Here is a 42,404-nt window from a genome sequence, read left to right as displayed (position 1 = left end):
CAGAGCCAGGGCCGCCCCGGAGCAGGCCATCGTCGTGGAGCTCCGCGCGGTTCCGGGCTCGCCGGTCGACATCGGCGGCTACTACCAGCCCGCCCCGGCCGCCGCGAGCAGCAGGAGGACGGCGGTGTTCACCCGCGGGTACATCAGCGCCGTCGCGACCACCTCGCGCAGGACGGCACTCGGCCAGTAGTACCCGGCCGTCGGCGCGCCGACGACCTGCCCGGGCACGCCCGCCCGGCGGGTGGTGACGGCGGAGCGGAGCACGTGGAAGCTGCTGGTCACCACGGTGCAGTGGTAGCCGGGCCGCTCGCGCTCCATCAGCTCCCGGCTGAAGGCGAGGTTCTCGGTGGTGTTGGTGGCCTTCTCCTCCAGCCGGATCCGCTCGCGCGGGCAGCCGGCGGCGACCAGGTGGGCGGCCATCGCCGAGGCCTCGGTGCAGCTCTCGTCCGGGCCCTTGCCGCCGGTCACCAGCAGCAGCGGCGCGTGCCCGGCCGCCTCCTCGGCCCGGTAGAGCGCCACCGCGCGGTCCAGCCGGGAGGCCAGCAGCGGCGGTACCTCGCAGCCGTCCAGGCCGGCGCCCAGCACCACCAGGTAGTCGGCGCCGGGCCGCGGGGCGAGCCGCCGGTACAGCAGGGTGTAGCCGAGGAAGCAGAGCAGCAGGAACGCGCCGTAGCCGCCGAGCAGCACGGCGGCGCCGGCCGCCGCCCGCAGCGCCCGGACGCTGAGGTAGGTGGCCGAGAGCAGCAGTGCCAGCAGGGCGAGCAGGGCCGCGCCGGCGAGCAGCGCCAGCAGGCTGGCCGGCCGGGTTCCCTCCCGCCGGACCATGGTGACCCCGTTGGCCACCAGCAGGGCCGCCGCCACCAGCCCGCTCAGCCAGACCGCGCCCGCCACCGCGGCCGTGACGGCGCTCGCGGCCGGCGAGGAGAAGTGGCCGACCGCGCTCACCGTGCCGAGCGCCGCGCAGACGCCGATCAGCCCGAGCAGCACCCCGTTGCCGAACCGTCGTGGCTCCTGGATCCGGGAGAGCAGTACCACGGCGAGCAGGGCGGCCATCAGAAGGGCTTGCATGCCCGGATCCTAGGCACAGACGACCGGGCGCCGCCGACTGCCGGGCGGGCCCGGCGGGCGGCGGCGCAGGTGGCGGGGTGGAGCGCAGGGGGTGGCCCGGGCCGGCCGGGGGAGCCGCACCCCTCCTCCGGGGCGGGCCCGGAGACGACGAGACCCCCGCCCGGTGGGCGGGGGTCTCGGGGCGGTCGGGGGCGGTCAGCCGGCGTCGGCCGCCGGGGCGGGGCGCTGACCGCGCTTGTCCAGCGAGGCCAGATAGGCGTTGTACGCGGCCAGCTCGGCGTCACCGCTGCGGTCCTCGGCGCGGTCCCGGCGGCGGGACACCCGCTGCTCGGAGCGCATCCACTGGTAGACCAGCGCGATCAGCACGATCGCGGTCGGGATCTCGCCGAACGCCCAGGTGATGCCGCCGGCCAGCTTCTGGTCGTCCAGCAGCTTCGTCCCGGGCGGCGCGCCCTCCTCGGTGAAGGTGGTCACCAGCGGGTGGCTGGCCATCATCACCGCGACGCCGAAGAAGGCGTGGAACGGCATCCCCATGAACAGCTCGATGATCCGCATCACGTGGCCCGGCCGGTGCGGACCCGGGTCGACGCCCATGATCGGCCAGAAGAACGCCAGCCCGGCGGCCAGGAAGTGCACCATCATGAAGATGTGCCCGAGCCGGTACTGCATGAGGAAGTCGAACAGCGGGGTGAAGTAGACCCCGTAGAGGCTCGCGATGAACAGCGGGATGGTGAAGCCCGGGTGCGAGATCACCTTCACGTAGGTGCTGTGCAGCAGGGCCACCAGCAGCTCGCGCGGCCCGCGCGGGCGGCCCTTGCCGGTTGGGCGCAGCGCCCGCAGCGCCAGCGTGATGGGCGCGCCGAGCAGCAGCAGGATCGGCGACAGCATGGAGAGCACCATGTGCTGCATCATGTGCGCGCTGAACAGCACCATGCCGTAGTCGTTCAGCCCGGTGCAGGTGACCAGGATCACCGAGCCGATGCCCGCCGCCCAGCCGACCGACCGGCCGATCGGCCAGCGGTCACCACGCCGGTACAGCCGGACGACGCCCGCGCCGTACAGCGCCAGGGCGGCCAGGCTGCCGATCAGGAACACCCAGTCGGGGGACCAGGTCATGACGTTGGAGAGGGAGAACGGGCCCAGCTCTGCCATTCCGCCGTGGTGGTGCATCCCTGACATTCCGTCGCCCATCGGCGGGTCCTGCTTTCCCTCGTCACGGGCCCTGGGTGGGTCCGGTTCGCCCGTTTTGCTTGCCTCCACAGCCTAGGCGGGCCTTACTCCGGGGCTTCCCCCACCCCCTGGTTCGGCCGGGCGGGCCGGGGCGGCGCGCCGGTCGCCGACCGTGCGCCGCCCCGACCGTTCCGCGGGTGTCGATCAGGAGCCGTGGGTGTTCTTCAGGCAGAAGTCCTTGTCGGTGACGTGCTCCGTCAGGTAGCCCGCGTCGAGGAGGCCCGCGACGTCGAAGGTCGCCAGGTCCGGGTCGGCCGGCTTGAGGTCCGGGTCGAGCCACTGCTGGAGGCCGTTGCCCGGCTGGGAGAACGCCCCCGCGATGTGGCCCTGCTGGACCTTGAACGGCTTCTTCACCTCGAAGCAGTGGTAGTTGGCGTCACCGCCGTTGAGCGAGTCGGGCGGGAGGGCGCGCTGGGGGAACGGCGTGCCGCCGGGGGCCAGGAACCTGCCGCGGGCGTTGCCCCCGAAGCGGTCCAGCTTCTTCCCGGGCTGCAGCAGCTGCTCGGTCATGTCGAGGTCGCCGCCGTTGTCGGTGAAGCCCATGTGGTCCGGGTACTTCCAGCCCCGCCAGTCCCGGTACCAGTCCAGGAACCGCGCCGGCGTCACCCCGCCCAGCCGGTCGTAGTCCACCAGCAGCCGCTTCACCACCGGGTCCGTCGGCAGGACGGCCGGGCCGAGTTCGACCCGTGTGCAGAGGTACTTCTCCGCACCGGCGTCGAAGACCTTCGGAACGTTGTCGCACTCCGCGATCGGCACCCGCTGGGAGGAGGACGACTGGGCGACGGCGGTACCGGTGGCGGCCAACCCGGTGAGGGGCAGGACGACCGCCATCGTGAAGGCGGCGAGAGCGGGGTTGCGCATGGGCGGTTCCGTTCGGGAGGGGGAGCGGGGGCGCCGTGGCCGACGGCTCGTACGAGCCCGGTGGCGATGAGCACACGCACCGTCGCACAGGGTCACACCGTTTGTGCGCGGATGACCCGCTCGCCCCCGCTGTGCCCACTCGTTCGGGCTCATGGCCGTCGGCCACGGTCCGTACTCGCGAGCCGGGCCCTCGGGTCGGCGGTGCGCCCGAAGGTCACGGGCCTGCTCCCCGCTCCCCGCTCCCCGCTCCCGTGTCCCGGTTCGGCGGGCCGGCCCCCTCCGCGCTCGGTCCGTGGGACCGGAGGGGGCCGCCGCTCGGCTCAGAGGCCCTGCCAGGCGGGCTTGGCCGCGTAGGTGTCCCGGAAGTAGTCGGCGAGCTTGAGGCCGGAGGCGGCCGCCTCGTCGACGACGACGGTGGCGTGCGGGTGCAGCTGCAGGGCCGAGGCGGGCACCATCGCGGACAGCGGGCCCTCCACGGCGAGGGCGACGGCCTCGGCCTTGGCCTCACCGGTGGCGAGCAGTACGAGGTGGCGGGCCTCCAGGATGGTGCCGATGCCCTGGGTGAGCACGTGGTGCGGGACGTCGTCGAGGCTGTCGAAGAACCGGGCGTTGTCCTCGCGGGTCTGCCGGGTCAGCGTCTTGATGCGGGTGCGGGAGGCGAGCGACGAGCACGGCTCGTTGAAGCCGATGTGGCCGTCGGTGCCGATGCCGAGCAGCTGGAGGTCGACGCCGCCGGCCTCGGCGAGCGCGCGGTCGTAGTCCGCCGCGGCCGCGGCGATGTCCTGCGCGTTGCCGTCGGGGCCCATGAAGGACGCCTCGGTCAGACCGAGCGGCCCCACGACCTCGCGAAGGACCACCGAGCGGTAGGACTCGGGGTGGCCGGCCGGGAGGCCGACGTACTCGTCCAGCTGGCAGACCCGTGCGCGGGAGGCGTCCAGCGTCCCGGCCTGGACCCGGGCGGCGAGGGCCTGGTAGATCGGCGTCGGGGTGGAGCCGGTCGCCACGCCGAGCAGGGCGTCGGGCTTGTCGGTCAGCAGATCGGCGATCGCCGCGGCGATGAGGCTGCCTCCGGCGGCGGCGTCGGGCACGATCACGATTTCCATACTGATGCACCATTTCGGGACTCGACATAGAGGTCTAGACCATTCTGTCGTGATCTCCGCCCTCAGGTCCACTCCGCTCCCGGAGGTGTTCGCGGTCGTGGTCGGCGAGGCCGCTCGGTGGCCTCGTCCGGAAGGTCCCCGGCGGCGAGATCCGGGCCGCCGGGGACCCCGTCCCGTTCACCGATCCCGACGGCGCCACGGCACCGACCTGCCCTGGCCTTCGAGGTCGCGGGCCCGGTGGTCCTGGAGTCGCGCGCCGGAGCGGGTGGCCTGCGGGCGCTCCCTCAGGGCGCCTCCGCCGGTCGCGAGTTGGCGGAAGCGCCGCTTGAGGGCGGCGCTCCGGTTCGTGTGCCGGGCGGCCGGCCCGGTCCGCTCGCCTTCCGGGTCGCGAGCGCGAACATGGGCTGTTGTGTTGAGTCTTGTGGGTTGTTGATTGGTGCAATATCATATGTCACCACCGCCGGAGGCCGGGGTTCCACCGATCACCCCGCGCCAGTGCCTCGCCGGCGGCGACCCCGCAGAGTGTCGTCATGTTCCCCCACCGCATTGCCTGTTGGCGCCTGCGTGTCCTTGCTCGACACCTCGGTGAGCCAGAGCTCAGAGCCGCTCCACCCAACCCCCACCAGCCGTGGCCGGGCCCGCCGACAGGGCGGCCCCTGCCCGCGGCACACTCACCCCCTCGGGAAGTCCCCACATGCGCACATCGCCACATCGCGTCGCCGGCATGCTGGCCGCCATGGCCCTCGCCGCCTCCGGCCTCGGCGCGACCACCCTGGTCGCCGCCGCCCCGGCCGCCGCCCTCGGCAACGGCAACGCCCTGACCCCGCCCATGGGGTGGAACTCCTGGAACAGCCTGGGCACCCAGGTCAACCAGACCCAGGTCAAGCAGACCATCGACTTCATGGCGGCCAACGGCCTGGTCCAGGCCGGCTACAACACCGTCACCATCGACGACGGCTGGTCGGTGCGCCACCGCGACGGCCAGACCACGGACTTCGCGAAGACCGCCGACAACGGCATGCAGCTGTACGACAACAACGGCAACCCGGTCTCCGGCACCGACGGCTCCGGCAACGACCCCACCAGCGGCCACCTGGTCCCCAACGCCGACCGGTTCCCCTCGCAGACCGTCAACGGCCGCACCGTGAACGGCATCCAGTACCTGGCCTGGTACGCGCACAGCAAGGGCATGAAGTTCGGCCTGTACGCCACCGCCACCTACACCACCTGCCAGGGCCACCCCGGCAGCCTCGGCCACGAGACCACTGACGCGAACGACTTCGTCGCCTGGGGCGTCGACTACGTCAAGTACGACGACTGCCCGTACGGCCCGACCATCGTCGGCCCCGACGGCTACAGCTACTACCCGCAGGGCGCGGGCAAGGAGCTCACCCAGTCCATCTACGCCCGGACGCAGACCTTCCAGCGGGCCCTGGACGCGGCGACCGCCGCCGCGGGCCGGCCGAAGGTGACCCTCAGCCTGTCCGCCCAGCCCGCCCACACCGGCATCCCCTACCTGCTGAACGCCAACGACCCGGCCCGCACCGACCCGCTGATCGTGGCCGCCGGCGTCCAGCCGCACCAGGCCGCCGGCTACTACCCCACCGGAGTGTGGTGCGGCCAGGTCGCCAACCTCTGCCGGATCGGCGGCGACCGCAACAGCGAGCTGGACGGCGTGCTCTACAACGGCCAGTTGCAGACCGCCCTGAAGTACCCGGGCAACGTCCACCCCGGCAGCTGGAACGACATGGACATGATGTTCGCCGGCTGGCAGGACCCGTACGGCGTCTGGGGCGTCACCGACACCAACAAGGGCAACAAGCCCTTCACCGACGACGAGTCGCGCACCGAGCTGTCCATCCTGTCGATGATGGCCGCCCCGCTCATCTCCGGCGCCGACCTGCGCGCCACCGCCGACGCGCAGCACACCGCGAACGGCTACACCTGGTCCACCGGGATCAACTCCTCGGCCCTGGCGCTGCTGAAGAACCCCGACATGATCGCCATCGACCAGGACAGCCTCGCCAAGCCCGCCACCCTCGTCGGCACCATGCCCAACTATCCCGCCTCGACCACGGCTCCGGTGATCCTCAAGCGTCAGCTCGCCAACGGTGACCTGGCCGTGGCCCTGATCAACCAGGACCCGAACAACTGGGCCATGCCCAGCGCCAGTTTCGCCGACCTCGGCGTGACCGGCTCCAGCTACTCCTACCGGGAGCTGTGGACCGGTGCCACCGGCACCACCACCGGCACCGTCGGCGGCAACTGGATCCCCGCGCACGGCGTCTCCCTCTACCGCATCGCCGGCGCGAGCATCGGCATGGGCGGCGGCACCGGCAACGGCGGCAACCGGGCGAGCGTCGTCGGCGACGGCAAGTACCACGCGATCAGCGCGGGCGGCACCGCCGGTCAGGCGCTCGAAGTCCAGGGCGGCTGCTACGCCTCGATCGGCGGCAACTCCGGCATCAACGCCTACCAGAGCGGCAACGCCGCCCAGCAGTGGCTGTTCACGCCCAACGCGGACGGCACCGTGACGATCACCGACAACTGCTACACCGCCACCCAGACGCACACCGTGCTCGCCGCCGGCGGCGGAGTCGGCAGCGCCTACCTGCTCAACCCCACGCCCAACAACCCCTGGCAGAAGTGGAAGGTCACCCAGAACGGCGCCGGCGCGCTGACCATCACCAACGTCGGCAACGGCCTGGTCCTGGACGTCGCCGCCACCACGGCCGGCTCGACCGGGATGACCAACCCGGCCAACTCGGCGGCTCCCGGCCAGAGCTGGACCGTCCTGTCCTGACGGCCCCCTGATCCGAACACGTCCGGGCCCGGCACGGCGCAGCACCGTGCCGGGCCCGGACGTCAGCCGGACTCGCCCCGGACCTCGCCACTGCGCACCACGCGCCCGGACGGCTCGCGGTGCCGCGTCAGCCCAGCGCGCGGTCGAGGTTGAAGGCGGCGCTGATCAGCGAGAGATGGGTGAAGGCCTGGGGGAAGTTGCCGAGCTGTTCGCCGGTCGGGCCGATCTCCTCGGCGAACAGGCCGAGGTGGTTGGCGTAGGTGAGCATCTTCTCGAAGGCGAGCCGGGCCTCCTCCAGCCGGCCTGCCCGGGCCAGTGCTTCGACGTACCAGAACGAGCAGATCGAGAAGGTGCCCTCGGGGCCGTGCAGGCCGTCCGGGCTGGTGGCCGGGTCGTAGCGGTAGACCAGCGAGTCGGAGACCAGGTCCGCGGTCAGCGCGTCCAGGGTGGAGAGCCACTTGGGGTCGGTGGGCGAGACGAACTTGGCCATCGGCATCATCAGGAGGGAGGCGTCGAGCACGTCGTCGTCCAGGGCCTGGACGAACGCGCCCCGCCGGGCCGACCAGCCGCGCTGCATGATCTGCCGGTAGATCGCGTCCCGGGACCGGCGCCAGCGGGGCAGGTCGGCCGGCAGACCGCGGCGGTTCGCCATCCGGATCGCCCGCTCCAGCGCCACCCAGCACATCAGCCGCGAGTACACGAAGTCCCGCCGGCCCGAGCGGGTCTCCCAGATTCCCTCGTCGGGCTGCTCCCAGTGCTCGCAGAGCCAGTCCGCCATCGCGCCGACCTCGTCCCAGCGGTCGCTGCTGATCGGCTGTCCCCACTTGTCGTACAGGTAGATCGAGTCGATCAGGGCACCGTAGATGTCCAGCTGGAGTTGGCCGGTGGCGGCGTTGCCGACCCGGACCGGTGCCGAGCCGAGGTAGCCCTCAAGGTGTGGCAGCTCGTACTCGGGCAGCTCGCTGCGCCCGTCGATGCCGTACATGATCTGCAGCGGGCCGGTCGCACCGCTGCCGCTCATGATGCCGCGCTCGTCGAGGAACCCCATGAACGCCTCGGCCTCCGAGGTGAACCCCAGACGCAGCATGGCGTAGACGCAGAAGGCCGCGTCGCGGACCCAGACGTAGCGGTAGTCCCAGTTGCGCTCGCCGCCGATCCGCTCGGGCAGGCTGGTGGTCGGTGCGGCGACGATCGCACCGGTCGGCGCGTAGGTGAGCAGCTTGAGCACCAGTGCGGAGCGGTTCACCATCTCGCGCCACCGTCCGTGGTAGCGCGAGCCGGCCAGCCAGTGACGCCAGAACCGGACGGTCGCCTCGGCCTGCTCCTGCGCCTCGGCGCGTGGACAGGACCGGGGGGCCACCTCGTCGTCGATCTGGTCGAGGGCGAACACGTGGGACTCGCCCTCAAGGAGCTTGAAGTGCGACCACACGTCCAGGCCGTCGCTCTCCAGCGGTGCGGTGGCGGTGAGCGCGAGCGTCAGTGACGGGGAGCGGAACAGCGCCTGGCGGCCTTCGAGGTGCGTGGTGTGCGCCTCGGCGCCGTAGCCGAACCGGGGGGCGATCCGAGCCCTGAAGGGGAGTGTTCCGCGGACGCAGAGCACGCGCCGGATCAGCCGGTGCCGGGCCGCCTCGTGCGACTCGTCCACCACGGGCATGAAGTCCTGGATCTCCGCCACCCCGTCCGCCGCGAAGAACCGCGTGATCAGTACGTTGGTGTCGGGGAAGTAGAACTGTCGGGTGCGTGTCTGGGCCTCGGCGGCCAACTCGAACGACCCGCCCCGGTCGGCGTCGAGGATGGACCCGAAGACGCTGGGCGAATCGAAGCGCGGGCAGCAGTACCAGTCGATGGTGCCGTTCGTGCCGACCAGGGCGGTGGTACGAAGATCGCCGATCAGGCCGTGTTCGGAGATCGGAATGTAGCGGCAGCTGTCCGCCTGCTCGAAAGTCGTGTCGAACGCCATGCCGGCCTCCCTGCCGCTGCGGCGCGGGCCTGGAGATGGAGCCTTCCCTTTCTCATGCTAGATCGCCGCTCGGCAGGGGGCCCGGGACGAGCCAGCGGACGCCCTCCAAGCCGGCCGGCAACCGGCCGCGTCCAGTGGTCCCGGAGCCGGTCGTTCCACCGTCAGTCGGGCCAGCACGCGGCTGTCGACGACGGACTGCGATCCCCCGTTCATGCCCATGGGGAACATCGGGTGCGCGGCGTCGCCGAGGAGGGTGACCCGTCCGAAGCTCCAGCGCGGCAGGGGATCACGGTCGAGCATCGGGTACTCGAAGATCGCCGCGGAGCGTTCGGCGAGCGATGCGAGGTCGATCCACGGCAGGTGCCACGAGGACAGCCCGGCGCGGGCCTCCACCGCGGTGACGCGACGGCCGGGGCCGCCCGGTGGCGGGGTGGACGGCCCGTGCCGGACCTCCAGCACCCAGTTCACCAGGGCATCGCCGGCCGGGGCCGCGGGGTCCTCGATCGGGTAGGCGACGAACTTCGCGCCGGGCGCCGGGGGTGCCCCCGGCCACCACGATCGAACGGCCGTCGAGGACGTGCGGGTGCGGTGCGACGCCACATGTGGACGCCGTTCCCCTGCGGGAGGCGCTCGTCCGGGTAGAGCCGGCGGCGGACCACGGAGTCGATGCCGTCGGCGCCGACCAGCACATCGGCGTCGCCGACGACGGGCCGACCGCTCGACCGGTCCAGGAAGTGGGCGCGGACGCCGCCCGCGCACTGCTCGAACCCCTGGAACAGCGGACCGGTACGGACCGAGTCCGGCCCCAGCCGCTCACGTACCGCCGCCAGCAGCAGCATCTGCAGCCGGCCGCGGTGCACGGAGTACTGCGGCCAGTGGTACCCGGCCGCGCGTCCCAGCGGCTCCTCTCAGACCGTCCGGCCCGCCCGGTCGCGGTAGCTCAGCCGATCCGGGGGCAGCGCGACGGAGGCCAGCCCGCCGTCCAGGCCGAGTTCCGCGAGTTCCCGGACGGCGTGCGGCAACAGGTTGATCCCGACGCCGACCGCCTCGACCTTCCGCGCCGCTTCGTACACCCGTGGCGCGAAGCCGGCGGCGTGCAGGCCCAGGGCGCAGGTCAGCCCGGCGATGCCGCCGCCGACGACGGTCACTCTCATCTGTCTGTCCTCGCTCTTCGCCGGTGCCACCGGTCCGGCCGACGCCCGGCCACCAGCCTCGGGGCCCCGGCCGGACACGTCCGATACGCGGTGGTGACGGCAGTCGTCGCTAGGTGCCCATGATCCTCGCGAAAGTCGCCGGATCGGCGTCGAAGCCGTGGACGCCGGGCCGGAATCCCCAGGCCCCCGAGCCGTCCCGGACGAACTCCGCGACCCTCGCAGCCGTTGCCTCGCCGGCGCCGGTGAAGTCCACCGCCGCGAACTCATCGCGCCCGTTCCGGATCCTCACCACGGGGTTCGCTATGTCTCCGAAGGTCAGCCGGCCGGCGTTCTGCTGGATGGCGACGCCCACGACCACCCGGAGGTAGCGGTGCGCCAGCCGGTCGAGCTCCAGGACCAGGCGCTCGTCGACGCCGAGGCCCTTGCCGTCGCGGCTGTCCTTGGTGAGGGTGATCGTGCCGTCGGGAGCGCGGCTGTCGAAGTGGACCAGGTAGGCGGGGGCGCCGGCCGGGGCGTCGGTGGTGTACGTCGCGGCGACGAGATCCAGATCGTGCCCCGCCGATCCTGCGGGACTCGGATCCCACAGCAGGCCTATTTCGATCCGTTCCAGACCCTTGTTGAGACTGCTCACCGGACTCTCCCTTCGTCATCGCACCGACCCAGCATGGTGCCATCGCGGACTGACTCGTGGTGGGCAACGATAGGGCACCGGCATGTAATTGACGTGAAATCAACCCAGCCCGCCCGGCCAGGCCCCGGGGCCTGGCCGATCGCCCGGCTGTTCCGTGCCGAGGACCTGGTGCCGATCCCCGCCGACCAGGATGAAATCGCCCGGTTCTTCTCGGTGAACGGGCACCGGCCGCGTTCCTCGGGGAGGTTTCCGACAGCGGTGCCGGCCCGGCTCCGCGGTGCCTTCCGGGGCGGAGGCTACCCGGCCTGCTGCTCCAGTTGCGTCCGCAGGACGCGGTTCTCCTCCTCCAACGCGGCCATCCGGTCCTGCAACTGGTCGAGGTGGGGCCGGAGTTCGGCCTCGGAGAAGCGCGGGGTGATGTGCTGGGGGCAGTTCCAGTTGAAGCCCTCGACGTGGATGGTCATCAGGCGTTCCACTCGCCCCCCGGTCCGGGTGGAGAGCAGGCGCCGGTCGAGCTCCGGGTTCTTCTCCAATTCCTGCACCGAAGCCAGGCCGAAGAGCTTCAGCCGGGCCTGGCGGGCGTAGTCCATGAAGAACAGTGCCACCCGGCCGTCCGCGCGGATGTTGCCGGTGCTGATGTACTGGCGGTTGCCGCGCACCTCGGCGAAGGCGATCGTCCGCTCGTCGACGACCTGGGCGAAGCCGGGCGGGCCGCCGCGGAACTGGACGTACGGCCAGCCGGTCTCGCTGACGCTGGCCAGGTAGAACCCGTCGCGGGAGTGGATGAAGTCGGCCTCGGCGTCCGTCAGCTCCTCGGGCTCGTCGCCGTGCGCGAGCTGGCGGATGGCCGACAACTCGCTTCCCTGTTCCCGCTGGACCCGGCGCACCTCGTCGGTGTACGCCAGGTGGGCGTAGCGGCCCATGCTGTGCTCCTTCTCGCCGGTCGGGCGGTTGGGTGGACGCGATGGTGCGGCGGCGGTGCGGCGGCGGTCCGGATCACCGGGCCCGTCGGGTCACCCGGTCGGGTCACCCGGTGGGGTTGCCGCCGGGGCGGCCGTGAGTATCGAGATCAGGAGCCCGGGGAAGCGGGCTTCGAGGTCGTCCCGGCGCAGCCGGCTGAGCCGACTGTTGCCGACCAGCCTGGTCGCCACGATGCCGGCCTCGCGCAGGGTGCGCAGGTGGTGCGAGACGGTCGAGCGCTTTACGGGCAGGTCCAGCGACGTGCACGACTCCTCGGCGGAGGCGTCGAGCGCCCGGAGGATCTGCAGGCGCACCGGATCGGCCAGCGCCTGGAGCACGGTGCCGATGTCCACCGCCGCAAGGTCGGGCTGTGGCAGCCAGGTCTCCTCGATCGCGTGCATCCGCTCCACCCTGCTCGTCGGTGCGGCCGTTCGGCCGTGTACCGGTGCCGACGATACCCATCCGTCCGGGCCGCTCGGTCGAGGGCCCTTCAGTGATCCGATATTAGTCGACTTTTCCGATGGGCATTGACCCTTGTGAGGTTTTCCGGCCGCCGCCGGGGAACGGCGTCCCGGTGCGGCCGGAGGCCGGCAAGGGCTTCAACAGGCCTTCTCTGATGGGCATTTGGCCGGAAACCGTCGGTCGGTCGCTCTGCCGCCACCAGCCGGAAAGCCTCCGTGGTTACGATGCCGGTCGTAATAGACGCCGATCATCGAACCGGGAGTCGCACCATGACCGACGCCGCCGACGCGTCCCCGGCCGCCCCCTGGGGTCCCTCCGCGATGCTCCTGGCCCTCGGCACCTTCGCCGTGGGCACCGACGCCTTCGTCATCGCGGGCCTGCTCCCCGACATCGCCGGCTCACTGCACGTCGACGTCGCCGCGGCGGGCCAGCTGGTCAGTGTGTTCGCCATCGCCTACGCGGTGCTCTCCCCGGTCCTGGCGGCGCTCACCAGCACCTGGTCACGGCGCACCGTGCTGGTCACGGCGCTACTGGTGTTCGGGGTGGGCAACGTGGTGACGGCGGTCGCCCCCGGCTACGGGCTGGTGCTGGCCTCCCGGGTGGTCGCGGCGGCCGGTGCGGCGATGTTCACCCCGAACGCGGGCGCGACGGCGGCGGCGCTCGCCGGTGGGCGCCACCGCGGCCGGGCGATCGCCATCGTGACCGTGGGCCTGACCGCCTCGCTCGCCCTCGGCGCTCCGCTGGGCACCACCATCGGCAACGCGATCGGCTGGCGGGCGACGATGTGGTTCGTCACCGCCCTGGCCGTCCCGGTCGCTGCCGTGATCGCGCTGCGGCTGCCCGAGATCAGGCTCGGCACCGCGGCCGGACTGCGCCGGCGCCTGTCCCCGCTCACCGACCGGCGGGTGGCGGGCGTGCTCGCCTGCACCCTGCTGGCCTTCATCGGCGTCTACCTCCCCTACACGTACATCAGCTCCGTCTTCGCGCCGGCCGTCGGGGGACACGACGCGCGGGTGGCGCTGCTGCTGCTGGTCTTCGGGGTGGCCGGCACCGCCGGGAACCTGGTGGCCGGGCACCTCGCCGACCGGTACGGGCCGCGCCGGGTGGTGATCACCGCAAGCCTGGGGCTCGCGGCCGTGTTCCTGGCGATGCTGGAGGGCCGGGACTCGTTCACGGCCGCGCTGGTGGCGGTGGCGTTCTGCGGGGTGGCCTCCTGGTCGCTGACCGCGCCGCAGCAGCAGCGGATCATCGCGCTCGCCCCGGCGGGCTCCGAGTCCCTCGTCGTCTCGCTCAACGCGGCCGTGCTGTACCTGGCGGTCTCGCTGGCCGGCGTCCTCGGGGCGATCGGCCTGAAGGCCTTCGGCTCCGCCGGGTACCTGCTGCCGGCCGCGGCGGCCTTCGCCGTGTCGGCGGCCGGCCTCGCCTGGCTCTCCGGCCGGGCGGACGGCCGCACGGCGCCCGCCGGGACCCCGGCCGCACCGGTGTCCTCGGCCGCGGAGTGAGGCCGCCGGGCGGCCCGTAGTCCCGCAGCACCAGGATCGCGTCCCGGATCTCGATCCCGGCGTCCCGGACGACCGCCCACTCGCCGAGCCGGATGCCGGCCTCGCGCAGCGCGACCGGTGCCGACCGTGCCGAATGGGTCTCCCGCGCGACCTCGTCGTCGAAGAACTGCGCGGGCTCGACGCCGAAGAAGGTCGCGAGGGCCTCCAGGCGGTGCGGGGTCGGATTGTCGCGGATGTCGTTGCTCGGATAGGCGATGTACACCTTCGAGATATCTCTGTCATGGAGGTGAATGGCCTTCGCCACCTCTTCGTTGCCGTACGGACCGCGACCTAGGGGTGGACGGTCGCGAAGAGGTGGTCGAGGCGCGTTCCGCGTTTGCCCGGGCAGGATGGTGCACGTTCCTTCAGTGCGTTCCACTCCTCACCAACAGTCCCACAGGGAACACGTCGCACACGGATTCCGATTGGTTGACATGAAAGTGGCGGAAGGTAAGCTGACGTCCTGGCAACTGTCTTGGCCGCGCACCTTGTTGCGGCCGTGACGATACAGAACTCCAGTTGCCGCCGTCGACTCCGCCCCGACGGCGATCACGGCATGAGGAAAGCGCCGCAGCTGCCTTCTGCCGACTCTCTCCACCGAAGAACTTACGCACCTGCGTGGATTATTTGCGTCTCCGTGCCCAGTGATCGGATAGGACGGGACAACTGAGATGGAAGAACAAGGCCTGACCAATAGCACGGGATGGATCCAGATATTCGACCCCGCACCGGAGGCCGGGCTGCGCCTGGTCTGTTGCCCGCACGCCGGGGCCTCCGCGGGCGCCTACCGCCGGCTCTCGGCCGCCCTTCCCGGCGGTGTCGAGGCGCTGTCGGTCCAGTACCCCGGGCGGCGCGGCGGGTCCGGGGAGCGCGGGATCGACGACATCGGCGTGCTGGCCGACCGGATCGGCACCGAACTGCTCGGCTTCGACGACCTGCCGTTGGCCGTGCTGGGCCACAGCATGGGCTCGGTCGTCGCCTTCGAGGTGACCCGTCGGCTGGAGGAGGCCGGGCGGGCCCCGGTGCGGCTGTTCGTCTCGGGCCGCCGCTCGCCGTCCGCCGGGCTCGGCCTGAACATCCCCCGGGGCGACGACGACGTCCTGGCCGAACTCCGGGAACTGGGCGGGATCCCGGCGCGGCTGCTGGACCGCCCGAAGTACCGGGAGTCGATCCTTACCGTCATCCGCAACGACTACCGTGCCAATTCCCGTTACACCGTCCCGCCCGACACCACCGTGGCCTGTCCGGTCACCTTCCTGTTCGCGGACGCCGACCCGTACCTCGACCCGGCGGCGGCGCTCGGCTGGAAGGGCCACACCACGGGGGAGTTCCGGCTCACCTCCTTCCCCGGTGGCCACTTCTTCCTCGATCAGCAGTTGGCCGCGGTGGTCGGGACGATCACCGCGGACCTGGGCGTCGAATCCACCGGACGAGAGGACGGAGACAGATCGTGAAGCGGGGACTGTGCTCGATCGACGAGGATCTGGCGGTCCGGGCCTACGAGCGGATCCTGGTGACCAAGGGGGTGACCCCCTCGGAGCTCGCCACCGACCTGGGCGTCACGGCCGAGCGGGCGGAACAGGCGCTCTCCGCCCTGCGCTGCCTGAAGCTCGTCAGGTACTGCCCGGAGCAGGGGCGCTACGCGGCGCGCAGCCCCGAGATCGCCCAACTGGAACTGCTCATGCCGCTGGAGCAGACGATCCGCGAAAAGCGTCGTGAACTGACGGACTTCCAGGACATGTTGGGCTCTTTCGTCGACACCTACAGCAACCTCCAGCGCACCCGGCTGCGGAGGGACCCGGTGCTCAGCGGGCTGGATCGGGAGCAGACCGGGTTGCGGATGGCGGACGCCCTGCGCGACCGCCCGTCCGAGATCCTCGTCATGGAGCCGTTCGCCCCGGTCCAGGGGCAGGACTCCCATGCCCTGGGCCTGTCCGCGCTGCCGCCCGGGGTCCCGATCCAGGTCCTGTACCCGCACACCGCCCGCAGCAGCCTCGCCTCACGCGGCAGCCTGCGGACGCTGGCCGAGGCGAGCGCGCGGGTCCGCACCTCGACCCAGGCCTTCGAGCGCCTGGTCATCGTGGGCGGCGAGGTGGCCTTCCTGGCCGACCCCGGGGGCGACGACGCGGGCGTCACCGTCGTCTACGAGCCGGCCATCGTCTCCCGGCTGGTGCGCTCCTACGAGCACGCCTGGGCGTCCGGCACGGACATCGACGCGAACGTGGTCAGGTACGGCGAGACCTTGGACGAGGTCCGCTGCGCCATCCTGGAGCTGCTCGCCTCCGGGCTCAAGGACGAGGTGGTGGCCCGGCGCATCGGCATGTCCTCGCGGACCTTCCGCCGTCACCTCGCCACCATCATGGACGAGTTGAATGCCGAGAGCCGGTTCCAGGCGGGCGCGGCCGCCGTCCAGGCCGGACTCCTGCCGGTCCGGGCCGCCGCCGGCTGACCGGACCGGTGCCGTCGATCCCGACGGGCGTCGCCGCTTCGATATGGCCGTATGTGGCCACACCACATCAGGTCATTGCGGCGCCCGCCGGGGCGTCCTTATCTTCGAGGAGTGCCGGGAAACGGCACGGCATTGGATCCACCGATCACCGCGAGGTGGCCGGGGAGACTCGGAGGTCAACGCCAGCATGGTCAGCAAACTGATCGACCAGGACGGCCGGTTCCTGGAAATCCTCGACCGTCTGACCACGAAGTCGATCGACGACTACTACAACCCCTACAAACTCTTCGAATGGCCGGACAGCCTGCCCGAGGAGATGTGGTGGATGAGCCCCGAACTCACCACCACCCACGGTACCGAGGCCGCCCGGCGGCTCACCGAAAAGGAGCTCCACGCACTGTCGCGGTACGAGAGCATCAACTTCTACAGCCTCAATGTGCACGGTATCCGGGAACTTCTCATCGAGGTCACCAAGCGGATTCACACCACCGGCTTCGAGACGCCCTCGGACTTCTTCCACCACTTCATCGGTGAGGAGAACGAGCACATGTGGTTCTTCGCCGAGTTCTGCCTGCGCTACGGCAAGAAGATCTACCGGCAGCCGGCCGGTGCGAACGTCGAGATCCCCCGTTCGAACGTGGAGAGCCTGCTGGTCTTCGCCCGGATCCTGATCTTCGAGGAGCTGGTGGACCACTTCAACTCCCGGATGGCGCTGGACGACCGCCTGCACGAGACGATCCGCGGCATCAACCGGATCCACCACCAGGACGAGTCGCGGCACATCGCCTTCGGCCGTGAACTGGTCACCGCGTTGGCCGTCGACGTCAAGCAGACCTCCACCGAGGAGGAGATGCGGGACATCGCCGCCTACATCCGGCGCTACATGACCTACAGCTTCGAGACGCTGTACAGCCCGCAGGTGTACCGGGACGCGGGCATCAAGAACCCGCACGACCTGCGTCGGCAGCTCCTCGAATCCCCGCAGCGCGCCGAGTTCGAGAAGAGCGTCTACCGCAAGACCGCCAAGTACCTCGAGAAGACGGGGCTCATCTGATGGCCGACACCGCCCCGGGAACCGCCGAGCCCTTCGGCGGACTGGTCATCCTCGACCCGGACCAGACCGACCTGCTCCTCGAACTCGACCGGACGTTCGCCGGCTGGGGCCGCGCCGCCGGGGCCCGCGAGATCCTCCCGCCGCCGCTGTACCCGGTGTCGGACCTGGAGAAGTTCGACGTCTACACCAACTTCCCGCACCTGGCCTTCGTCGGTGCCGGACTCGACCTGGAGAGCGGCGAGAACAAGCCCGTCGACGGCCGGTTCGCGCCCGCCGCCCTGCTCGGCGCGCAGGTCGGCCTGCCCCACGCGACCTGCTACAGCGCCTTCCTGTACTACGAGAACTCCGTCGTGGCCGCGGACGAGCTGATCACCCTGGTCAACCGCTGCTTCCGCAACGAGGAGCGGTACGAGGGCCTGCGGCGGCTGCTCAGCTTCCAGATGCGCGAGGTCGTCGCACTCGGCTCGTACGAGCACACCCAGCAGGTCCTCGGGTCCTTCGCCGAGCGGATCGCCGCGTTCGCCGACGCGCTGTCCCTGCGGCTGGAGAAGGTGCCCGCCTTCGACCCGTTCTTCCAGAGCGACGGCGCCCGCGCCCTGCTCCAGAAGCTCAGCCCGGTCAAGTACGAGTTCCAGGTCGGCGACCTGGCCGTCTCCTCCGTCAACACGCACCGCAACTTCTTCGGCGAGCGCTGCGACATCCGCGGGCCGGAGGACGAGTTCGCCTTCACCAGCTGCGTGGCGTTCGGCCTGGAGCGGTGGCTCTCCGTCCTGGTCGACCTGCACCACGGCGACGCGGTCGAGGCCCTGGACGCGGTGCGGACCGCGGCCCGGCGGCTCTCCTGAGGCGCGGAGCCTCCGAGTAGAGCCCGTACGGCCCGAACACCTCCGGCACGGCCCGAGCATGCCCGTATCCCCCAACACCCGAGGAGTGGCAATGGCTTCGGCAGGAATCGACCAGGTCCGCGAGTGGATCCTGGCCAAGCACCCGGACCGGGAATCCATCGAGCCCGACGAGAACCTCATCGAGAGCCGCCTCGTCGACTCGCTCTCCTTCGTGGAGCTGATCTACACGATCGAGAGCGCCGCCGGCATCGAGATCGACTTCGAGAGCATCGACATGCAGGACCTCCAGACCCTCTCGTCGATCGAGAAGGCCTTCTTCGTCCCGGCCCGACTCCCGTAGGAGGTATCCCCATGGAAGCTGTCTCGTACACGGCCCAGTGGACCGCCGCGGCCCGCGCCGTCGAGTCCGAGCGTCCCGGCGACGCCATGTTCCAGGACAGGTTCGCGCGCGACCTCGCGGCCCCGCGCGGCTTCGAACTCCTCGACAAGTACGGCGGCGGCGGCCTGATCCCGTTCATCGCCATCCGCACCAAGTACCTGGACGACAGCATCCAGGCGCTGCTGGAGGACAGTGGCATCCGGCAGGTCGTCCTGGTCGCCGCCGGGATGGACACCCGGGCGTTCCGGCTGGCCTGGCCCCTCGGCACCACGGTGTACGAGGTCGACCACGGCGGCCTCATCGAGGAGAAGCGCGCCCGGCTGGCCGCGCTCGGCGCCGAGCCCACGGTGGAGCGCCGCGAGGTGTCGGCCGACCTCGCCACGCAGTGGCTGCCCGCGCTGCACGGCGCCGGCTTCGACCCGGAACTGCCCACGCTCTGGGTCGCGGAAGGGCTGATGTTCTTCCTCACCGAGGAGCAGGCCTCCCACCTGCTCGGCGTCCTCGGCTCGGTCTCGGCCCCCGGCAGCCGGCTGGCCGTCGACTTCGCCAGCCGGGCGCTGCTGCGCAGCCCCTTCTCCAGGGCCTTCCTGGCCGGCCTGCGCGAGGACGGCACGCCCTGGCTCTTCGGCACCGACGAGCCGGAGGAGTTCCTGGCCGGTACCGGCTGGAAGGTCCGCGAGCTGCGCGAGCCCGGCGAGCCCGGCGCGGGCGAGGGGCGCTGGCCCTACGAAGTGCAGCCCCGCGACCGCCGGGGCGTGGCGCGCAGTTGGCTGGTCCGCGCCGAGTTCTCCGGCCGCTGAGGAGGGGGCGGATGAGAGGAGTACCCGGATGAGTGGCGTGACCACACTGGAGAGGATCGAGTCGTTCCTCCCCGAACGGAGCGTGCGGATCGACGACCTCGCCGAAAGCCTGGGGCTGCGCCGCGCCGAGGTGGGCGTGTTCCGGAAGATCTACGGCCTCGACCGGCTGCGGTTCGACCCCGGCACCGGCCTCTTCGACCTGGTGCTTCCCGCGGCCCGCCGGGCTCTGGCGGCACTTCCCGAAGGACGGCGGGTCGACTACGTCATCTACGCCCACACCATGCAGACGCTCGCCCCGCCGCACATCGACGCCGCCCGGGTCATCCGGGCGAAGCTGGGGCTGCACGACGCCGAGGCGTTCGCGCTCACCCAGCAGGCGTGCGTCAGCAGCCTCGGTGCCATCGACCTGGCCGGCGAGCTGCTGCGGGCCGAGGCGCCCGAGGGCGCGTACGCGCTGATGGTGACCGGGGAGCGGGCGTACTCCCCGAAGGTCCAGCTGATCCCGAACAGCGCGGTCATGGCGGACGCGGCCTCCGCCTGCCTGCTGACCGTCGGCGGCCCCGGCGACGAGGTGCGCTCGTACCTGACCCGCACCCTCGGCGCGTACGCGGCGGGCCTGGAGATGACCCCGCAGGAGATCAGCGGCTTCGGCCACGAGTACGCCACTGTGCTCGGCGAGGTCATCGAGGAGTCCGTCCGCCGGGCCGGCCTGACCTTCGACGAGATCGACATGGTCATCCCGCACAACGTCAACGCCGTCTCCTGGCGCCACACGATCAAGCAGATGGGCGCCGACCCGGACCGCTTCTTCCTGGACAACATCCCGCTCTACAGCCACTGCTTCGCCTCGGACGTCTTCCTCAACTACACCACCCTGCGCGAGCAGGGCCGGCTGGTCGACGGCGGCCACTACGTCCTGGTCTCGGTCGGCCTGGGCGCCACCTTCGGCGCCATGGTCATCACCCACCGCGAGGGAGGCACCCGATGACCGGCACCGCCTACACGGCGGACCTCAAGGAGGCACTCACCGGCGACCGCGAGGCGCGGTTCGTCTGGCTCTGCAACTTCGAGGTGGAGAACCAGTGGGCGCACGGCCACACCGGGCTCCCGGCGGCGCGGATCACCACCACCGCCGCGACCGTGCAGCGGATGGAGGAGCTCGGGGCCCTGCTCGCCGAGCCGACCGACCATCTGCTGCTCGACCGCCCGCTGGACCCCGGCTACCGCGCGTACACGGAGAAGACCGGGCTCGGCGCGCCCACCGAACTGATCACCCGGGCACCGGCCGGCGAGGGCGGCACCAGCCGGGCCGTCCTCGACTCCCCGGAGCTGCTGGACCGGCTGCGGGTGCTCGCGGGCGGCGGCGCCTACCTGATGCCGATGGGCAACTCCCCCCTGGAGCAGGAGATCTGCCGGCGGACCGGGCTGCGCCCCGCGGTGCCCGACCCGGAGACCTCGGCGCGGGTCAACAGCAAGTTGTACAGCCGCCGGCTGACCGAGGAGCTCGGCCTGCGGGCCATTCCCGGCTTCACCTGCGAGACGGTCGGCGAGCTCCACCGGGCGCTCGACGAGTCGCTGAGCGACGGCGGGCCGGTGATCGTGAAGGACGCCTACGGCGTCTCCGGCAAGGGCCTGATCGTGCTCGACAGCCGCAAGAAGGCCGACCGGCTGCTGCGCATGGTCGACCGCCGCGCGCAGAACAGCGGCGACGACGCGATCCACGTCGTCGTCGAGCGGTTCCTGCCCAAGCGGTTCGACCTCAACTACCAGTTCACCATCGCCCGGGACGGGCGGGTGAGGTTCGACTTCGCGAAGGAGGCCCTGACCTCCGGTGGCGTCCACCTCGGGCACGTCATGCCCGCCGCGCTCTCGCCCGTCCAGCACGAGAGCCTCGTCGCCGCCGCCGAGCGGTTGGGTGCCCGGCTCTTCGAGGACGGCTTCTTCGGTGTGGTCGGCGTGGACGCGCTGCTCGGGCAGGACGACCTGGTGTACCCCGTCCTGGAGATCAACGCCCGCCTGAACATGTCCAGTTACCAGGGGCAGATCACCGAGCGCTTCCTCGCCCCGGGCGGGGCCGCGCTGGCGAAGCACTACCCGCTGCGGATCTCCGCCCCGGTCTCCTTCGACGAGGTGGCCCACGTACTCGGGGACCTCGCCCGGCCGCCCGTCGACGGCACCGGGCTGGTCGTCACCTGCTTCGGCACGGTCAACGCGCAGGCCGGCACCTCGCTCCCGTTCGACGGCCGGCTCTACACCCTGCTCCTCGCCGCCGACCGGGACGGCCTCAGCGACCTCGACCGCCGGATCACCGAGGCGCTCCACCGTCTCGACACCACCGAAAGGACGCCATGAACACCAGCGAACTGAGGGTGCAGGGGGTGCCGGTCTCGCAGATCGCCGAGCAGTTCGGGACCCCGCTGTTCGTCTACGACGCCGAGGTGCTGCGCACCGTCTACCAGTCGCTGCGCGAGGGGCTCCACCCGGCGGTGGACGTCTTCCTCTCGCTCAAGGCCAACCCCAACGTCGCCGTCTGCGGCTACCTCGGCTCGCTCGGCGCCGGCGCCGAGATCTCCTCCCTGGTCGAGCTGATGACCGTCCAGCGGGCCGGCATCGCGCCGGAGAACGTGATCTTCCTGGGGCCGGGCAAGACCCGCGCCGAGCTGGAGGCGTGCGTCGCGGCGAACCTGCACGCCGTCGTCTGCGAGTCGCTGGACGAGCTGCGCCTCCTGGAGGAGATCGCCGAACAGGCCGGGAAGGAGGAGGTGCCGGTCCTGCTCCGGGTCAACCCCGACTTCCACACGAAGGGCTCGGGCCTCGCCATGAGCGGCAAACCGCGCCAGTTCGGCATCGACGCGGAACTGCTGCGCCGCTCCCGCCCGGTGATCGACGCACTGCGCCGGGTCCGGGTCCGCGGCTTCCACGCCTACATGGGCACCCGGTTCCTGAACGCCGACGACCTGGTGCACAACACCCGGCAGATCCTGGTGATCGCCGAGGAGCTGTCGCAGACGCTCGGCATCCCGCTGGAGACCGTCGACTTCGGCGGCGGCTTCGGCGTCGCCTACTTCGACAACGAGAAGGACCTCGACCTGGGGGCCGTCGTCGCCGGCATCAACGAGGTCGTCGAGCCCTTCGTCCGGGCGCACCCCGGCTGCCGGCTGATCAACGAGCTCGGCCGCTACCTGACCGCGCTGGCCGGCACGTACGTGGTGCGCGCGCTGTACGTGAAGGAGTCCCTCGGCGAACGCTTCGTGGTCGCCGACGGCGGCACCAACCACCACATGGCGGCGGTCGGCGTCGGCAGCTTCGTCAAGCGCAACTTCCCGATCCGCTCGCTGACCAGGTACCAGGACGAGCCCAGCGACACGTACACCGTCACCGGGCCGCTCTGCACGCCCAACGACGTCATCGGCAAGAAGGTCGCCCTGCCGCCGGTCGAGGCCGGCGACCTGCTGGGCGTCGAGCGCTCGGGCGCCTACGGGCCGACCGCCTCCCCCGGGCTCTTCCTCAGCCACGGGTTCCCCGCCGAGGTACTGGTCCACAACGGTGCCGCGCACCTGGTCCGGGAGCGGGACCGCCGCGAGGAGATCCTCGCCAAGCAGCACCTCGTCGACTTCGACTGACCGGTCGGCGGCCGTTCCCGGCCGTCCCTGCCGGCTGCCCGTCCCGGAGTTCCGCCCCCCCCGCGGGGCGAAAGGTCCCGGACGGCGCGCCGCGCCCCGACCGCGTGACAAACCCCCGACAGCCCTGACAGCCCCGGCACAGAGGAGTGAACCGGCACATGGAACGTCAGAACGTGGTGTCCGCCGTGGAGGCCGCTCTCAGCGAGGTCCTGGAGCGTGCCGTCACCGGCCTCACCGAGGACGCCCGGCTCTTCGAGGACCTGCACCTGGACTCCACCTCCGTCCTGGAACTGCTGATGGTCCTGGAGGACACGGTCGAGATCTCGGTGGACCCGGAGGACCTGGACATGGACGACTTCAAGTCGGTGGGCACCCTCACCGACTACGTCCTGGCCCAGGCCGACGGGGCATGAGGGAGACCGCGATGTCCACGACCCTCCAGGCCGCCGGCGCGGTGCTCGCCCCGCCGCGCCGGCCGTACGACGAGGACCCGACGACGCTCTCCTACTACCGCGACCTGGTCGAGCCCTTCGGCCTGGAGGTGTCGCAGGACCTGCTGCGCTCCGCGCCGAACGTCACCCACCGCGACCTGGTCGACCGGCTCGCGGCGATCGAGGGCGTCCGGGACAGCGCGCCGGACCTGGTGATCGTGGCGCAGGCGCTGCCCGACGTGACGCCGTTCGTCGCCATCGCGCCCTACCTCGACCGGCTGCTCGGCGGCGGGTCCGCCAACAACCTCGGCATCGGCCAGCAGGGCCTGGCCGCACCGTTCACCGCGCTGCGGGTCGTCTCCGCCTTCCAGCGGGCCGGCCGCAGCCGCACGGCGGTGCTCGCCGTCCTCGAACAGACCACCCTGCCGACCCGGTTCCCGCTGGTCCACGACAACGGCCTGGTCGACTCCGGGGTGGCGCTGGTCCTCGGCACCACCGGCGGACCCCGGGTGGCGGGGGTCGAGACGATCCCCGCCACCGAGTCGCCCTTCGACCGCCTCGGGGAGCTCGCCGCCAAGGACCCGGCGGGCACGCTGGTGGTCACCGGGCCCTGGTTCGACCAGCACGGGCTGGACCAGGACGGCCCCCGGCACCGGGTGGAGCCCGGCAGCTACTGCACCAGCGTCTGGCTGGCGCTGGCCCGGAACTGGCGCTCCTGGCAGCACCGGTACACCACGGTGCTGCTCTGCGACACCGACCCGCGCTCCGGCGAGAGCCACCTGGCCGTGCTGTCCTCGGACTCCGCCGAGACCGGGGCCTACGGCGAGGGAGCGCTCTGATGCCGCCGGTGGACACCCTGCCCGGGGCGGCGCCCGCCGGCACCGACGGCGCCGGGGCCGCGGCGGCCCTGCGGGACTTCGCCGCCGCGCTCGACGCCTGCCACGAGCTGGCGGGCCCGGGCGCGCTGGTCAGCTCGCCCGGCGGCTGGGCCGTCGCCTCGGCCGGGCGCCTGCCGGAGGGCGCCCCCGTGCCGGGCGGCTCGGACGCGCTCGCCGTGACCGGCTCCGGGGTGCCGTCGTCGGACCGGGCCCGGGAGCTGTTCGCCGACGGGCTGCTCCGGCTCCACCGGGAGCTGCTCCGCGGGCTGCTCGACGCCGCCGTGGTCCGGCTCGGCGACCGCACCTCGGAGGGCGCCAACCTGCTCAACCGTCAGCTGGTGCAGAGCGCGGTGGCCGACGTCGCGCTGGCCCTCACCGAGGCGGCCGACCTGCTGGCGATCCCCGACCGCACCGCCGCGCGCCGCCACCGGATCCACCGCGGGCTGGTGGACGCGGGCCGTGTCGCGATCAAGCTGTACGGCGCGAGCGGCTTCGTGGCCGACGGCCCCGGCCGGCTGCTGTACCTCGCCGAACTGCTGGGCAACACCTACCTCCTGCCGGACCGCCGAGAACGAGACGAGGACGGGAATGAGTGAGCCGGAGCCGCACCGGACAGCCGCGCTCAGGTCCCACATCCGGGAGTGCGCGGGAGAGCTGCGCGGGATCGGTCTGGAGATCGACCGCGACCCGGAGGCGATCGACCGCTGGCTGCACCTCCCCGTGGTGGACATCATGCGCAAGGCCACCGTCCCGGTGGAGTACCTGGAGCGGCCCCTGCGCATCGACGGACACACCTACGACATGAGCTCGTGCCTCGAACACTCCATCGCCATAGAGGAGTTGAGCTACGGAGACGCGGGCTTCATGCTCTCTTGTCCCGGCCCGCTGATGTCCGGCGTGGCGGTCGCCGCGCTGGGTGACGACAAGCAGCGGCAGGCCTACTACGAGCGCGTGGCGGCCCCCGGGTCGACCTGGACCTTCTTCGGACTGACCGAGCCCCACAAGGGGTCCGCCGCCGCCGAGCTGGAGACGGCGCTCACCCCGGACGGGGACGGCTTCCGGCTGAACGGCGCCAAGCGCTACGTGGGCAACGCCGCCTTCGCCCAGCTGGGCGTGGTGTTCTGCCGCCGGGCACCGGGACCGCTCGGCGTCGAGGCGGTGCTGCTGGACACCACGGCGCCGGGCCTGCGGGCCGAGCTGATCCCGACCGTAGGCCTGCGCGGCGCGCGGATCTCCGCGATCCGGTTCGAGGACGTGCGGGTCGAGCGTGAGCAGATCCTCGGCTACGAGACGCTCAAGCCCAGCCGGCGCGGGCTGGTCGGCGCCATCCGGACCTTGCAGCGGTTCCGTCCGGTGCTCGCCGGGACGGCGCTGGGGCTGGTCCGCGCGGTGCTGGAGCACGTACGGGAGGAGCGCCCGGGGCTCACCGGTACGGCCCGGCTGCGGCTGGACGAGCTGGTGGACGCCCTTGCCGCGCTGCGGCACCGGAACTACGAGGTCGCCGCCGCGATCGACGCGGGCCAGGCGCGTGCGGACCGGATCGCCGGGGTCAAGACGCGCGCCGCCGAACTCGCCGAGCGCAGCACCCTGGCCGCCGCCGAACTGCTGGGCCCGGGCGCCCTGCTGGCGGATCCGCTGCTCGACAAGCTGTACCGGGACGCGCGGGCCTTCGAGTTCATGGAGGGCACCGGGCACATCCAGCGGCTGGCCGTCTTCCAGGGCGTGCTCAAGGGCACGTTCCTCCGGTGAGTCCGGTTCGCGCGAGCGCCGTACCGGCCCTGCCCGCCGTCCGGGCCGGGTCCGTCCGGCCGCCTCGGCCGGGGGTGCGCTGACCGTGTGGATCGGTGTCGACGTCCTCCAGGAGGGCGAGCTGGCGGCGCTGCTCGGCCGGCCCTGGTTCCGGGCGTACGCCTACGCGCCGGCGGAGCTGGAGATCGCGGACTCCTACGGGGCCGAGCGGGCCCGGGAGTTCCTCACCGGCCGGTTCGCCGCCAAGGAGGCCGTGCTGAAGGTGATCGGCACGGGCTTCGGCGGGGGAGTGACCCCCCGGCAGGTGGCCGTCCTGCGCGCCGACGGCGGGGCGCCGGTGGTCCGGCTCGGCGGCCGGGCCGCGCTGCGGGCCCGGGAGCGCGGCATCGCGGGCATCGGGGTCTCGATCACGCACAAGCGGGGTTTGGTCATCGCCGCCGCCATCGGGACACCGGACAGGACCGCGGCCGACGCGCCGCCGGTGGCCCGGGCCGGGCACGGGGGTCCTGACCGACGAAACGGACAGTGAGAGGGGGAGAGCCCGTGCCACGACCGCCACGACCGCCGGAGGCGCCGCCCTCCCCGGACCGGCCCGCCGCCCGCCCGTCGCGGGGGCCGTGCCGGTCCTCCCGGGACGGGGGCGGCGTTCAGTCGAGGAGCCGCTCCGCCATCCGGCGGGCCAGCAGGGCCGGCCCGGCGTTGCGCTCGCGCATTGCCGTGACGATGGCTCCGTCCATCAGCAGGGCGAACTGCGGGGCGAGTTCGGAGTGCCGGCTGTGCCCGGCGGCTTCGAGCAGGCGGTCGAGGAAGTCGGTCACCGCCTGTTTGTGCGCTTCCGCCAGCCGGTACACCTCGCTGGCGGGGTCGGACACCTCCGCCATGGCGTTGATGAACGCGCAGCCGTGGAAGTTGACGTCCGTCGCCCCCTCCGCGAGGGCGTCGAAGACCGCCAGTGGCCCGCCCCCGTGGGCGTCCACGGCGTCTTCGAGCCAGGCGCGCCAGTTCTTGTCCCGACGTGTCAGGACGGCCGCCACCAGGGCGTCCTTGCCGGTGAAGTGCCGGTAGAAGGAGGCCCGCCCGACCCCGGAGACGGCCAGCAGTCTCTCCACGCCGACGGCGTGGATCCCCTCGGCATAGAAGAGCTCCTCCGCGGTCTGGAGGAGGCGGTCGCGTGCATGGGTCGCCATGCGTCCACGGTAGCGGATCTTGACCGCAAACGGCACCGAGCGGTACCGTCCTTTTGAATAGAACCGATCGGTACCGAATGAAGGAGGGCCCATGGCCCGGCTGACCGCTTCCGGCACGGGAACAGCATTAATGGCCGACGACGACACCGAGGCGGTGTCGGCGAGGAGTGCGTGGCGAGCCGTCCTGGTGCTCGGCTTCGGCACCTTCGCGCTCGGTACCGACGAGTTCGTGCTCGCCGGGGTGCTGCCCGAGTTCAGCAAGTCCCTGGACGTCTCGATCGCCACCGCCGGCCAGACCGTCACGGTGTTCGCGCTGACCTGCGCCGTGATGTCGCCGGTCCTCGGCACCCTGACCGCCGGTTGGCCCCGCCACCGGGTGCTCAAGCTCGCCGTCCTGCTCTACATGGTGGGCGTGATCGCGACCGGGTTCGCCCCGTCCTTCGCGGTCGTCCTGGTGGCGCAGATGATCGCCGCGGCGGGCGCCGGCCTGTACATCCCGGCGGCCAGCGTCACGGCCGCCAGCCTGGTCGAACCCGAACGCCGGGGCAGGGCCATCGCCGCGGTGACCACCGGGCTGACGGCGGCGACGGCCCTGGGCGCGCCGATCGGCACCGTGGTCGGCAGCGTCCTCGGCTGGCGGGCGACGATGTGGTTCATCACGGCGCTGACGCTCCTGGGCCTGCTCGGGGTGCTGGCCCTGGTGCCCCGGGTGTCCGTGCCGGCCCCCGGCGGGCTGCGCCAGCGGCTCGCCCCGCTCGGCGACCGCCGGGTGGTCACCGTGCTCGCGACCACGCTGGTCGCCTTCACCGCCGCGTACATCGTCTACACCTACATGGCCGAGGTGTTCTCCTCCGCGACCGGCGACAGCGGCACCAAGCTGGCGATCCTCATGTTCGCCTTCGGTCTGACCGGGACCGTCGGCAACTTCTACGCCGGCGCGCTGGTCGACCGGATCGGTGCCCGGCCGGTGGTGGGCGGCGCCATCGTGCTGCTGGCCCTCAGTCTCGTCGTCCTCCCGCTGACCACCGGCACGTACCCGGCCGCGCTGGTCGTCATCGTGGCGTACGGTGTCGCGGCCTGGGCCATCACGGCCCCCCAGCAGACCCGTCTGATCACCCTCGAACCCGAGTCCGCGCCCCTGCTGATCTCGCTCAACGCGGCCTTCCTCTACCTCGCCATCGCCTTCTCCGGTGTCATCGGGGCGGTCGGCATGAGCTCGATCGGTGCGGACCGGATCAGCTTCATCGGAGCGGGGCTGGCCGTGGTCGCCCTGGGTCTGTCCGAGCTGGCGCACCGGTTGTCCTCGCGTACCCCGGCGGCGGTGGAGCCGTCGGAGGTCGATACGTACCACTGAAATGCGCTCGATCACTCGACGAAAGGTATGCCCGAGATGTGTGGAATAGTCGGCTGGGTGGACTTCGGTCGCGACCTGACCAAGGAGGGCGCGACCGCGCAGGCCATGACGGACACCATGGCCTGCCGGGGGCCTGACGCCGAAGGCGTCTGGACGGCCCCGCACGCGATGCTCGGCCACCGCAGGCTCGCGGTGATCGACATCGAGGGCGGCGCCCAGCCGATGATCACTCCGGAGACGGGTCCGGACGGCCGGCCGCTCGTGGTCCTCAGCTACAGCGGCGAGGTCTACAACTTCCAGGAGATCCGCGAGGAACTGGTCCTGCTCGGCCACCGCTTCCTCACCAGGAGCGACACCGAGGTGGTGCTGCGCTCGTACCTCCAGTGGGGGAGCGAGTTCGTCCACCGATTCAACGGCATGTTCGGCCTGGCCATCTGGGACACCCGGACGCAGGAGCTGCTCCTGGTCCGCGACCGCCTCGGCGTCAAGCCGCTCTTCTACTACCCCGTCGACGGCGGCGTGCTCTTCGGGTCCGAGCCCAAGGCCATCCTCGCCAACCCGCGGAGCACCGCGACGCTCGACCTGGACGGTCTGCGCGACGCCCTCGCCCTCGCCCGGGTGCCCGGCCGGACCCCGTTGAAGAACCTCTACGAGGTGCGGCCGGGCCACATCCTGCGGGTCGGCCGCGACGGGCTGCGCGAGGAGCGCTACTGGTCGCTGGAGACCCGCCCGCACACCGACGACCTCGACACCACCGTCGCCACCGTCCGTGAGCTCATCGAGGACGCGGTGAGCCGGCAGATGGTCTCCGACGTGCCGCTCTGCGCGCTGCTCTCCGGCGGCCTCGACTCCAGCGCCCTCACCGCGTTGGCCCAGCGCTCGCTCGACGCCAAGGACGGCAGCCGGGTCCGGACCTTCTCCGTCGACTTCGTCGGACTGGCCGGGGAGTTCAAGCCCGAGCAGTTCCGGGACGCGCCGGACGCCCCGTTCGCCGCCGAACTCGTCCGCCACGTCGGCACCGAGCACCGCGAGATCCTCCTCGACACCGCGCAGCTCGTCGACCCCGGCGTCCGCGACACCGTGCTGCGGGCCTGGGACCTGCCCTACGGCATCGGCGACCACGACCCCTCGCTCTACCTGCTGTTCAAGGCGGTCCGCGAGAGCTCGACCGTCGCCCTCTCCGGGGAGTCGGCCGACGAGGTCTTCGGCGGGTACCTCTGGTTCCACGACCCGGTGGCCTCGCAGGCCGACACCTTCCCGTGGCACGCCATCAACCGGGTCCCGGTGAGCGAGCAGGCGACCAGCTTCCTCGACCCGGGCCTGGTCAAGTCACTCAACCTGGCCGAGTACGTCGCCGACGAGTACCGCACGGCCGTCGGCCAGGTCACCCACCTGCCCGGGGACAGCGACCTCGAACGGCGGATGCGCCTCGCCAGCCACCTCAACATCACCCGGTTCCTCCAGATGATGCTCGACCGCAAGGACCGGATGAGCATGGCGACCGGCTTGGAGGTCCGGGTGCCGTTCTGCGACCACCGGCTCGTCGAGTACGTCTACAACACGCCTTGGGCGTTCAAGACGTTCGACGGGCGGGAGAAGAGCCTGCTGCGCCACGCCACCAAGGACCTGCTGCCGCAGTCGATCGTGCAGCGCCGAAAGGCCCCCTACCCCTCGACCCAGGACCTCGGCTACGACCGGGCCATCAACCGCGAGCTCGCCCGGATCGCCGCCGACCGGGACGCCCCGGCGCGGCCGCTGCTGAACCTCGACGCCGTCCGGGACCACCTCGCCGCGCCGGTCGAGAACGCCTACTCCATGATGCAGCGATCGGTTTACACGGAGCCCCCGGTCCGGTTGGACGCCTGGCTCAAGCTCCACGACGTCCGGCTCGACGGCCTCCTGACGGTCTGACAGCGGTACTCGACCGGCCCGCCGGACGCCGCCGGGACCTAGCCGTGGTGGCGCACTCGGCTGCGGGGGGCAAGGGGCCGCAGGTTCAAATCCTGTCGTCCCGACAGTGATGCGGAAGGCCGTTGACCGGGAGTGATCCCAGGTCAGCGGCCTTCCTGTGGATGGGTCGACAGTTGATGGACGGCCGCTTCGCCGCCGTCTTGCGGTCTTGCCGGGGACCAGCGCCGTTCGCAGCTCGAACCACGAGCGGTGCCGGCATCACGTGAACACCCCGGTGAGTCCCGTGAGCACGGCGCCCGCGGGGACTCAGCTCCGCTGGAAGAACTCCAGCTCGGCCAGGGCGAGATGGCGGTCGCCGTCCAGGCCTGCGGGGGCGTCGAGGGTCAGGCGGACGGTGGTGGCGTCGCTGATGCCGGTGGGGAAGGTCTGCGGGCCGGGCTTGTCGGTCAGGGTCAGCTTCTTGACCGTCTTCCGGCCGTCCGAGGCCGTCACCTCCAGGTCGATCCGCAGTGCCCGGCCCTCGCGGGCGTAGTCCTCGGGTGAGGTCGAGGCGCCGTTGGTGACGATCACGGCCACCAGGCGGAAGGGCTTGGCGAAGGTGTAGGTGACCGAGGCGCCAGGGCCCGGTGCACCCCAGTAGCGGTTGCTGAGCCCGTCCGTGGCGTTGCCGGCCGGGTGGCCGGGTACCTCGGCACTCGCCTCCACGCGGACCGGGGTCACCGGCTTGCTCTTGCCCAGCTTGTCCCGGGTGTCCTCGATCAGGTTCCGGCCGGCCGGCAGCAGCAGGAAGCCGCCCGCGCACAGGGCCAGCACCACGGCCAGGATCACCAGGAAGCGCGTCGTCCGGCCCGAGCCGGCCCGGGTGCCGCGGCGCAGCGGCCAGATCGTCCGCCACCAGGGGAGCGGCGGTGGGGCCGTACCGGGCGTGAGCGGGGTCGCGCAGCGGCGGCAGAAGCGGCGGTCGGGCGGGTTGGGCGTGCCGCAGGAGGGACAGGGCGTCCCGGCGGCGTCGTCGTCCACCGGGACCGGCCGGACGACCGGACGCGGTGCGACGGCCTTCGCCGGCCGCACGGGCTGCGGTGAGTCGGGCTGCGGTGAGTCGGGGGGAGGAGGGTCGGAGGGGCGAGGGGGTTCGGCGGGTGGCGAGGGTTCGGCGGGCCGGGGTTCGGCGGGTGGTGAGGGGTCGGCGGGCCGGGGTGCGGCGGCTTCCGCCGGGGGGTCGGCAGCCGGGTCAGCCGGGTCAGCCGGGGTGGCCGGGGCGTCCGACCAGTCCAGGTACGAGCCGCAGTTGCCGCAGAAGCCGTCCGTCGGGCCGTTGGACGCCCCGCACACGGGACACTCGCGCATCACTGTCACCCCTCCTCACTCGTGGGCGGTCCCGGTAGGACCTCCACCCGGCAGACCGTGTGGACCGGGCACAGGCTCCGGACCAGCGCGCGGACCCGGTCCGCGTCCAGCTCGTGCGCCGCGTCCACCGCTCCGCCGTGCCGCGGCCACACCCGGACGACCACCTCGTCGGCCGGGGCGGGCGGCAGTGCGGCACCGGCCGTGCTCGACCAGGCGGCCCCGCCGTCCCCGGTGATCTCGGCGGACACGCCCAGGACCAGGCGCAGGGCCTCGACCAGGCCGCGCCGGGTGCCGCTCCAGCGGTGCAGTTCCACCGCGCGGGCCACCGCCTCGCGGCGCGGCGCCAGCGGCCAGCGCGGGTCGTCGGCGCCGCCCACCCAGGTGGCCAGCCAGGCCAGGAAGTCGGCCGGGGCCAGTCGCGGATCGAAGTACGAGGGCAGGTTGTCGAGGGTGGTGAACACCGGGGCCAGTACCGTGTCCAGCCCCGCCGTGAACCGTTGCGCGAAGTCGTCGTCGGCGTACAGCGCGGGCAGCTGCTCGCCGATCGGGTGCCGGCTGGGCAGGCCCGGGACGGCGGCCCGGCTCATCCGCGCACCTCCGGCTCCCGGGCGGTCACGAGCACCTGGTGCTGGTAGGAGAAGACCAGCGCGCCCGCGCCGACGTCGATCCGGTCGACCGGGGCGCCGCGCCGGCCCGTGACCGGGTCGGCGGCGAACAGCCGGATCTCCTCCACCACCACCTCCCCGACGGCGCGTTGCAGCACGCCGAACACCTCCCCGTACTGCACGGGCCGCCCGAACGGCCGGCCCGTTCCGTCGGGCCCGCCGCGCAAGGGGTCGAGGTGCCGGTAGAGCGCGTCGAGCGCCGCGTCGCGCACCCGGTCGGCGTCCGCGGCCGGTGCCGAGAGCCGGGCGACGACGGTGACGCCCTGGTAGAACGGCGGCTCGACGAGGAGCCGGGTGCCGATCAGGCGCCGCTCGTCGAGGGCCGTGGTGATCCTGGCGAGGACCTGGTCGGACGGGATCAGCTGCTCGAAGCGCAGCCGGCCGCCCTCGTCGGCCACCGCGTCCGGCACCACCAGGACCCGTACCGCGCCCGCGCCCGCGTCCCGGTCGGGCAGGCAGCGGACCCGGCGCACGGAGGGTGCCGCCTGCCGGGCGATGATCTCGTAGTCCTCGGCGGTCACCGCGCGCTCCTGCATGCGTAGCGTCTCCGGTGCCCGCAGCTTGGCGTTGTCGATGGTCTCCCCGGCGACACCGCCGCGCGCCGCCTCCCGGTTGACGACCCGGGCGACGTACGGGACGGAGCTGCGCAGGACGGAGACCGCGCCGCGGGAGACGTTGCCCGCCGGGCCGCCGCCGGTGCGGTAGCGGGCCACGCGGATCCGGGCGCCCTTGGCCGGCACGGCCCCGCACGGACGCAGGGTGCCGTCGGCCTCGCGCAGCACCGGCGGGAACGCGAACTCGCCGGTGGTGGCGTCCACCCGGACGTGCCGGTCGGCCGGCCCCGAGCGCCCGAAGTGCTCCACCACCTCCCAGCGCTGCCAGCCGTCCGGGGAGGACACCTCCACCACCGGGGGTTCCCCGTCGAGCAGCACGGGCGGGCGGCCGAGCCGGAAGGACTGCCCCGCCACCCCCTCCGACACGCCGAGCGGTACGTCGGTCACCCGCTCGGCGTGCTCCACGGCCGTCGTGCCGCCGACGGTGAAGACGGCGGCCTCGCGCACCGTCGGTGACTCCGAGTAGAACGGCTGCCCCGGCTCCGCCTCGGTGACCCGGCAGCGCAGCCAGCCCGCCCTGGTCCCGCTGACCAGCGACGCCGTGTGTCCGGCCGGAACGTACACGATGACCTCACCGGGCCGGTTCAACCCGCCGGTGCTGTCGGCGCCGGTCTCGCAGCGCTGCCACCGGCCGCCGTCCCACGCCTCCCACACCAGCGGGGGCTGGCGCGGGTCGACGCCGACGCCCTCGACGCGGCTGTCGAGGCGGACCGCGACCACGCAGCGCGGCACCGCCGTCGGCAGGCCGAACAGCAGCGCGTCGCCGGGCTCGGGCGCGGCCTGGAAGCACGGGATGTCCCGGCCCTCGGCCAGCGCACCCGTCCGGTCGGTCTGCTCACCGGTGCGGGGCGCGGTGACCAGCCGGGTCAGCTCGCTCGGCACGATGCGCAGGTCGTCGGTGGTGGCGAAGACCACGGCCGCCTCGGTCTCGCCGGCCGCGGTCGTCACCTCGGTGCCCGCGGGCAGCGTCACCGTGTCCGGTTGGGGGGCCGACAGCCAGAAGTCGACCTCGGCGACGGCCGCCGACGGCGGGTACAGCCGGATGCCCAACAGGTCCAGGAAGGCCAGGTAGTTCTTGTCCGGGACCCGGTTCAGCCGGTACAGCAGCTGGTCCACGAGGTAGGCGAACGTCTCGATCAGGGTGACGCCAGGGTCGGAGACGTTGTGGTCGGTCCACTCCGGGGCGCGCTGCTGCACGTACCGCTTCGCCTCGTCGACGAGCTGCTGGAACCGTCGGTCGTCCAGGTTGGGGGAGGGCAGGGCCATCAGTCCGCGACCGTTTCCTCGGTCCCCTCCTCGGAGGGGATCGTGTAGAAGGGGAAGACCAGGTTGCGCCGGTCGTTGGTGGTGCGCACCGTGTAGCGCACGTCGATGTAGAGGGTGGCCGCCTCCACCGCGTCGAAGGCCACGACGACCTCGTCCACCGCGATCCGCGGCTCCCAGCGCTCCAGCGCCTCGCGCACCTGCTGGGCGATCCGCCCGGCGGTGACGCCGTCGCCGGGAGCGAAGACGTACTCGTGGATGCCGCAGCCGAAGTCGGGCCGCATCGGTCGCTCGCCGGGCGCGGTGCCCAGCACGAGGCGGATGGCCTCCTCCAGTTCCCGCTCCCGCTCGACCATGGCGATCCCGCCGGTCGGCCCGACCCGCAGCGGGAACGCCCAGCCGCGCCCGATGAACCGATCGCCCATCACACGCCTCCGATCAGCACGTCGGGCGCACCGGTCAGGACCGCCGCGCCGCACGCCGCCTGGTCGCGGGCCCGCGCGGCGGGCAGTCCGCCGATCAGCACCGCACCCCCGGTGACCGCGGCCGGGTTGGGCACCAGCACGTTCCCCGGCCCCAGGGCCGCGTGCGGCGGTACCGGGCAGACGTGCAGGCTGCCCACCACGGCGGCGGGCCGCCCGCCGATCAGCACCGTCGCCACCCGCGCGGCGGTGCCGGGCGGCGGGGTCGCGATCCGGCCACCGTGGTTGGTGGGGTCACCGGTACGGGCTGCGGCTGGCATCGGGGGCTCCTCGGGGAGAAGGGGGAGAGGGGAGAACGGTCGAGGGAGAGGGGGACGCTCACGTGGGGTCAGTTGATCCGGATGAGGCGGGCCTTGAGGACGGCGAGCAGGCCGCCGTCGACGGAGACGTCCGCCGTCCCGGACACCTGGACCGACCGGCCGCCGATGCTGACCCCGGCCGTGCCGTCGATGTCCACCTGCCGGCCGGTCACCTTCACGGTGCCCTGCCGGGCGTCGAGCGTGATGCCGTCCCGGTCCAGCAGGACGGAGGTCAGCGGACGGTTCCGTCCCGCGTACACGGTGAGCTCGATCCGGTCCCGGCGGTCGTCCAGGCGGACCTCCAGCCGTTCGTCCCCGGTCACCAGCCGCAGCCCGGAGGGGCCCGGCGCCGGCGCGTCCAGCAGCTCCACGCGGTGACCCGAACGCGAGGCCACCGAACGGCGGTTGACCTTGCCGCTGGTCGCGTCGACCAGCGGCACCTCGTGCGGTGAGGGCTGGTCCACCCCGTTGTAGAGCCCGCCGATCACGTACGGACTGTCCAACAGGCCCTGCTCGAACCCGACCAGCACCTCGTCGTTGACCTCGGGGCTCACCACCCCGCCACCGCCCTTGCCGCCCCACTGGACGGTGCGCACCCAGTCGGTGACGTACGTGTCGTCCAGCCAGGGGAACGTCAGGCGCACCGCGCCGCGTTCGGAGCCGTTCGGCTCGCGCACGTCCGTCACCACGCCGATCGCCAGACCGGGGATGCGCGGGCCGCGTCCCGGAGCGTCGGCGCCGGTCATCAGACCGGGCAGGGAGCGGTCCGGGCCGGCGCCGACCCACACGGTGGTGCGGTAGCCGCCGTGCGGCTCCAGCACGTGCTGCACGGCCGTCGCCGTGTACCGGCCGGAGAACGCCGGCCCCACGTTGCCCAGCGCCACCGGTTTGCCCGCCCGCAGCAGCGGATTGCCCTCGGCCACCGCCTCCAGGTCGCCGAAGCCGGCGCTCACCCGGGCCGCCGCCGCGCGGGCGACCGCCGCCGTCTCCGCCTGCGTCCGGTAGGGGGTGTCGGTGACGGCCACGGCCGACGTCCCGAACCGGGCGGCCGACCCGGGAGCGAGCCCCGGCACCACGGTGTCGCTGACCACGGACGGCTGCTCGGCGACCAACGGCCGCTTCGTGGCGACGTCCCAGCCGCGCACCTGCACCTTCGAGGCACCGTCGGCGGCCGACAGCGCGGCCCGCAGCGCCAGCAGGTTGCGCCCGTACTCCAGGACCATCGGGTCGAGCATGGCCGACGTCGAGGGGGAGGGCGCCCCGGACGCCTTCGCGGGCCTGGTGAACTGGAGCAGCCCCTTGTCGTCGACGCGGACCCGCGCACCGCTCTCGCCCGCGAGGAACTGCAGGAAGTCCCAGTCGGAGACGTTCGCCTGGGACAGCTGTCGGTACGTCACCGGCGCGGCCTCCACCCTCCCGACGGCCAGGCCGGCGCCCGCGGCCACCTTGCGGACGATGTCCGCGGCCGTCATGTTCCGGTACGCGACGACCTTGCGGCCGCGCTGGAGCCGGTGGGCCTTGGAGTAGGCGCGGACGACGGTGAACGACCCGGTGCCGTCCCGGTCGATCTCCAGGGCCGTGACCTCGCCGTCGAACAGCCGCTCCCGTGCCTGCCCCTTCGCCGTCGTCACCGACACGCGGAGCGGGGAGCCGATGGTGATGCCGGTGGCGCGCAGGAACTCGTGGTCGGGGTCGCGGTAGGTGAGCACGGCGGCGTCCGGCAGGCTCACGTTCTCGTCGACCACGCAGCTGACCAGCTGCGCCGCCCAGATCTGCGGCAGCTCGCCGGGGGCCTCCACGATCGGGTCGGCCGCGAAGGACCTGCCCCCGGAATCGAACCCGCTCACCGTTCCCCCTCGCCGCTGCCGTTGCCGAACCCGTTGCCGCTGCTTCGTCCGCTGTCGAGTCCGTTGTCGAGTCCGTTGTCCAAGGCGTGCCTGTCGCCGGTCGCTCGGGCGTGGTCGTCGTCCCGCAGGGCCGGCACCACCAACTCGGTGCCCGGGGCGAGCGCCATCGGGTCGTCGATGCCGTTCGCCTCCGCGATGACCCGCCAGGCCGTCGCGTCGCCGTACTCGCGCCAGGCCAGCATCGCCAGGCTGTCGCCTGCCACCAGGGTGTGCGTGCTGCGCGCGGTGCGCGCGCCCGACGTCGGGTTCTGGCCGGGCGGTTCGACGCTCGCCTCCTCGATGGACAGCGAGCAGGTCGCCCGCAACGGCGTGCCGTCCACGTCGAAGAGCGTGTACGAGACCGACAGGTTCGACAGCACCCCGTCGAACGAGGTGGTGCGCGCGCTGCCCCACTCGAAGCGCACCCAGGGGCTCGCCGGCTTCTTGCGCCCGAGACTGGCCGGGGTCGGCACGCACGCCTTCATCAGCTTCTCGACCGCCTGCTCCACCGAGTCGTCGTGGGTGGCGGTGGCGTCCAGGAAGACCTCCAGGCTCAGGGTGCGCGGGCCGCTGCCCACGAACTCGGGCAGCGCCGACTGCCCCGCCATCCGGGACGGGGACCGTCGCCACTCGGTGGTCTTGCCCAGCTGCAGGGTCGAGGGGTTGAACTGGAGGTCGAGCCGGGCGATCGTCCCGCCGGGCTTGGCCCCGACCGAGGCCGGGGGCTCTTTCAGGGTGAGCTGGGCCCTGGCGCGGCTGGCGCGTGCCGAGAAGGCCATGGCGTGGCTTCCTTCCGGAGCGGGAGTGCGGCGGTCGTCGGACGGGGCGGTGGTGGGACGGTCAGGCGGGGAGCAGTCCCGCGTGGGCGATCTCCAGGGTCTCCACCGCGGCCGCGGAGTTGGCGGGGTCGAAGGACGGACCCTGCCAGCGGACCGGGACGATCCCGAAGACCTGCCAGCTGATGATCCGGCTCAGATCGGGCCGCAGGGCCACGATCTCGCCGTCCTTCGGTTCGACCCGCCGCAGCGTCTCGTCCAGCCAGCGGCCGATCTTCGCGGTGTCGGCGGTGACCGGCCGGGTGAGGGTGATGTTCGACCAGGTCACGCGACCCGGGAGCTGCCAGGTGAAGCCGTTGTTGCCGCCCTCGGCGTAGCTCTCCATCTCGACCTCGGCGCCCATGCCGGAGCAGGTGTGGAAGGCGCCCAGGTCGTTGCCGCCGATCGCCAGCCGGAAGAACACGCTGGTCGCGAAGATGTTGTCCGTCATCGGTCCGTCGTCCGTTTCTCGTTCGTGCGGGTGCTCAGCGGCGGCCGTCGAAGGTCCTGCCCGCGCGGTCCCGGCCGCGCCGCAGCTCGGCGCGCAGCAGGCGGGCGACCGGGTCGAGCAGGCGGCGTGCCAGGTCCTCCAGGTCGAGGTCGCCGCCCTGTGGTCCGGCGTCACGCGGACTTCCGACGGTTCGGTCGGAGGCGGTGACCCGCTGGTCCGGGGTGGTGGTGCGCGGGGCGGTGGCGGTGGTGGTGGCCGGGGTGGTGGTGCCGGTGCCGGGGGTGGTGGTGGCCGGGACGGTGCCCCGGATACTGCCGGTGTCGCGTTGCACGGGGAGCGGGGGCGGGGTCGGGGGCGCCGCCGGGGGGACTCCCGGCGTGCCGCCGGGGTCCGGCGTCCTGGACCGCACCAGCGGCACCACGGGTACGGGCCGCGCCGGGGAACCGGCCCGGGAAGGCTGGACCACCAGCGGTGGCGCGTGCGGGGCGGCCACGGGCAGCGGGCCGGACGGGCGCCCGGGGCCGGAGGCACGGAGGGCTTCGGGTCCACGAAGGGGTTCGGACGGGCGAAGGGGGCCGGACGCGGACACCGGGTGCGGGCCGGGGGAGCCGGGCGCTCGCTGGACGTGCTGCGGCGCGGTGGTGGAGGGCGGGGCGGCCCAGCGTGCCGCGACCACGGGGTGGCTCACCGCGCGGGCGGCGGTGACGGGGGCCGTCGCGCTCCCCATGTCCCGACCGCTGCCGAGGGCCAGGGGCCGCGCCGCGAGCAGCTGGACGCTGCGGTGCGGAGCGGCCGGTGCCCGGCCCGGGGCCCCGGCCCGACCGGCGAGGACGAGCGGGACGGGCCCGCTCGTCCGGGCCCCTGCGGGTGGCGCGGGAACTCCGGCACGACCGCCGTGCCGGGACGCGGTGGTCGGGGACGCGGTGGTCGGGGACGTGGGAGCTGGTGACGTGGGAGTTGGTGACGGGGCCGGGGACGCGGGGTGCTGTCCCGCTCCCGGCACGGGCGCGGGTACGGGCATGCGCTGGACGGTGGACGGGGCCGCGGGGTGGTTGGCGGTCGGCGGCATCGCGGGCAGCGGGGCCCCCAACCCGGCGCGCGGACGCCGCGCGGTCCGCCCAGGACCGCCCTCGGCAGCCGGAGCCTCCGGCTGCCGCTGCACGACCGGTAGGGCCGGCCCCGAGGGCGCGGCTGCGGCGGGGGGTTCACCGGCCGGCGCCCGGACGGCCGCGCCGGTACCCAAGGGTGCTGCGGTAGCGGGGAGTTCGGCCAGCGGCGGACCGAGAGTCGGCCGGCCGGCCGCGCGTTGCACGGGGGTGTCGGAGAGGCTCTCCGTCGGGCGCTGGACGATCGGCATGCCTGGTGTGCGAGGGGCGAGCTCTGGTCCCAAGGGTACGGCGGGAGCGGGGAGTTCGAACGCCGGTGCGCCGAGGGTGGGGTGATCGGCCGCGCGCTGCACGGGTGTGTCGGCTGCGGTCTGCGCCTGGCGCTGGAGCGTGGGCGCGGCTGGTGCGGGGGTGGCGAGCTCCGGTCCCAAGGGTACGGCGGGAGCGGGGAGTTCGAACGCCGGTGCGCCGAGGGTCGGTCGGCCGGCCGCGCGCTGCACGGGTGTGTCGGCTGCGGTCTGCGCCTGGCGCTGGAGCGTGGGCGCGGCTGGTGCGGGGGTGGCGGCTTCCGGCGCCAAGGGAACGGTAGGAGGCGGGAGTTCGGACGCCGAAGTGCCCAGGGCGGGACGGTCGGCCGCGCGTTGCACGGGAACCGGGTCCGCGCCCCGTATGGGAGCCGCGTCCGCGCCCCGCACGGGTGTGCCGGGCCGGCCGGGGACGGTCTCCGCCTGCCGCTGGACGACGGGCATGGCCGGTGCCGGAGCGGGGGCGGGGCCGACCGCGTCCGAGGGCGCGGCGGGCGCGGGGACTTCGGTCGGCGGGGTGCCGAGAGGGGGCGCGTGGTCGACCGCCCGTTGTACGGGTGCGTCGGGGGACGGTCCGCCGATGTGTGCCGGGGGGACGGCGGGGCGCACGGCGGGCACCCGGCGCCTGGGTGTGGCGGGCACCCGGGCGACGGTCAGCGACCGGCCGACAGGGCGCGTCCGCACCACGGCGTGCGTCGCTTCGGCGCGGTCCGCCGGAGCCCCTTCGCCAGGGTGGCCGGGACGGCTGCCGGTGGCGGCGGGTGCCTCCCGGCCCGGTCGGGGGCCGGTGGCGGCGGGGAGGGACCCGGCTCCGGCGGCGGTCCGCTGCACGGGCCGGCCGGCGGGGGCCGCCCCCGGGGCGCTCTCGCCGGAGGCGCCGGGGACCACCGCGATGCGGCGGACCAGCGGGAGCCGTGCGGGCGCCGGGGTACGGCCGGCCCTGGCCGGGGCCGCGGTGGGGGCTGCGGCGGTCGCTTCGGCTCGCTGGACGACGGGAGCGGCGTCCGCGCCGAGCGCGTCCGGTCCGAGCACCGGCGCGGACTGCGCGGGCGGGCGGCCACGGGTGCCGGGTGCACCGGCCGCCGCACCGGCCCCCGAGGGGGCCTCCCGCCCGCCGCCGGACCGACCCGGGCGCTCGTTGGCCTCGTCGGCCCGCGAGCGGCCGGTGCCGGCCCTGACCGCGGGCGCGGCCTGTGCGGACACCGGAGCGCCCTTCGCCGAAGCACGCGCACCGGACACGCGCGCACCGGACACGCGCGCACCCGACCCACCCGGCCGCGGCCGCCCGGTGGCCTGCGCACCCGGTGCGGGAGGCGCCTCCGGTTGCGGTGCCCCCGCCACCGCCGCTGCCCCCACCGCCGCTGCTGCCCCCGCCGCCCCCGGCGCGGTGTCCGCGTCGGACGGGCGCAGCGCCCTGAGCAGCAGCGGGCCGCCGCCGCTGTGGGTGGGGTGCGCGGTGGCGGGGCGGGCGATGCCGCGGACGAGGCCGGTCGGGGCGGTCGGCAGCAGGGCGTGGGCGAGGCCAATGTCGAAGGACGGATCGCGCCAGGCGGCCAGCCCGCCCCGGAAGGCGAGTCCGTCACTGACGCTCATCGGCGCCCGGGACACGGTCAGGAGGGGTGGCGCGGTGCGGCGCCAGCCGCCGTCCCAGTCCGCGGGCACGCCCGGGCCCCGGCCGGCGGCGGCCTCCTGGACCGCGCCCGCCGCACCCGCCGTGCCCGCCGCACCCGCCGTGCCCGCCGCACCCGTGCCCGCGCCGTCCGAGGGCGCGGCCTCCGGCACGGCGGCGCGCCGGCGCACCCTGTCCCGCCACGCCATCTGTTCAACCGCCTTCGTTCATCCGGGAGTTGATCTGAGCGATCTCGGCGACCCACTGCCGGCGTTCGTCATGGGTCAGGTCGAGGATCTCGTCGCGTTGCCAGTGGAAGTGGTAGGCGATGTACGCGATCTCCTCCCTGAGCCGGGGGAGCGCGTACGTCACGATTCCCCCAGGCGCCCACCGGAGAGGTCGACCTCGAAGCCGCCCTCGCAGTGCGGGCAGGTGACCGCCGCGCGGGTGTGGCCCTCGCTGTTGACGCGCCGGTAGAAGTCCTGGAGGAACGCGACGTCGGTCGCGTACATCCGCTCCACGACCCCGGCGTGCACGTCGGTGACGGTGCCGAGCCGGGTGATGACCTGGCTGAGCAGCACCACGCTCAGGTACGCCGGGTTCTCCTTGACCCGCAGGTCGATCTGGGGCCGCAGCTCGTCGCGGGCGGTGGCCAGGCGCATCGAGCCGTGCCGGTGCAGGGTGCCCGCCTCGTCCACGTACCCGCGCGGCAGTTCGAACTCGAACTCGGTGCGCAGCGCGTGCTCCTCGCGCCGCGCCGGAGCGCCGGCGGAGGGTGCCGTCGGCGGTGCCGGGGCCGGGGCGGGCGCCGTGGCCTGGAGGATCTCCTCCAGGCTGCCCGCCGTCACCGTACGTCGCCTCATTCGACGATGATCTCCTCGAACACGATGGTCACGGACTCGGTGGCCGCGGCGGACTCGCCGGCTTTGAGGGAGGGGCCCTCCCATTTGGAGGCCCAGCCGTTCATCAGCTGGATGCGCCGGACGGTCTCGCCCGTGGAGTCCTTGATCTCGATGGTGAGGTTCTGCCGAGCGGTGTCGACGGCCCCGTTGTTCAGGGTCTCCTTGATCCACGTGGTGAACTCGCTGCTCTTGTCGAGTCCCCGGGTGATCGTGACCTCGCCGGCCTG

42 protein-coding genes (1 of these 42 only partly in view) are annotated in these 42,404 nt (G+C 72.9%); 18 read left to right on the top strand and 24 right to left on the bottom strand.

Going from position 1 to position 42,404, the window contains the following annotated elements; translation table 11 throughout:
• Positions 1 to 81: 81 nt before the first annotated feature.
• The 4 genes from ACFVYI_RS22515 to nagB form a co-directional block, all read right to left on the bottom strand.
• On the bottom strand, positions 82 to 1,068 hold the full coding sequence (locus tag ACFVYI_RS22515) for a YdcF family protein (RefSeq protein WP_387888346.1): 987 nt from the start codon (positions 1,066 to 1,068) through the stop codon (positions 82 to 84).
• 195 nt (positions 1,069 to 1,263) lie between these two features.
• A complete protein-coding gene (locus ACFVYI_RS22510) occupies positions 1,264 to 2,238 on the bottom strand; it encodes a cytochrome c oxidase assembly protein (RefSeq protein ID WP_387888348.1) in 975 nt (324 codons plus the stop codon).
• Between the two features lie 204 nt (positions 2,239 to 2,442).
• Positions 2,443 to 3,159, bottom strand: coding sequence for a TNT domain-containing protein (locus ACFVYI_RS22505; RefSeq protein ID WP_387888344.1), 717 nt, complete (start codon positions 3,157 to 3,159; stop codon positions 2,443 to 2,445).
• Positions 3,160 to 3,479: 320 nt separating this feature from the next.
• A complete protein-coding gene (nagB, locus tag ACFVYI_RS22500) occupies positions 3,480 to 4,262 on the bottom strand; it encodes a glucosamine-6-phosphate deaminase (protein WP_387888342.1) in 783 nt (260 codons plus the stop codon).
• Between the two features lie 694 nt (positions 4,263 to 4,956).
• On the opposite strand from nagB, the gene ACFVYI_RS22495 reads away from it, so the two are divergent.
• Positions 4,957 to 7,065 carry an alpha-galactosidase gene (locus ACFVYI_RS22495; RefSeq protein ID WP_387888339.1) on the top strand — a complete coding sequence of 703 codons (2,109 nt, stop codon included), beginning with the start codon at positions 4,957 to 4,959 and terminating at the stop codon, positions 7,063 to 7,065.
• Between the two features lie 127 nt (positions 7,066 to 7,192).
• On the opposite strand, the gene ACFVYI_RS22490 is transcribed toward ACFVYI_RS22495, so the two are convergent.
• The 7 genes from ACFVYI_RS22490 to ACFVYI_RS22460 all read right to left on the bottom strand — a co-directional run bounded on the left by ACFVYI_RS22490 (position 7,193) and on the right by ACFVYI_RS22460 (position 12,171).
• Positions 7,193 to 9,025, bottom strand: coding sequence for a glycoside hydrolase family 15 protein (locus ACFVYI_RS22490; RefSeq protein ID WP_387888337.1), 1,833 nt, complete (start codon positions 9,023 to 9,025; stop codon positions 7,193 to 7,195).
• 57 nt (positions 9,026 to 9,082) lie between these two features.
• Positions 9,083 to 9,493, bottom strand: coding sequence for an FAD-dependent monooxygenase (locus ACFVYI_RS22485; RefSeq protein ID WP_387888335.1), 411 nt, complete (start codon positions 9,491 to 9,493; stop codon positions 9,083 to 9,085).
• The gene (locus ACFVYI_RS22480; protein WP_387888333.1) at positions 9,490 to 9,885 is read right to left on the bottom strand and encodes an FAD-dependent monooxygenase; all 396 of its coding nucleotides are present in this window, start codon (positions 9,883 to 9,885) and stop codon (positions 9,490 to 9,492) included. The genes ACFVYI_RS22485 and ACFVYI_RS22480 overlap by 4 nt, the downstream gene beginning before the upstream one ends.
• Positions 9,886 to 9,933: 48 nt before the next feature.
• Positions 9,934 to 10,179: an NAD(P)-binding protein gene (locus ACFVYI_RS22475; RefSeq protein ID WP_387888330.1), complete on the bottom strand. Its 246-nt coding sequence runs from the start codon at positions 10,177 to 10,179 to the stop codon at positions 9,934 to 9,936.
• A 109-nt stretch (positions 10,180 to 10,288) separates the two neighbouring features.
• On the bottom strand, positions 10,289 to 10,810 hold the full coding sequence (locus ACFVYI_RS22470; protein WP_387888328.1) for a TerD family protein: 522 nt from the start codon (positions 10,808 to 10,810) through the stop codon (positions 10,289 to 10,291).
• Positions 10,811 to 11,106: 296 nt separating this feature from the next.
• Positions 11,107 to 11,733: a pyridoxamine 5'-phosphate oxidase family protein gene (locus tag ACFVYI_RS22465; protein ID WP_387888326.1), complete on the bottom strand. Its 627-nt coding sequence runs from the start codon at positions 11,731 to 11,733 to the stop codon at positions 11,107 to 11,109.
• Between the two features lie 90 nt (positions 11,734 to 11,823).
• Entirely contained in the window at positions 11,824 to 12,171 is a 348-nt protein-coding gene (locus ACFVYI_RS22460; protein WP_387888325.1) for an ArsR/SmtB family transcription factor, read from the bottom strand.
• A 330-nt stretch (positions 12,172 to 12,501) separates the two neighbouring features.
• Here ACFVYI_RS22460 and ACFVYI_RS22455 point away from each other — a divergent pair, with 330 nt between their 5' ends.
• From ACFVYI_RS22455 to ACFVYI_RS22385, 15 genes are all read left to right on the top strand, one after another.
• Positions 12,502 to 13,734: an MFS transporter gene (locus ACFVYI_RS22455; protein ID WP_387888322.1), complete on the top strand. Its 1,233-nt coding sequence runs from the start codon at positions 12,502 to 12,504 to the stop codon at positions 13,732 to 13,734.
• A 710-nt stretch (positions 13,735 to 14,444) separates the two neighbouring features.
• On the top strand, positions 14,445 to 15,227 hold the full coding sequence (locus tag ACFVYI_RS22450) for a thioesterase II family protein (RefSeq protein WP_387888320.1): 783 nt from the start codon (positions 14,445 to 14,447) through the stop codon (positions 15,225 to 15,227).
• Positions 15,224 to 16,222 carry a LuxR C-terminal-related transcriptional regulator gene (locus ACFVYI_RS22445; RefSeq protein ID WP_387888318.1) on the top strand — a complete coding sequence of 333 codons (999 nt, stop codon included), beginning with the start codon at positions 15,224 to 15,226 and terminating at the stop codon, positions 16,220 to 16,222. The genes ACFVYI_RS22450 and ACFVYI_RS22445 overlap by 4 nt, the downstream gene beginning before the upstream one ends.
• A gap of 187 nt (positions 16,223 to 16,409) precedes the next feature.
• Entirely contained in the window at positions 16,410 to 17,276 is an 867-nt protein-coding gene (locus ACFVYI_RS22440; RefSeq protein ID WP_387888315.1) for a diiron oxygenase, read from the top strand.
• The gene (locus ACFVYI_RS22435) at positions 17,276 to 18,121 is read left to right on the top strand and encodes a hypothetical protein (RefSeq protein ID WP_387888313.1); all 846 of its coding nucleotides are present in this window, start codon (positions 17,276 to 17,278) and stop codon (positions 18,119 to 18,121) included. Before ACFVYI_RS22440 ends, ACFVYI_RS22435 begins: the two co-directional genes overlap by 1 nt.
• Before the next feature lie 91 nt (positions 18,122 to 18,212).
• A complete protein-coding gene (locus ACFVYI_RS22430) occupies positions 18,213 to 18,461 on the top strand; it encodes a phosphopantetheine-binding protein (RefSeq protein WP_387888310.1) in 249 nt (82 codons plus the stop codon).
• Between the two features lie 11 nt (positions 18,462 to 18,472).
• Positions 18,473 to 19,300, top strand: coding sequence for a class I SAM-dependent methyltransferase (locus ACFVYI_RS22425; protein WP_387888307.1), 828 nt, complete (start codon positions 18,473 to 18,475; stop codon positions 19,298 to 19,300).
• A gap of 28 nt (positions 19,301 to 19,328) precedes the next feature.
• Entirely contained in the window at positions 19,329 to 20,288 is a 960-nt protein-coding gene (locus tag ACFVYI_RS22420; RefSeq protein ID WP_387888304.1) for a 3-oxoacyl-[acyl-carrier-protein] synthase III C-terminal domain-containing protein, read from the top strand.
• Positions 20,285 to 21,652, top strand: coding sequence for an ATP-grasp domain-containing protein (locus tag ACFVYI_RS22415; protein ID WP_387888302.1), 1,368 nt, complete (start codon positions 20,285 to 20,287; stop codon positions 21,650 to 21,652). Before ACFVYI_RS22420 ends, ACFVYI_RS22415 begins: the two co-directional genes overlap by 4 nt.
• Positions 21,649 to 22,923, top strand: coding sequence for a type III PLP-dependent enzyme (locus ACFVYI_RS22410; RefSeq protein ID WP_387888299.1), 1,275 nt, complete (start codon positions 21,649 to 21,651; stop codon positions 22,921 to 22,923). The genes ACFVYI_RS22415 and ACFVYI_RS22410 overlap by 4 nt, the downstream gene beginning before the upstream one ends.
• 158 nt (positions 22,924 to 23,081) lie before the next feature.
• On the top strand, positions 23,082 to 23,336 hold the full coding sequence (locus ACFVYI_RS22405) for a phosphopantetheine-binding protein (protein WP_387888298.1): 255 nt from the start codon (positions 23,082 to 23,084) through the stop codon (positions 23,334 to 23,336).
• A gap of 11 nt (positions 23,337 to 23,347) precedes the next feature.
• Positions 23,348 to 24,193: a hypothetical protein gene (locus ACFVYI_RS22400; protein ID WP_387888296.1), complete on the top strand. Its 846-nt coding sequence runs from the start codon at positions 23,348 to 23,350 to the stop codon at positions 24,191 to 24,193.
• On the top strand, positions 24,193 to 24,828 hold the full coding sequence (locus tag ACFVYI_RS22395; protein ID WP_387888293.1) for a hypothetical protein: 636 nt from the start codon (positions 24,193 to 24,195) through the stop codon (positions 24,826 to 24,828). Before ACFVYI_RS22400 ends, ACFVYI_RS22395 begins: the two co-directional genes overlap by 1 nt.
• Complete coding sequence (locus ACFVYI_RS22390) at positions 24,821 to 25,981, top strand: acyl-CoA dehydrogenase family protein (RefSeq protein ID WP_387888290.1); 1,161 nt, start codon at positions 24,821 to 24,823, stop codon at positions 25,979 to 25,981. The genes ACFVYI_RS22395 and ACFVYI_RS22390 overlap by 8 nt, the downstream gene beginning before the upstream one ends.
• A gap of 85 nt (positions 25,982 to 26,066) precedes the next feature.
• A complete protein-coding gene (locus ACFVYI_RS22385) occupies positions 26,067 to 26,510 on the top strand; it encodes a holo-ACP synthase (protein ID WP_387888288.1) in 444 nt (147 codons plus the stop codon).
• 118 nt (positions 26,511 to 26,628) lie between these two features.
• On the opposite strand, the gene ACFVYI_RS22380 is transcribed toward ACFVYI_RS22385, so the two are convergent.
• Positions 26,629 to 27,168, bottom strand: a complete 540-nt coding sequence (locus ACFVYI_RS22380) for a TetR/AcrR family transcriptional regulator (protein ID WP_387888286.1) — start codon at positions 27,166 to 27,168, stop codon at positions 26,629 to 26,631.
• 91 nt (positions 27,169 to 27,259) lie between these two features.
• Here ACFVYI_RS22380 and ACFVYI_RS22375 point away from each other — a divergent pair, with 91 nt between their 5' ends.
• Positions 27,260 to 28,522, top strand: coding sequence for an MFS transporter (locus ACFVYI_RS22375; RefSeq protein WP_387888284.1), 1,263 nt, complete (start codon positions 27,260 to 27,262; stop codon positions 28,520 to 28,522).
• A gap of 36 nt (positions 28,523 to 28,558) precedes the next feature.
• Positions 28,559 to 30,433 (top strand): asparagine synthase (glutamine-hydrolyzing), encoded by a 1,875-nt coding sequence (asnB, locus tag ACFVYI_RS22370; RefSeq protein WP_387888282.1) that lies wholly within the window; start codon positions 28,559 to 28,561, stop codon positions 30,431 to 30,433.
• Between the two features lie 306 nt (positions 30,434 to 30,739).
• Here the strand turns inward: asnB and ACFVYI_RS22365 are convergent, their stop codons facing one another.
• The 12 genes from ACFVYI_RS22365 to ACFVYI_RS22310 form a co-directional block, all read right to left on the bottom strand.
• Positions 30,740 to 31,780 carry an NADase-type glycan-binding domain-containing protein gene (locus ACFVYI_RS22365; protein WP_387888280.1) on the bottom strand — a complete coding sequence of 347 codons (1,041 nt, stop codon included), beginning with the start codon at positions 31,778 to 31,780 and terminating at the stop codon, positions 30,740 to 30,742.
• A gap of 5 nt (positions 31,781 to 31,785) precedes the next feature.
• Positions 31,786 to 32,367: a phage tail protein gene (locus ACFVYI_RS22360; protein ID WP_387888277.1), complete on the bottom strand. Its 582-nt coding sequence runs from the start codon at positions 32,365 to 32,367 to the stop codon at positions 31,786 to 31,788.
• Positions 32,364 to 34,325, bottom strand: coding sequence for a putative baseplate assembly protein (locus ACFVYI_RS22355; protein ID WP_387888274.1), 1,962 nt, complete (start codon positions 34,323 to 34,325; stop codon positions 32,364 to 32,366). The genes ACFVYI_RS22360 and ACFVYI_RS22355 overlap by 4 nt, the downstream gene beginning before the upstream one ends.
• Positions 34,325 to 34,747, bottom strand: coding sequence for a GPW/gp25 family protein (locus tag ACFVYI_RS22350; protein ID WP_387888272.1), 423 nt, complete (start codon positions 34,745 to 34,747; stop codon positions 34,325 to 34,327). Before ACFVYI_RS22350 ends, ACFVYI_RS22355 begins: the two co-directional genes overlap by 1 nt.
• Entirely contained in the window at positions 34,747 to 35,064 is a 318-nt protein-coding gene (locus ACFVYI_RS22345) for a PAAR domain-containing protein (protein WP_387888269.1), read from the bottom strand. Before ACFVYI_RS22345 ends, ACFVYI_RS22350 begins: the two co-directional genes overlap by 1 nt.
• A 68-nt stretch (positions 35,065 to 35,132) precedes the next feature.
• Positions 35,133 to 36,950 (bottom strand): VgrG-related protein, encoded by a 1,818-nt coding sequence (locus tag ACFVYI_RS22340; RefSeq protein ID WP_387888267.1) that lies wholly within the window; start codon positions 36,948 to 36,950, stop codon positions 35,133 to 35,135.
• Positions 36,947 to 37,768 carry a LysM peptidoglycan-binding domain-containing protein gene (locus ACFVYI_RS22335; protein WP_387888266.1) on the bottom strand — a complete coding sequence of 274 codons (822 nt, stop codon included), beginning with the start codon at positions 37,766 to 37,768 and terminating at the stop codon, positions 36,947 to 36,949. The genes ACFVYI_RS22340 and ACFVYI_RS22335 overlap by 4 nt, the downstream gene beginning before the upstream one ends.
• A gap of 61 nt (positions 37,769 to 37,829) precedes the next feature.
• Complete coding sequence (locus ACFVYI_RS22330; RefSeq protein WP_030394849.1) at positions 37,830 to 38,255, bottom strand: phage tail protein; 426 nt, start codon at positions 38,253 to 38,255, stop codon at positions 37,830 to 37,832.
• 34 nt (positions 38,256 to 38,289) lie between these two features.
• Positions 38,290 to 41,484: a hypothetical protein gene (locus ACFVYI_RS22325; protein ID WP_387888263.1), complete on the bottom strand. Its 3,195-nt coding sequence runs from the start codon at positions 41,482 to 41,484 to the stop codon at positions 38,290 to 38,292.
• 4 nt (positions 41,485 to 41,488) lie between these two features.
• Complete coding sequence (locus ACFVYI_RS22320) at positions 41,489 to 41,647, bottom strand: DUF6760 family protein (protein ID WP_387888261.1); 159 nt, start codon at positions 41,645 to 41,647, stop codon at positions 41,489 to 41,491.
• Positions 41,644 to 42,138 carry a zinc-ribbon domain-containing protein gene (locus ACFVYI_RS22315; protein WP_045943038.1) on the bottom strand — a complete coding sequence of 165 codons (495 nt, stop codon included), beginning with the start codon at positions 42,136 to 42,138 and terminating at the stop codon, positions 41,644 to 41,646. Before ACFVYI_RS22315 ends, ACFVYI_RS22320 begins: the two co-directional genes overlap by 4 nt.
• A protein-coding gene (locus ACFVYI_RS22310; RefSeq protein ID WP_329884140.1) for a phage tail protein crosses the window boundary here: on the bottom strand, positions 42,135 to 42,404 show its 3' portion. Its footprint extends 171 nt past the window's final position; the window shows 270 of its 441 coding nt (coding positions 172–441); its start codon lies beyond the right edge, outside the window; its stop codon occupies positions 42,135 to 42,137. The genes ACFVYI_RS22315 and ACFVYI_RS22310 overlap by 4 nt, the downstream gene beginning before the upstream one ends.

Origin of the sequence: Kitasatospora sp. NPDC058218, from assembly GCF_042882445.1 — a bacterium.
Classification (GTDB): domain Bacteria; phylum Actinomycetota; class Actinomycetes; order Streptomycetales; family Streptomycetaceae; genus Kitasatospora.
This window is presented reverse-complemented; position numbering and strand designations above follow the sequence as displayed.

Excerpts from the sequence above, each read along its gene's own strand:
- ACFVYI_RS22420 (WP_387888304.1), top strand. The coding sequence starts at position 19,329 with ATGAGTGGCGTGACCACACTGGAGAGGATCGAGTCGTTCCTCCCCGAA.
- ACFVYI_RS22435 (WP_387888313.1), top strand. The coding sequence starts at position 17,276 with ATGGCCGACACCGCCCCGGGAACCGCCGAGCCCTTCGGCGGACTGGTC.
- ACFVYI_RS22380 (WP_387888286.1), bottom strand. The coding sequence starts at position 27,168 with ATGGCGACCCATGCACGCGACCGCCTCCTCCAGACCGCGGAGGAGCTC.
- ACFVYI_RS22325 (WP_387888263.1), bottom strand. The coding sequence starts at position 41,484 with ATGGCGTGGCGGGACAGGGTGCGCCGGCGCGCCGCCGTGCCGGAGGCC.
- ACFVYI_RS22395 (WP_387888293.1), top strand. The coding sequence starts at position 24,193 with ATGCCGCCGGTGGACACCCTGCCCGGGGCGGCGCCCGCCGGCACCGAC.
- asnB (WP_387888282.1), top strand. The coding sequence starts at position 28,559 with ATGTGTGGAATAGTCGGCTGGGTGGACTTCGGTCGCGACCTGACCAAG.
- ACFVYI_RS22455 (WP_387888322.1), top strand. The coding sequence starts at position 12,502 with ATGACCGACGCCGCCGACGCGTCCCCGGCCGCCCCCTGGGGTCCCTCC.
- ACFVYI_RS22390 (WP_387888290.1), top strand. The coding sequence starts at position 24,821 with ATGAGTGAGCCGGAGCCGCACCGGACAGCCGCGCTCAGGTCCCACATC.
- ACFVYI_RS22405 (WP_387888298.1), top strand. The coding sequence starts at position 23,082 with ATGGAACGTCAGAACGTGGTGTCCGCCGTGGAGGCCGCTCTCAGCGAG.
- ACFVYI_RS22375 (WP_387888284.1), top strand. The coding sequence starts at position 27,260 with ATGGCCCGGCTGACCGCTTCCGGCACGGGAACAGCATTAATGGCCGAC.
- ACFVYI_RS22355 (WP_387888274.1), bottom strand. The coding sequence starts at position 34,325 with ATGGCCCTGCCCTCCCCCAACCTGGACGACCGACGGTTCCAGCAGCTC.
- ACFVYI_RS22335 (WP_387888266.1), bottom strand. The coding sequence starts at position 37,768 with ATGGCCTTCTCGGCACGCGCCAGCCGCGCCAGGGCCCAGCTCACCCTG.
- ACFVYI_RS22360 (WP_387888277.1), bottom strand. The coding sequence starts at position 32,367 with ATGAGCCGGGCCGCCGTCCCGGGCCTGCCCAGCCGGCACCCGATCGGC.
- ACFVYI_RS22440 (WP_387888315.1), top strand. The coding sequence starts at position 16,410 with ATGGTCAGCAAACTGATCGACCAGGACGGCCGGTTCCTGGAAATCCTC.
- ACFVYI_RS22495 (WP_387888339.1), top strand. The coding sequence starts at position 4,957 with ATGCGCACATCGCCACATCGCGTCGCCGGCATGCTGGCCGCCATGGCC.
- ACFVYI_RS22515 (WP_387888346.1), bottom strand. The coding sequence starts at position 1,068 with ATGCAAGCCCTTCTGATGGCCGCCCTGCTCGCCGTGGTACTGCTCTCC.
- ACFVYI_RS22460 (WP_387888325.1), bottom strand. The coding sequence starts at position 12,171 with ATGCACGCGATCGAGGAGACCTGGCTGCCACAGCCCGACCTTGCGGCG.
- ACFVYI_RS22410 (WP_387888299.1), top strand. The coding sequence starts at position 21,649 with ATGAACACCAGCGAACTGAGGGTGCAGGGGGTGCCGGTCTCGCAGATC.
- ACFVYI_RS22415 (WP_387888302.1), top strand. The coding sequence starts at position 20,285 with ATGACCGGCACCGCCTACACGGCGGACCTCAAGGAGGCACTCACCGGC.
- ACFVYI_RS22510 (WP_387888348.1), bottom strand. The coding sequence starts at position 2,238 with ATGCACCACCACGGCGGAATGGCAGAGCTGGGCCCGTTCTCCCTCTCC.
- ACFVYI_RS22430 (WP_387888310.1), top strand. The coding sequence starts at position 18,213 with ATGGCTTCGGCAGGAATCGACCAGGTCCGCGAGTGGATCCTGGCCAAG.
- ACFVYI_RS22330 (WP_030394849.1), bottom strand. The coding sequence starts at position 38,255 with ATGACGGACAACATCTTCGCGACCAGCGTGTTCTTCCGGCTGGCGATC.
- ACFVYI_RS22465 (WP_387888326.1), bottom strand. The coding sequence starts at position 11,733 with ATGGGCCGCTACGCCCACCTGGCGTACACCGACGAGGTGCGCCGGGTC.
- ACFVYI_RS22425 (WP_387888307.1), top strand. The coding sequence starts at position 18,473 with ATGGAAGCTGTCTCGTACACGGCCCAGTGGACCGCCGCGGCCCGCGCC.
- ACFVYI_RS22505 (WP_387888344.1), bottom strand. The coding sequence starts at position 3,159 with ATGCGCAACCCCGCTCTCGCCGCCTTCACGATGGCGGTCGTCCTGCCC.
- nagB (WP_387888342.1), bottom strand. The coding sequence starts at position 4,262 with ATGGAAATCGTGATCGTGCCCGACGCCGCCGCCGGAGGCAGCCTCATC.
- ACFVYI_RS22350 (WP_387888272.1), bottom strand. The coding sequence starts at position 34,747 with ATGGGCGATCGGTTCATCGGGCGCGGCTGGGCGTTCCCGCTGCGGGTC.
- ACFVYI_RS22475 (WP_387888330.1), bottom strand. The coding sequence starts at position 10,179 with ATGAGAGTGACCGTCGTCGGCGGCGGCATCGCCGGGCTGACCTGCGCC.
- ACFVYI_RS22345 (WP_387888269.1), bottom strand. The coding sequence starts at position 35,064 with ATGCCAGCCGCAGCCCGTACCGGTGACCCCACCAACCACGGTGGCCGG.
- ACFVYI_RS22315 (WP_045943038.1), bottom strand. The coding sequence starts at position 42,138 with ATGAGGCGACGTACGGTGACGGCGGGCAGCCTGGAGGAGATCCTCCAG.
- ACFVYI_RS22450 (WP_387888320.1), top strand. The coding sequence starts at position 14,445 with ATGGAAGAACAAGGCCTGACCAATAGCACGGGATGGATCCAGATATTC.
- ACFVYI_RS22400 (WP_387888296.1), top strand. The coding sequence starts at position 23,348 with ATGTCCACGACCCTCCAGGCCGCCGGCGCGGTGCTCGCCCCGCCGCGC.
- ACFVYI_RS22490 (WP_387888337.1), bottom strand. The coding sequence starts at position 9,025 with ATGGCGTTCGACACGACTTTCGAGCAGGCGGACAGCTGCCGCTACATT.
- ACFVYI_RS22365 (WP_387888280.1), bottom strand. The coding sequence starts at position 31,780 with ATGCGCGAGTGTCCCGTGTGCGGGGCGTCCAACGGCCCGACGGACGGC.